This is a genomic window from Bifidobacterium sp. 2450 (genome assembly GCF_041900695.1).
In the GTDB taxonomy this organism is placed as follows: Bacteria; Actinomycetota; Actinomycetes; order Actinomycetales; family Bifidobacteriaceae; genus Bifidobacterium; species Bifidobacterium longum.
Genome location: NZ_JBHEEA010000019.1, coordinates 1 through 52,840 on the forward strand (window position 1 = coordinate 1; position 52,840 = coordinate 52,840).

Sequence of the window (52,840 nt, forward strand, 5' to 3'; positions counted from 1 at the left end):
GGTAGTGCCCGAACTCTTGCGCACTTTGGTCTTCGCCCGTCCCTGTGGCGGTGATCAGTTCGCTGCTGGTACGGTCTCACCGAGCCTTGACATGTCGAGGTAGCGGCGCGTCGACCACTCGTCGGATGTCACGTAGCGGACCCTCGCGCAGACGAGCATCAACGCGCTGCGTCCGTCGGGGAACGAGCCGACCACGCGGGTCCTGCGCCTGATCTCGCGGTTGAGCCGTTCGATCATGTTGTTGGTGCGGATCCGACGCCTATGCTCGCGCGGGTAGTCGTCGAGCAGGTAGGTCGTGGTCTCGCCGATGCCCTCGCGCAGGCATTTGGCGGCCTCCTTGAGTTTCCTGGATTCCATGTCCCGGGCGACGGATTCGGCCTTCTCCAACGCCTTGTCGCGTGATTCCATGGAGAACACGGCCTTCAGTGCGTCGGCCGCCCAGTCGCGGTTCCCGGGGTTGACCCTGGCGAGTATGTTGCGCTCGAAATGCACCATGCACCGCTGGTAGCGGGCATCGGGCAGCAGCTCGCCCGCGGCGGCGACCAGCCCCGCGCACCGATCTCCCGTCACCAGTCTCACGCCCTTGAGGCCTCGTGCGAGCATGCCTTTGATGAATTCGCGCCAGCTTTCCGCGTCCTCCTTCATGCCCTCGGCCACCGAAAGCACCTCGCGCCGCCCGTCCATGCCGACGCCGATGGCCACCAGGATGCTCACGTTCTCCACGGACCCGCCCCAGCACCTTTTGTGCCACACGCCGTCCATGAACAGGTACGGGTAATCCTGTTCGAGGGGCCTGCCCCGCCATGCGTCGATATCCGCATAGACGCGCTTGAGCTTGTCGCTCAGGGTCTGCGAGGGCATGCGGTCGCCCCACAGGAGCCGGCTGACATCATCGACCTGGCGGGTGGAGACGCCGGCCAGGTACATGTCGATCAAGGCCTCCTCGACGCTCTCCTCACGCCGACGGTATCGTTCGATCACGGCCGACTCGAACACCGCGCCCTTGAGTTTCGGCACTTTCAGGCTCATTTTGCCGGCCTTGACGGTCAGGTCGCGCTCGTAGTGGCCGGCCCGGTACGCCTTGCGGTCCCCGCTGCGCTCGTAGCGCGCGGCGCCGGTGATCTCGTCGGCCTCGGCGTCGAGCATCGCGTTCAGGGTCTCCTCGACGCTTTTGCGGACCATCCGGTCCAGGGTGGTTTCCAACATGGCCTGGTCGACCTGTAGAATCTGCTGTGACATGGCTTCGTGCCCTCGTTTCCAATCGCGGTTTTCTAATGTCTGGCGACTGAAAATCGTACACAGGACACGGGCCATGCCCCTATCTCAAGCCCAAACCAAAGTGCGCAAAATCTCGGGCGTTATCAACTTGTCCACACATGAGTCGGAGTGCCCCAATGCCATTGCAAGCCAACGCAACACTTGCGAGCCATAGCCAATATTCATTGGCTGATGCGTTAGCAGACGTAATGGTTTTCAGTCGAGAACGGGTGCCGTCACCAAAGTTGCCGGTCGCTTCATCAGGAGTAAACCCCTCAAGTGCTTGCAACACCTGAATGAGCGCAGTATTCATTTCACGACCATACAGGCCATCAGTCGGAATAATCCCCGTATAGGAGCGATACTGTCTATTAATCTGCTGTTGCGCATTACGAACAGCCACACTGCCACCATAATCGGCAAGCAACACGAACTGTTGCATCGACAATAATGCTCCCATGATTTCGACATCAACACTGGAATCACCGCCAATGCCCATATCAGTCTTAAGCTTTTTAATTGCCGAGCCGGTACCGCTATAGAAATGTTGAGAGATATTGCCGCCAGTTGAATACCCCTTGCACCAGAGCGCTCCTTGGATGATGGAATATACATTCGACTTGGTCCCATCGCCGTCTTTCTGCTGCTGGACACCGTTAGGATACCGCTTCGCAAAAAGACTCCGCGTAGAAGGACCGAAATTATCGGCTGTGGTTTGGATACCTAGCTCAATTTGCAGCGCTCGCGTCAAACCGTAAATCGTTTCCCAACCGGTTTGCCCATTTTCAGAGACAGCGTTGAATCGAGAATCATTCCCATAGGTTTTATTCAGCCACTGCTGTGTTTGCAAAACCATCTGGTCTACCATAATGTCCTCCTTTATAGGATCAGTACCGTTCGGGCGGGAATAATCACCCGCCTTCACTCGTACTGCCGCAGAAGATCAGATTGTTAACCAATCAACATTGACGGCACTCCATCCGTGTCATAAAAAGCGGTGCCCGAAATATCATTTATTATCTGCCTCAACGCTTAATCAACCACTAAGTTCGGCACTCCACTGCGACAATGTACACAGCCGATAAAGCGCCCTTGCAGGAACAATTCCCGACAAGGACGCTTTGGACTCGGCAACGCTTCAGCACACGCTACTTCTTGCGCTTGCCGAAAGTGAACGCGCGAATCACTGAAGTAATCCCCATCACCACCATGGCGCATCCGCCGAAGATAATCATGAATACGGCAGAGCTCAGCGGGCTCATCAGCACCACGAAGCCAGCGATAATCGAGATGACGGCATAGACGATGGCCCAGCCGGAATGCGGGATGCGCCACGATTCAACCAGCGACAGCACGCCTTCCATAATCCATCCGAAACCGACCATCAAAGTAATGAGTAATGCCAGCGTCTGACCGGTCATGCCGTAGTTGCGCACAACCACCACGCCGCCAAAGGTCAGCAGAATACCGACGAACACGTCCAGCACACGCCAGCCGCCCGGCAGACCCGGCTCCACGAGAGCGCTGGCGATGCGCACCACGCCGGAAATCACGAAATACACGCCGAGCAACAATGCGGCCAAAGCCAGCGTCTTGTTCGGCACCAGCAACAGCGCAGCACCCAAGGCGATGGCGGCCACGCCGACCACGCCATAGATCACGCGGATCTTGGTCTTGGCCTTTTCCGGCAGCCATTCCTCGATCAGGCGGAATGGACTGAAATTGCCGACATACCAGTTGGTCTGCTGCCAGCCGGGTTGACTTTGATCGCCCCATGGACCATTCGGCTGCCCGTCCGCTTGGCTATTCGATTGGCCGTCCGCCTGATACCGCCGACCGTCCGGCCCCCATGCCGGCTGGCCGTTCGGGCCATAGTTCGGATTGTAGGCGTACGGGCCGTAGTACGGGTTCTGGTTCGGTCCGCCTTGTGGCTGGCCGTTCTGCGCCTGCTGATTCTGAGTGTCTTGCGCTCCCGGCGCACCTTGCGGAGGATATTGGCCGCCATGATTGCTGCCATACGCGCCATACTGCGGTTGGCCCGGTTGGCCCGCCGGATTCGGCTGGCTCGGCTGGCTCTGGTTGGGCTGACCCGTCTGGCCATTCCACTGGTCCTCGTTCGGATTGCTCATCGTAACTCCTTAGCTCAAGGTCCATATTCAGGTTCCACATACCCTGTTAGGCAAGTTGTCTAATTTGAACCATCACCACAATTAGGTAATCTGTCTAGTTCACTGACAGCGCAATGCCCATAACGCAATATCTGCATCACCAGCGCTTCTCCCCCACCGCGATTAGGCTTAGGGCCATGACCAACGAAACCGAAACGCTGACGTCGGGCATCGACCCGGCATCGTTCTCCTCCGTCATCAAGCCGACCAACGACCTGTTCCGCTACGTGAATGGCCCATGGATCGACACCTACCGCCTACCCGACGATCGTTCGCGCTACGGCTCCTTCGACAAGCTTGCCGAAGACGCCGAAAACCAGGTGCGCGACATCCTCGACGCCGACGACTGCCCGGCCACCAAATCGCAGACTCTGTATCATTCGTTCCTGAACACCGACGCCATCGAGGCCGCCGGCCTTGACCCGATCCGCGACGAGCTTGACCTCATCGACTCTGCCATCGACAAGGCCGCTCTCACGCGCGTGCTCGGCACGATCAACCCAGCCGGCGGCCCCGACCTGTTCGGCTTGGCCGTTTACGGCGACCCGGGCGACCCGGACCGCAACATCGCCCACCTTGAGCAGGCCGGCCTTTGTCTGCCGGATGAAGCCTACTATCGCGAGGATCACTATGCTCCCGTGCGCGAAGCATGCGTGGCGATGGTCGCCACCCAGCTGGTGAACGCCGGATACGCGCCCGCCGCCGAGTCCAACGGTGGCGATGAACTGCCGGCCAACACCGGCGATGACGAGAGCAACGCTCCCGCCACGGTTCCCAGCGAAGCCGCGCTTGATATGGCCCGCCACTTTCTTGCCGTGGAGACCAAGATCGCCGCCAATCATTGGGACAATGTGGCCACGCGCGATTCGGTGAAGACCTACAACCCCACCGATTACGCCGATTTGGCCGCCACGCTGAAGAACTTCGATCTCGGTTCCTGGATCGACGCCTGGCAGACCGCCTATGATGCCACCGAGGCCGCCAAGGCTCAGCCGATCGATTTCAAGTCTGTGTTCGCGCGCGTCATTGTGCACGAGCCGAGCTTCCTCACTGGTCTTGATGCGTTCTGGGCCGAGGCCGATCTGGCCGACCTTAAGCTGTGGGCCCGTGTTCACATGATTCTGGGCTTCGCCTCCTCCCTGTCTCGCGACTTCGACACCACCAACTTTGACTTCTACGGCAAGGTGCTCTCCGGTGCCAAGAAGCAGCGCGATCGTTGGAAGCGCGCGGTGAGCCTGGTCAACGGCATTTGCGGTGAAGATGTGGGCCGCGAATACGTGCGCCTGCACTTCCCCGAAAGCTCGAAGCGCCGCATGGAAGAGCTGGTCGCCAATCTGATTGACGCCTACCGCGTGTCCATCACCAATTCCGATTGGCTGGGCGAAGACACCAAGGCCAAGGCTCTGGAGAAGATCTCCAAGTTCACGCCGAAGATCGGCTACACCAACCACTGGCGCGATTACTCGGCGCTGAGTGTCTCCGCGGATGCGATGCCCGCCGAGAACGCCAAGGCCGCGAACCTGTACGAGACCGGCTACCAGCTGGCCAAGGTCGGCAAGTCGGTCGACAAGGACGAATGGCTGATGAATCCGCAGACGGTGAACGCCTACTACGAGCCAAGCATGAACGTCATTGTGTTCCCGGCCGCGATTCTGCAGCCCCCGTTCTTCGACCCGAAGGCCGAGGATGCGGCGAACTACGGCGGCATCGGCGCAGTGATCGGCCACGAGATCGGCCATGGCTTCGACGATCAGGGTTCGCAGTATGACGGCGACGGCAAGCTCAACAACTGGTGGACCGACGAGGATCGCAAGAACTTCGAGGCCCGTACCGGCGCATTGATCGCCCAGTACAACAGCTTTGTGCCGCTGCAGCTGGCCGAGAAGTACGCTGACGAGCCTGATAAGGCGCCGCACGTGAACGGCGCGCTGACCATCGGCGAGAACATCGGCGATTTGGGCGGCGTGAACATCGCACTCAAGGCGTATGCATTCGCGCTCGGCAAGGCGGCAGGTAAGTCCGATGCCGAAGAAGACGGCTCCCCCGCCGCCATCAAGGCACTGCTCGATACCGCCCCCGAAATGGACGGATTCACCGGCCTGCAGCGCTTCTTCCTGAGCTACGCCTCCATCTGGCGCACCAAGAACCGCGACGAGCTGGCCGAACAGTACCTGCAGATCGACCCGCATTCTCCGGCCGAATTCCGCACCAACGGCATCGCCAGCAACGTGGACCTCTTCTACGATGCCTTTGGCGTGACCGAAGGCGACGCCATGTGGCTCGCGCCCAAGGACCGTGTGCGCATTTGGTAGTCCCCGTTATGTAAAAGAAAACCGCTGTGTTTGCCTCGATTACAGGCGAACACAGCGGTTTTTCATGATGTATGGTTGGCACTCAGAATTCGGAATCACTGGGATTGGAAGATTCAGCGAAACCGTCGACGTGGGTTTGTTGGGCCACGGGCTGTGGTTGATTGGTGCCGGCGTCCGGTTGCGACATGACGGCATCGGCCACGGCCGCGGACCCGGTTGATGGCGACGGCGATTGGCCGGAATCGGAGGTGACCCCAAATTCGACGGGGCCAGATTCCGACGAGGTCGCATACGGGTCAATACCCACACCGGACGCGGCACCGCCCGCGCCATATTGCGTTGGCCTCACGTACGGCGACGATGCTCGTTGTCCGTTTCCGCCATCCATACCTTCGGCGGCACCGTTGGCATTGCCGTTACCGTTGCCACCATTGCCTCCGTTACCATTACCGGCACGCTGTGGCCTGATCAGCGACGTGGTGCCGAAGGTCAGGTCATGCCCAATGTTGGTGGCTTCGAGAACGGTTCTACTGCGCGGTTCGCCTTGCTCATTGGTCCACTGCTCGGTGATGAGTGAGCCGACCACAATGATGCGGTCGCCGCGGCGAACCGAACTGGCGGCGTTCACGGCCAAAGCACGGAACGCTTTGACGCCCACCCATGCAGTTCCGTAATCCTCCCATTGTCTGGTAGTCGGGTTGAGTCGACTGCGAGTGCTGCCCATACGGAATGTCAGCACGCGGAAACTCTCGGTTCCGCCTAGTGTCGGATCACCGGCCACAAAGCCGGTGACGGTCACTGCTGCTTGTTGATTTGCCATGATCGGTCCTTTCCTCGGCCTGCTGGCCTGTTGTTTGGATGTGGACCGCCGGAGCCTGTCTCCGGCTTCATTGCCGGCTTGCACGCCCCAGCGGTACCTCCACTGTGAGGCATGGCATTTGAAGCGCACAAGGGCAACTGGCAAATGTGGATACTGTGACGCAGTTGAAATTTTAAGAATGTGGATAAGTTTCGGTTATCCACAACAAAGCGCCATTCTGCGACTGGGCAGAATGGCGCTTGATGCGATTAACGCCGAGGCTGAGTAAGTGGGACTCAGCTGAGGGCGGCGAAGCGCTCGGCGAGCGCGTCGGCGGCTTCGGCGGCGGGCACGGCGACCTTGTTTTCGCCGTTGCGGTCGCGCAGTTCGATGGTGCCGTCGTTGACGTAATCGCGGCCGACCACGGCGACCAGCGGCACGCCGATCAGCTCGGCATCCTTGAACTTGACGCCCGGAGACACCCTCTTGCGGTCATCGTAAATAACCTCAAGGCCCTTGGCTTCAAGCTCGGCGACCAGCTTCTCGGCACCTTCAAACGCCGCAGCGTCCTTGCCGGTGGCCACCACGTGCACGGCAGCCGGGGCAATCACGGACGGCCAAGCCAAGCCGGCTTCGTCGTGGTGTGTTTCGGCGATGCAGGCCAGCACGCGGGAAACACCGATGCCATAGCAGCCCATCCACACCGGCACGGCCTTGCCGTTCTGGTCGAGAACCTTCAGGTCCAGTGCCTTGGAGTACTTGAGACCCAGCTGGAACACCTGGCCGATTTCCACACCACGCTCGAAGCTCAACGGACCGGAACCATCCGGGCTCATGTCGCCGTGGCGAACCTCAACGGCTTCCACCACGCCGTCGGCCTTGAAGTCACGGCCGTACACCAGGTTGTAGTAGTCGACCTCGTTCTCATCGGCACCAGTGAACCAAGCGGAACCCTTGACCACGTGCGCATCGACCAGGTAGCGAACCGGGTTCTTCACGCCAGCAGCCTCGGCCTGCGGGCCAAGCACCATCGGTCCGATGTAGCCGGGCACCAGTTCGGGGTGCTGCTTCAGGTCTTCCTCAGTGGCTTCCTCAAGTTCGGCGGGCGCGAACTGGGCTTCCAGTCGCTTCATATCCACCGTACGGTCGCCGGGCACGCCGACGACAATCACTTCACGCCACGGCTCGTCATGCTCTTCATCCTCAGGGTGCTTGACGGTAATCACCACGTTCTTGAGGATGTCGGAAGCCTGCCATTCACGGCCATCAGTACGCGGGTGGTCGGCGTTGGCACGCTCGATCATGTTGTCGATGGTCTTGGCATCCGGGGTGGCTTCCTTGGAAGCGGCGGGAGTGGCGGAAGCATCGATTTCCGGCAGCTCCGGAGTGCTCAGGGCCTCAACATTCCATGCCTTGCCGGAAGGTGCCAGCGCGAAGGTATCTTCGCCGATCGGCATCGGAGCCAGGAACTCCTCGGATGCGGAGCCGCCCATCGGGCCGGACATGGCGAACACAGGTACGTACTTCAGATCAAGACGCTGGAAGATGCGCTCGTAGGCGCCGCGCTCGTCATAGTAGGCCTTGCGCATGCCTTCTTCATCGATGGTGAAGGAGTAGGCGTCCTTCATGATGAATTCGCGGCCACGGATCAGGCCGGCGCGCGGGCGGAACTCGTCGCGGTACTTGGTCTGAATCTGGTACAGGGTGACGGGCAGGTCCTTGTAAGAGGAGTACATGTCCTTGACCAGAAGGGTGAACATCTCCTCGTGGGTGGGGGCCAGCAGGTAATCGGCCTCGTGGCGATCCTTCAAACGGAAGATGTTATCGCCGTACTCCTCCCAGCGATGGGTGGCCTCGTAGGGTTCGCGCGGCAGCAGGGCCGGGAAGTGCACTTCCTGGGCGCCGATGCCGTTGATCTCCTCGCGGATGATGGCCTCGATCTTGTTCAGCACGCGCAGACCGAGCGGCAGCCAGGTCCAGATACCGGGTGCGGCCTTGCGAATATAGCCGGCGCGCTGCAGCAGCTTGGCCGAATCGACATCGGCATCAGCGGGGTCCTCGCGCAGGGTGCGCAGGAACATGGTTGACATACGAAGGGTATTGGAAGTCATAGGTTTAAAGATATTCGCGTGAACCGACAAGCCCGCCTGCTATTCGCACTATTCCGTCCTTCATCTTGGCATTCGGACTCACTCGTGCAACAATGACGGCTAGAAGGGTAGGAGGGCACGATGACGCAGCCAACCGAGCAACAGGGGAATCAGCCGGAATCCGCGGAGCAACCGGTGTATCAACCGGCCCCAGCATGGGCCCCGCAATTTTCTGCTGCAGCCCCGCAATTCCCAACGGCAGTTCCGCAACAACCGGTATCGCAACAGCCAATGGCCATGCCACCATTTGCGCAATCGCCTATGTCGGTCCCGGAACAAGCGGCCTACCCGCATCAACCGCAACAACCGGGCCCGGTCTATGCTTCTCCCTACCCCTACCCGAATCGGGCAATGGCCCAGCCGAACCAACCATCAGTCGCGCAAGAGCGATTCGGGCGTTCGTCGGGCCGGCTGACCGCATCACAGGTTATTGAGACATGCGCCACCATTCTTGCCGGCGTAATACTCCTCGGTCTTGCATGGACCAACCCGCAACCGTATGCCCCGGTGGATCTTATCGCCGGCCTGTCCGGAGCGGCCGCGCTGATTGTGAGTGTGCGTTTGCCGCAAGTACGCCCGATGCTGCGTAGCTGGCCGGCATTGTGGCTTGCTTTGAGCGGCATCATTCTGATTGTGTCAGCCGCGCGCTATGAGGCGAGCCTCAAATCGATGAGGACGATCGCCGCGCGTATTGGCGATCTGCGGTGAATCGCGCGGGCGACCTGAGGCAGATTACCAACGTCCGGCGATAGCAGTCCTGCATACGGGGCAGTGCCCATTGCCACCGTATCCGGCAGATAAACGATTGGCAATGATTCGATACCAATCGCGTTCCACGAGCTTGGCCCGGCATTCAGGGTTTGGGCAATACGTGGTATCGCCTTCACGATCATGCACGTTGCCGGTGTACACATAATTGAGTTCCTCTTCGAGGGCGATGTCTCGGGCGCGGATCAGAGTCTCGTGCGGGGTGGGAGGTACGTCCATCATGCGGTAACTGGGGTGGAATGCGGAGAAGTGCAGCGGCACGTCCGGGCCCAAGTGCTCGCGTATCCATGTACATTCAGCATGCAGCTGGGCGTCGTCATCGTTGAGTCCAGGGATGAGTAGCGTGGTGAGCTCCACCCACACGTGTTCGCCTTCTGGTGTGCGTGCCTCGTTGACCGCATAATCGATGGTCTCGAGCACATCGGCCAGATGCGTGCCGGTCACCTTCCAATAAAATTCTTCGGTGAAGCCTTTGAGATCGATGTTGGCGACGTCCATGGCGGCGTAGAAGTCAGGCCGGGCTTCGGCGCTCATGTATCCGGCAGTCACGGCGATGGGATGAATGCCGAGCGCTCGGCAGGCTTCGGCCGTGTCGATGGCATATTCGGCGAACACGATCGGATCGTTATAGGTGAACGCCACCGAGTCGATGCCCCGGTCGGCCGCGACCTGCGCGATTTTCTCCGGACTGGCTTCCACGCCGAGCCGGTCGAAACTGCGGGCTTTGGCAATATCCCAATTCTGGCAGAATCGGCAACCGGAATTGCAGCCAGCCGTGCCGAAACTCAGCACGCTGGAACCGGGGTGGAAGTGGTTGAGCGGCTTCTTTTCCACTGGGTCCACGGCGAAGCCGGAGCTGCGGCCGTAGGTGTCGGAGACGATGAGGCCGTCATGGTTCGAGCGCACGAAACAGAAGCCGCGTTGGCCGGGCTTGAGGACGCAGCGGCGCGGGCATAGTTCGCAGCGAGCGCGGTTGGTACCGTCGTGGAATTGCGTTTGCCAGCGGCCTATGGCGGGATTATGGGCGTGCGCGGCTGCCGCATGACCGTACGATTCCCGATGACCACCCTCCGGCGCTTCGCGCCACCTCCTGCCAGCGGGAGGAGATATAGTTGCTGCGTTAGTGCTCGGCATAGGCGGTCACCTCGTAGCGTTGACAGTCGATTTCGCCATCGTTCCAGTCGTAGGACGGGCGGATACCGGCTTTGGCGAGCAGATGAGCGACGAAATCGTGCGGATCGGGCAGCTCATCCCACACTTGTGGCAGGAATGTGGCGCCGCGGCCACGAGGTCGGCGAGAATCAGACCGTCTTTGCCGGGGCGTAATACTTCCTCAAGTTCAGTGCGCGAACGTACCGGGCGTTCGACGTTGCTGCCGTCCCGTTTGACGGCGTCGGTCTGAGGTCCGGATTGCAGCGATGCCAGAGTCGCGGTCTTCGAGCCGGTACCGCGCGAATCGGCGTCACAGGAGTTCACGGTAATCGGCTCGGGCTCACCCAAGACGGATACCTCCACGTTGAGCAACGGGTATTCCGCGGCGGTGACCGGGTTGAAACGTGGGTCGCGGGTGGCGGCATCCACTGCGTGCTCGGCCACGTCCTTGCCGAGCGAGCGGTGGGCGACCAGCGAACCAATGCACCCGCGTAGCCGGCCACCCTCGGTCAGGGTGACGAAACAGGCACCGGACTCGTTCAGCCATGGGTTTGCGGCAAGAATGGACGCGGTCGAATCAGCGGTGGTCGGATGCTCGATATGCAACCGTTCCCGGATAGCGGCACGGGCAAGTTTCAGCAGCACCTCACCGTGGGATGGCGTACCCGATGTGCCTAAGTCATCTGCACCGGCTAGAGCACCTGCTTCCGGCTTGGATTCCCACGCGGCAAACGAGACATATCCCACTACCGGCTCGTCGGCGTCACGCATTGCGGGGCGAGGTTGGCCGGCGAGCGCCACCACGCCGTCGTCGCCGGAAGTGGAACAGCCGAGCTCGAAGAGCTTCATGTCCTTGCGGCCTTTTAACACATCCAGAAGGCCGTTGATCGGGTATGCGCCACAGGCCCGGCGAGGGTGAATCGGCAGATGCAAAGCCGCAATGTCCGCAATGGTCTGGTCATCCAACGCGCGGGCGACTTCGTGCGGATGATAGTGCGAGAGATCCGAACTAATCACGATGACGGTTTCCGGGCCACCCCACAAAGCACGCAACACATCACCCACCTCTTGTGGCGTGGCATCGCACGCATTCAACGGCACGATAGTGAGGTCTGGGCCGAGCGCGGTTTGCAGGAACGGAATCTGCACTTCTACCGCATGTTCTTGTGCGTGGGTTGGGCCATTGACGATCATTGCGGGAGCCGGCGCGCCCGGACGGGCATGTGTACCGGAGCTCAATGGCTCATTGACAGACAGGCCCAGAGCCTTACGCTCGGCTGCAATGTCTACCGGCACAGTGCCCAGCGGCGTTTCAAACGCCGCTGCCGTGGAACAGGCGACGCCTCGCACGGCCACGCGGTGAGTCGGCCCTACGATTACCGCGCGAGTCACACTCCCCCGCCCACGCTCCAAGAGCGCGTAAGCGAGCGCAGCTGCCGTGCCGGAATATATGTATCCGGCGTGCGGCACTATTACCGCCCTCGGCACCCCCGCTGGAAGTGTGGGCTCCATATGTTGCAGAAGTTCCCGTCCATAATCCAGCTGATGGTTAATGAGTTGTTTGAGCGCGGTGCGGTCAGCCGGATAAAACGAACCGGCCACCGCTGGCGGACGTATTGCGCCAGTGATTTTGCCGCTGCCGTCTGCCGCGCTTGCTGCATCTGACGCACTAGCCACACTGACCGTATCGATTTGCACACCGGCTCGGGCGGCCTCGCGAACCTCATTGTTTCCACGAAATATCTCGGATAGCACCATAACTACCACCTCTTATTCCATGGTAGCCGCTACGGAGCGCTTCTAAAGATCAGAATAACGCCTCTTGGGCGAAGTCATCATCGGGATTGGCACCGAATTCGTCCGGCTCAGCAGGTTTGAACGCGCTTGCACCTTCATCGGCCAACTGGTCTGAGGCCGCGGCCGAGGCTTCGCGCAGGTCGCCGTCGAGCACCACAGCATCGGGCGAGACGAGGAACATGCGTTCGTTGACGCCGGCTAAATAGAGGCCGCCCAACGATTCGACTCGGGACAGCGCCACATATCCCATGCCCGGCGCGAAGGTGCGCTTCAGGTCCATGACCGCACGGTCAAGCGTCATGCCTTGCGACTTGTGGATGGTGATGCCCCACGCGCAGCGCAACGGCACCTGGGAGACGGAGGCGAGCACGGTGTCGCCGTCCATCATCTCCCATGTGGCCTGTTTCATGGTGACGATATTGCCGTTCTCGAATTCCACGATCGGCCAGCCGCCCTTGTTCTCCTGTGCGAAGCCACGCACGGTGCCGAGCGAGCCGTTGACGTACTGGCGATCGGTGTCGTTGCGCAGGGCCATGACAGCCGCGCCTTCCTTGAGTACCAGTCGCTCGGGGGCCAGCATGTTCTTCTTGAGTCGGTCGACCAGGTTGGCAGGGCCTGCTGTCTCGGCGTGGAACTCGTGCGGCTCAAGCATAATCTGGTTCAGGCGCATGTCGTTGAGATTGTCGGCCTGCCGGTTCACCGGGAACAGGTGGACGGCGACCTGGCCGGGCTCGGGCAGTTTGCCCAGACGAGTGACGAGCACGTCACGGTCGGACTGGGTCACGTCGCCTTCGCGAATGTCGGTGAGCACGGTCAGCAGTTCGCCGGTATCCTGACGGTGCTGTTCGGTCAGATAGCAGATCACCGGGTTGAGTTCGGGCCATACCAGCGATTCGGTGATGAAGCCTTCGGGGTTCTTACCGGCTTTGGCGTAACGTTCACGGGAAGAGACAAACTCCGGTGTCGGCGCAATCACATCATTGTTGCGCCCGGACACCGAAACCGGCGGTAGCTGGAAAAAGTCGCCGGACAAGACAACCTGGATGCCACCGAACGGGCGTGGATCACGGCGTACTTCGCGGCAGACTTGGTCGACCATGTCAAACAGCCATGCGTGCAGCATGGAGACCTCGTCGATGACGAGGATGTCCGTAGCCTGAATCTTGCGTTTGCGCCGGGATTTGATGAGTTTGAGCAGGCTGGCGCTCAGGGCGGTGGCCACGCCGACGCCGCTCCACGAATGGATGGTTTGGCCGTTGATATGCGTGGAGGCGATGCCTGTGGACGCGGTGACTGCCACACTGGCGCCGTCGGCCCGAGCCTGGCGGATGAACTCGTTCAAGACATAGGTCTTACCGGCACCGGGCGCACCGGTCAGAAACACGTTCGCGCCGGCGTTCAGAATGGCCAGGGCTTCGGTTTGGCGCATATCAACCTCTCTAGACTCCCCTCAGGGAGGGGAGCCAAGTACGGCGGACTACTTATTGAGGATGCTGGTGGCTACGATGTCGGCAGCGATGGCCTTGGATGCGGCATCGTCCGGACCGGGAATGGGAGCCATAAACGCCTTACGGTAGTAGCGCAGCTCATCCAAGGATTCGATGATGTCGGCGAGGGCACGGTGACCGCCGTTCTTTGGCGGGCGGTTCTCGTAGACGGCCGGGTACCAGCGGCGGGCGAGCTCCTTGAATGTGCTCACATCCACGCTGCGATAATGCAGGTGGTTCATGAGGTTCGGCATGTAATGGTCGAGGAACTTCTTATCGGAGCCGATGGTGTTGCCGGCCAGCAGCGGGCGCACGCCTTCCGGCGTGAAGCGCAGCACGTATTCGGTGACCTTCTGCTCGGCCTCGGCCAGGCTCAGGCCATTCTCCCACTCGTTGATCAAACCAGAACGGGTGTGCATCTGGCGCACGAAGTCGTTCATATGGTCCACAGCCTTCTGACTCGGCTTGATAACGAAATCCACACCTTCATCCAGCACATTCAAATCGAAATCAGTGGGCACTACAGACACTTCGACCAGTTCGTCACCGCCGAAGATATCCAAGCCCGTCATTTCGCAGTCAATCCAAATCAGGCGCGAATCCTTTGCGCTGTAAGTTTCTGCATCATGGCTGTCGACCATGGTAAGCCTCTTTTCGTCATGTCACCCGTTATTACAAGAACAGTTCAGACTATACCCCAGCGCATACAAGCTATCTCGAGCCACATACGCGAAAAGGGCCTGCATAAGCAGACCCTTTTCACAAGGAATCAATCCCTAACTAGCGCAAACTAGCGGGCATCAACCGATCAGTTGTTGTGGAAGCCGGAGTAGTTCGGGGCTTCGGCGGTCATCACGATATCGTGCGGGTGCGATTCGCGCAGACCGGCATCGGTGATGCGGATGAACTTGCCACGCTCCGGCATCTCGGCGATGTTGTGGGCGCCGATGTAGAACATGGACTGGTGCAGGCCACCGAGCATCTGGTAGAGCACGGCGTTCAGCGGGCCGCGGTACGGCACTTCGCCTTCCACGCCTTCCGGCACGACCTTGTCGCTGGAGGTCACGTCGGCCTGGAAGTAGCGGTCCTTGGAGTAGGACTTCTTGCCGCGCGGGGCCATGGCACCGAGGGAGCCCATGCCACGGTACAGCTTGTACTGCTTGCCGTGCAGGAGCACCTTCTCGCCCGGGGCTTCCTCACAGCCGGCGAGCGTGCCGCCGAGCATCACGGAGGAGGCGCCGGCCACGAGGGCCTTGGCGATGTCACCGGAGTAGTGGATGCCACCGTCGGCGATGCAGGGGATGCCAGCCGCACGGCAGGCCTGGGCGGCCTCGTACACGGCGGTGAGCTGCGGGACACCGACACCGGCAACGATACGGGTGGTGCAGATGGAGCCGGGGCCAATACCGACCTTGACGGCGTCCGCGCCAGCCTCAATCATGGCCTGAGCACCGGAACGGGTGCCGACGTTGCCGCCGATGATCTGCACGCCGTCGAAGGCGGAGTCGTGCTTCAGGCGGGAAATCATGTCGAGTGCCAGACGGGCCTCACCGTTGGCGGTGTCGACCACGAGCACGTCCACGCCAGCCTCCATCAGAGCGGAGGCACGCTGCCAGGCGTCGCCGAGGAAGCCGACGCCGGCGGCCACGCGCAGACGACCCTGCTCATCCTTGGTGGCGTCCGGGTACTGCTCGGTCTTGACGAAGTCCTTGACGGTGATCAGGCCGGTCAGGTGGCCTTCCTCGTCAACGAGCGGCAGCTTCTCAACCTTGTGCTGGGCGAGCAGACGGTGAGCGTCGTCCTTGGAAATGTTGGACGGGCCAGTGACCAGGTTCTCCTTGGTCATGACATCCTTAACCTTCAGGGTGTCGTAATCCTCGGAGGCGATGAAGCGCATATCACGGTTGGTGATGATGCCGACGAGCTCGTTTTCCTTGTCCACAACCGGCAGACCGGAGATGTGGAACTTGCCGCACAGCTTGTCGAGGTCGGCCAGCGTGACCTCGGGGTTGACGGTCAGCGGGTCGGTGATCATACCGGACTCGGAACGCTTGACCACATCGACCTGAGCGGCCTGGTCGTCGATGGACAGATTGCGGTGCAGCACACCGATACCACCGTTACGAGCCATGGCGATGGCCATCTCGGACTCGGTCACGGTATCCATGGCAGCGGAGAGGACCGGGGCCTTCATCACGATCTTACGGGTCAGATGAGTGCTGGTGTCCACTTCGGAGGGAATGACATCCGTCTCGTTCGGCAGCAGCAACACATCATCATAAGCAAGGCCGAGCTTGGCGAAAATCGGAGGAAGGGGAGCATACGCCGATTGGGCGTTCAATTCATCGAGGTTTGTAGCCATATAAACACTATATGAACACGCGCTGACCTTCACGACACACGCTTGTGAGCGCTCACTTATCCGCTGCCGGGTCCTGCACCTCACCCGTCTGCGAGTCCCGCGAATCCGCAGGCGAATCAGTCATCGAATCCGCTGCCTGAGAGCCAATCGAATCCCGGCTCTCCCCTACTGCAGACTGCGATTTAGGCACTGCATGCTGCGCGTTTTTACGTGCGGATTCGAGCGTCAGGTTCTCGGCTTGGATCTCGGGAATACGATGCCGCAGATAGGGGTACATCGTGGCTATGGTCAGCACCACCACGGCGATGGCCATGCCCACGGCCGCATGCTGCGCTTTGAAGAACAGAATCGTCAGCGAACCGAATGCGATCAGCGCGGCCCATCCCCACAGGATCAGCACGGAGCCACGCACCGAATGCCCGATCTTCAGCATGCGATGGTGCAGGTGCATACGGTCCGGATGCATGGGCGACTGGCCTTTGGCCAAACGCCGCACAATCGCCAGACACATGTCGAGCACAGGCAGGAACAACACCAGAATCGGCAGCAGAATCGGCATGAACACCGGCAGATAGATGCTGGCATGAATCGAGGCCGGGTCAAGACGTCCGGTCATCACAATCGAAGCGCAGGTGATGAGATAGCCAAGCAGCATCGAACCGGAATCACCCATGAACAGTTTGGCGGGATGCCAATTATGCAGCAGGAAGCCCACGCAGATACCCACCATCATCACGTCGATCAGCGTGGCCAACGAAGCATAACTCGGGGAAGACCGGGCGATGATATACGAATAGGCGGCAAACGCTATGCCACCAATCGCCACGATACCGGCCGCCAGACCATCGAGGCCATCAACGAAATTGACCGCGTTAATCGAGGCGACGATCAGGAATGCGGTGATCGCCATGGACAGACTCGGCGAGGCGGTAATCAGCGAACCGCCCAAAGGCAGTGAGATGATCTGCAATCCGCCCCAAGCCACGAATACGGAAATCAGCAGCTGACCGGCAAGTTTCAGCATCCAATCGAGATCCCACAGGTCATCGGCCATGCCCAGCAGACTGATCATGATGCCGCCGGCAAGAATCACCCACATCTGGTAATTGCCGTTGAACAATCCCGAGAGAAAAGGCAGCCGACCGGCGAATACGGTAGCCACGGCAAAACCGATCAGCATGCCAAGGCCACCCATGCGCGGCGTGGGAATGGTGTGCACGTCTCGGGCACGCACCTCGCCAACCGCACCGATTTCGATGGCGACGTGGCGAATCAGCGGAGTCACCAGCCAGGTGACGCCACCGGCGATGGCGGCAATCAGTAGGTAGATTCTCATGCGCCGAGTCCCCCGCCGTTGAGGTGGAGGGCCTTGCGAATCACGTTTTGGGCGATGACGCCTTCACGCAGGATCTCGATGCCGTCGCGCGCGTACGGATCGGCTTTGACGACGGTGCTGGAGACATGGCCTTGGGTAGGGCCGCCGTCCAGATACAGGTCGACTTCGCTGCCGAACGCGTCAACCGCCTCCTGGACGGTCTGTGCGCTTTCGTCGCCGGAACGGTTGGCGCTGGACGCGGCCAGCGGGCCAGTCGCCTTGAGAATCGCGAGGCACAGCGCCGAATTCGGGATGCGGATGCCTTGCGTGCCGGGGCGACCATCGGCGGTGTCGGCCAAAGTCTCCAACGTGCAGTCGGGCCGGGCTACGGCAATCGGCGAGAACGCGCCAGGCAGAAACGCCGCCGACAAACGATTCAGTGGAGACGGCAGGTCGAGACCGAGCTCATCAAGCTGGTCGGTGGATGCGAGCAGTACCTGCAACGCCTTATAGCGCGGGCGACGCTTGAGCCGGTAGATACGGTCGATAGCGGCCTTATTACGCGGATCGCACGCCACTCCATATACCGTATCCGTTGGAATGACGACCAATCCACCATCCCGGATGACACGCGCCGCCTGTGCCAGCGATTCATCCGTGACTTTCAGCGTTGTTCCGCCCTCCACGCTCACGCCACCTCCGTTCGCCTGTGTATTCACAATCTACCATTGCACCATTGCGCCCCGACTTGCATAGTTCATCATCGCTCGTTTGCCGTACTGTCGTTTTCCGATTCGCCCCATACGCACAGACCGTAGATACAATGAGTTCATCCATGCTCTTTCGCGAAATTACAGGAGTGTTCAATGAGCGAAATCCATGCTGAATCCACCACCATGCCTCCCGTCGAACTGCGTATGCCGCGCGCCAGCGAGCGCGTGTTCGCCAACTTCAACTTCACTGTGCTGGATTGTTGCCCGGTGACGATTGGCGACGACGTGCTGTTCGGCCCGAACGTTTCGCTGCTGCCACCGATGCATCCGTTGCGTTGGCAGGATCGTAACGTGAGGCAGGCACCTGATGGTTCCGCATACGACTACGAGTATGGCAAGCCGATTGTCATCGGCTCGAACTGCTGGTTCGGCGGCAATGTGACGGTAATCGGCGGCGTGACGATCGGCGAGGGTTGCGTGATCGGTGCCGGCTCGGTGGTGACGCGCGATATTCCGCCGCACACCGTGGCCGTGGGCAATCCGGCCCGTCCGATTCGCGAGATTACGGATAAGGATGCTTCCGCGCTACAGTATTACGCACAGTGATATATGAATGCTCCCGCTGGCGAGCTGTCAGCGGAGCCGACTGAGAGTGGTTGCCGGAAATCTCCGATAACCACCCTCAGCCTCACTTCGTGAGGTAGCTCCCGCCAGCGGGAGCATAGTAATGTGAGACATCACGCGCCGAGGTACGCCTTGCGCACCTTCTCGTCGTGCAGCAGGTCGGAGGCCTTGCCCTCCATGGTGATCTTGCCGGTCTCGAGCACGTAGGCGCGATCCGCGATGGACAGGGCCATCTTCGCGTTCTGCTCCACGAGCAGCACGGTGATGCCACGCTTGCGCAGCGTGACGATGATGTCGAAGATCTCCTTGACCAGCAGCGGGGACAGACCCATCGACGGCTCATCCATGAGGATGGTCTTCGGATGGCTCATCAGGGCGCGGCCCATGGCCACCATCTGCTGCTCACCGCCGGAAAGCGTGCCGGCCAGCTGGCGGCGGCGTTCCTTCAAACGCGGGAAGTAGTCGAACACCATCTCAAGATCCTTGCCCAGACTGGACTGGTCTTTGAGACTGAACGCGCCCATCTCCAGATTCTCCTGCACGCTCATGCGGGTGAACACGTGGCGGCCTTCCGGCACATGGGCCATGCCCAGCGTGACGATCTTGTTCGCATACGTTTTGAGCAGATCGTGGCCATCATAGGTAATGTTGCCGGATTTGGCCGGCACCAGACCGGTGATGGTGTGCAGGGTGGTGGTCTTGCCGGCGCCGTTGGCTCCGATCAGGGAGACGATCTCGCCGTCGTTCACCTTGAGGCTAATGCCCTTGACCGCGTCAATCGCGCCATAGGAAACGCATAGATCCTTGATTTCCAGCATCAGCGCGCTCCTCCCGTCAGTGTCTTGGCAATGCTTGGCTCCGGTTCCGCCTTGGTGGTGGAATCGCCGTCCGCGTCATCGTTGTTGTCGCTGCCCAAGTAGGCGGAGATGACCTGCGGGTTGTTGGCGATCTCCTCCGGCGTGCCGGATGCGATGGTGCGGCCATAGTCCAGCACCTGGATGCGCTGGCATACGCTCATCACCAGGCTCATGTCATGTTCGATGAGCAGGATAGCGATACCGAAACGGTCGCGGATCGTGTTGATGCAGTGCAGCAGATCCTCGGTTTCGGTGGGGTTCATGCCGGCGGCCGGCTCGTCGAGCAGCAGCAGTTTCATGCCGGTGGCCAGGGCGCGTGCGATCTCGAGCTTGCGCTGCTGGCCGTACGGCAGGTTGGCCGCCTGGGTGGTGGCCAGTCCCTCGAGGTTGAAGATGCGCAGCAGGTCGATGGCCTTCTCGTGCATCTCGTTCTCCTGCTTCCAGAAGCCCGGGGTGCGGAAGATGGCGCTGCCCATGTGGTAGGTGAACGACTCATCGAAGGCGACGAGCACGTTCTCCTCGACGGTGAGCTGCTTGAACAGGCGGATGTTCTGGAAGGTTCGGGCGATGCCGGCACGCACGACCTGATAGGTCTTCTTGCCGTTCATCCGGGTTCCGTCCAGCCAGAACTCGCCTTCGGTGGGCTTGTACACGCCGGTCAGCAGGTTGAACACCGTGGTCTTGCCGGCGCCGTTGGGGCCGATCAGGCCAATGAGTTCGCCCTTGTTGATGGTCATGTTGAAGTTGGACACGGCTTTCAGACCACCGAAGGTGATGCCGAGATGTTCGGCTTTGAGGATGGGCTGGGTTGCGTCGCTCATCGTGAGGCCTCCTTCACGGTCTTGTCGTCGGACTGGTCATGCTGCTTGGCGCTGGCCGCGGGTTTCGCGCCCTTGCCGGCGGCGCCGCGGAACAGCATGCGGTTGACCAGACGCGGCAGTGAGAACTCCCAGGATCCGAAGATGCCCTGCGGGCGGAAGATCATGACGAGCACCAGCACCACCGAGTAGGCGAGCATACGGTAGTCGGCGAAGGCGCGCAGCAGCTCGGGCAGGATGGTCAGGCCGATGGCGGAGACGATCGAGCCGGTGAGCGAACCCATGCCGCCGAACACCACCATGATCACGTAGTTGATGGAGTTGAGCCAACCGGCCATGGTGGGGTTGAGCGAGCCGATGTACTGGGCGAAGATACCGCCGGCGATGCCCGCGAAGAACGCGGAGATCGCGAAGACGAGCACCTTGAGGTACGTGGTGTTGAGTCCGGAGGCGCCGGCGGCGATCTCGTCGTCGCGGATGGCCTTGACCGCACGGCCGTAACGGGAGCGGCCGAACATGAAGAGCACGACCACGGTGACCACCATGATCCAGAACACGACGTACAGGTTGGCGGTGCGTTCGATGCCGATCAGCGCCTGTCCGGCGGCGCCCTTGTCGAGGCCCATGCCGCCGGCTACCTTGAGGTTCTGGATGATCACGCGGATGATCTCACCGAAGCCCAGCGTGATGATGGCCAGGTAGTCGCCGTGCAGTCGCAGGGCAGGAATGCCGATCAGGATGCCGAATACGCAGGCCACCACGCCGCCGATCAGCGTGGTGAGCAGGAAGCGGGCGGTGGGGTCGATGGCAATGCCGGCGGCGACCATGTATTTGGAGGTCAGTGCGGCCACGTAGGCGCCGATGGCCTCGAAACCGCAGCAGCCCAGCGTCAGCTGGCCGAGCACGCCGATGGTGAGGTTCAGGGAGGTGGTCATGATGATGGCGATGCACGCGGTCATCATGATGCCCTTGATGTAGGAGTCGACCAAGCCGGATTCGCACAGCGCCATCACGATGCTGAACGCGGCGAGGATGCCGATGAAGCACACCAGATAGGACTGTTTGGTGGAAAGCATTGTCTTCTTCATCTGATCAGACCTTCTCCCCTTCGTTCTTGCCCATAATGCCGGACGGTTTGACGAGCAGCACGATGATCAGGATGGCGAACACGATGGCGTCGGAGAACGCCGAGGTGATGATGCCCGCCGTGATGGTGCCGATATATGCCTTGGTCAGGCTTTCGATCAGACCGATGGCCAGACCACCGATCATGGCGCCCGGGATGGAACCAATGCCGCCGAGCACGGCGGCGACGAACGCCTTCAGGCCCAGCATGGCGCCCATCATAGGCGAGACCTGCGGGTAGGCGGCGCAGTACATCAGCGAGGCGACTGCGGCCAGACCGGAGCCGATGGCGAATGTCAGAGCGATGGTGGAGTTCACGTTGATACCCATGAGCACGGCGGCCTCCTTGTCTTCGGAGACGGCGCGCATGGCCTTGCCCTGCTTGGTGAATTTGACGAACAGCTGCAGGCCCACCATGATGACCAGGCCGATGACGATGGTCAGCAGGGTGTCTCCCGGCAGCTTGAGCTTGCCGAACGCGATGGACGGCAGGTGGAAGATGGTCGGGACGGTCTGGAAGTCGGCGCCGAAGATGGCCTGTGAGCCGTTCTCCAGCAGCAACGACATGGCGATGGCGGTGATCAGGGCGGTCATGGAGTTGCCCTTTTCACGCACCGGCTTATAGGCGGCCTTTTCGACGATCACGCCGACGGCCACGCATACTAGGATAGCGGGAATGACCGCCACCCAGGCAGGCAGCCCCATGGCCACGATGGCCGGAATGGTGAGCATGAGCACGTAGGCTCCGACCATGATGAAATCGCCGTGGGCAAAGTTGATCAGTCGGATGATGCCGTAGACCATGGTGTAGCCCAATGCCACCAGCGCGTACACGCTGCCGATTTTCAGACCGTTGAACAGCTGGCTGATGAACATGATGATCTGATCGGTCATAGCTCCCCCTTTCTATCAATGTTATGGTCCTCTACCGCTGCGCGCGTAGAGATATTCGTATGTCTTGCGATTGATGGCGCGATACGCCCGCGCCTGGCGATATCCGCATATCGACGGCTGTCCTTATGCATCCAAGCCCGTGAAAACACGAAAGGGAGAGGACCGGCAAAACCGGTCGCTCCCCTGTTCATGCGGAAGTCACGCTAGGACATCGTGATTATGCGGTGGGAATTCATGGAATTCACTTGGGCTGCACGGTGGTGTTGTACACCGGCTTGCCGTCCTTCATTTCCAGCACGATCACGGACTTGGTCGGCGAGCCGGACTTGTCCATGGTGAACTTGCCGGTCACACCGTCGAAGGTCATGCCGGCCACGGCGTTGCGCACATCCTCACGGGTGGCGTTCTTGCCGGCCTTCTCGATGGCCTGCTTGATCATGTAGATGGTGTCGTAGCCCAGAGCGGCGAACGTGTTCGGCTCGGCGTTGTTCTTGGACTTGTAGGACTTGATGAAGTCCTGCACCTTGGTGTTGGTGTTGTCGTCGGCGGAGTAGTGGGTGGTGTAGTAGGTCTTGTTGTACTGGGACTTGTCACCGGTGAGCTTGAGGCCATCGTATCCGTCGGGTCCCATCACGTAGCCCTCGAAACCCACGGAGCGGGCCTGCGGGATGATGTACGGGCCAGCCACGGAGTAGTAGTACGGAGCGTAGAGCAGCTCGGCGCCGGAAGCCTGGATCTTCTGCAGCTGGGCGGAGTACTCGGTGTCGTCGGCGGAGGAGGAGCTTTCCTTGTCCACCACTTCGAGGCCGAGCTTTTCGGCGGCCTTGGCGAAGGCCTCGCCCACGCCGGAGGAGTACGGATCGCCGGTGCCGTAGAGCACGGCCACCTTCTTGACCTTCAGGTTCTCGGCGGCGAAGCGTGCGGCCACCTCACCCTGGTAGGAGTCCTTGAAGCAGGTGCGGAACAGGTAATTGCCGGTTTCGATGGAGTCGGAGGTGGCGGCCGGGGCGATGGTGACCAGCTTGGACTGGTCGGCCAGCGGGGCCACGGCTGCGGTGGTGGCGGAAATGGTCGGGCCGGCCACGGCGAGCACGTTGTTGTCGCCGGCGAGCTTGTTGTAGGCGTTGGAGGCTTCGGTGGCGTCGCCCTTGTCGTCCATGGACTCGAGCTTGACCTTCTTGCCGTTGATGCCGCCCTTGGCGTTGATCTCGGAGACCGCCAGCTCGAAGCCCTTGACCTCGGCCTCGCCGTAAGCGGCGGCGGTACCGGAGTTGGTGGTCACGGTGCCGATGGTGATGGAGTCGCCGGAGGCCTTGGCACTGGAGCTGGAGGAATCATCCATGCTGCCGCCGGAGCAGCCCGCGAGGGACAACGCCATAACCGCGGCCGCGCTGGCCGCAACGAACTTAGTGGAGAACTTCACGTTCATCCTCTTCCTTCTTCCTTGGGATATTTCAACATCGTTCATCTGTCAATTAACGCGCGGGATGTGCGCGTGAGACGTTCCACTCACATAATTCGCATACCACAGAACTACATCACACGGCTTGTGACCGTCATCCACGTCTCTCTCATTCGATGTTTGTCGTGGACTGTTATAACCAGACCGGCTTTGAACCCGCAATAAATTGTTCTTATTGTGAGACAGCGCAATTGCGGAAACGAGAATGCAATCCCAAGGAAATGTGGGATTCTCGCGGCTTAGGACACTGCAAACAGGTAGCGGTCGCGACCCGTCCAGTCCTGGCCGGTCGATGCGGCAGCGAATCCGGTGGCCTTGGCAAAGGCCACGAGACGATCCCCCTGGGTCACGTCATGTTCCATGACAAGCACGCCCCCAGGCTTGAGAAGACGGCAGGCCCGCTCGATAATGCGCTCGGGAATCAACGTACCGTCCATCGAGCCGCCATACAAAGCCAATTCCGGATCCCAATCACGCACTTCCGGCTGCTCGGGAATATCGGTCTGCGGCACGTAGGGGGGATTGGTGATGACGATATCGACGGTGCCGTCCAATTGGGCCAATGTGGCGAAGGACGTGGCATCCGCGATTTCCAGATGGTAATTCGAGGCAATGGATGGGTACTTTTTCGCGGTTTCCGACAGATTCCTTCGCGTCCATTCGGCGGTGTTCGGCGACAGCTCCACCGCCCACACCTGGCTGCCGGGCACCTCGCTGACAACGGACAGCCCAATCGCGCCGGAGCCGGCGCACAAATCGACCACACGGATCATGCCGTTTTTTGTCAGCCAGTCAAGGCCGGCCTGCACCACGGTTTCGGTTTCCGGACGAGGAATGAACACTCCGGGACCGACCTTCAGGTCAAGGTAGCGGAAAGGAGCATGCCCGGTGATGTATTGCAGCGGCTCGCGCTTGGCACGGCGGTCGAGCATGGCACGGAAGACAGCAAGCTGTCCGGTTGTGCCAAGTTCCTCCCCCATAAGCAAAGCCCTGTCGACGTCGCGCAGTTCAACGCCTGCCGCCTCGGCAAGGAGCAACTTGGCATCATGCTCAGGCGTCTCAATACCCGCTTCGCGCAATTGCGAAGAGGCTTGGTTGATGATGTCGGTAATAAGCACTGGCGGTCTCCGTTGATCGGACATTAGGCTCCCCTCAGTCAGCTTCGCTGACAGCTCTCCCCCCCCCCTCACAGAGGGAAGCCATTGAAGAAATAGCTCTGGCTCCCCTCCCTGAGGGGAGCTGACTCGCGAAGCGAGACTGAGGGGAGCCACCTGGCAAAGTCATTTCTGATTGGCCAGACGGTCGGCTTCGTCGGCTTGGATGTCGGAATCGATGACGGCCTGCAGGTCGCCGTCGAGCACGGCGTCAAGGTTGTAAGCCTTGTAATTCGTGCGATGGTCGACGATACGGTTTTCCGGGAAGTTGTATGTGCGGATTCGCTCGGAGCGATCAAGCGAACGTACCTGCGAGTGACGCATGTCGGCGGCCTCGGCGGCCTCCTGCTCATGCTTCATGGCCAGCAGGCGGGACTTCAGCACGCGCAACGCAACGGCACGGTTCTGAATCTGCGACTTCTCATCCTGCATGTTCACCGTGATTCCGGTGGGCAGGTGGGTCATGCGCACGGCGGAATACGTGGTGTTCACGGACTGGCCGCCGGGGCCGGAGCTCATGAAGATGTCGATTTTCAGGTCTTTCGGATCGATCTCGATCTCGTCGTCATCCTCGTCGGCTTCAGGGAACACGATGACGCCGGCGGCGGAAGTCTGGATACGGCCCTGCGATTCGGTGACGGGGATGCGCTGCACACGGTGTACGCCGCCCTCATACTTCATCGAAGCCCACACGCCGTCTTCAGGAGCGGGCGTGCCCTTGGCGCGGATGGCGATCTGCACGTCCTTGACGCCGCCGAGCTCGGTGGTGTTCTCGGACTGCACGTTCACGCTCCAGCCACGCTTCTCGGCGTAACGGGTGTACATGCGCAGCAGGTCGCCGGCGAACAGTGCGGCTTCTTCGCCGCCGGTGCCAGCCTTGATTTCCATGATGGTGTCGCGCGCATCATCCGGGTCACGCGGGATCAGCGCGGTACGCAGCTTCTCCTCGACGCCGGGCAGTTCGGCTTCAAGACGCTTGGCTTCCTCGGCGAAGTCGGCGTCTTCGCCGGCCATCTCCTGAGCGGCTGCCAGATCGTCCTTCACCTGCAACCAGGTTTTGTAGGCGCCCACGATGGCACCCAATTCGGCGTGACGACGGCCCAGCTTGCGCAGCTTGTCCGGGTCGGACACGACTTCGGGGCTTGCCATCTGTTCTTCGATGGACTGGTACTCCTCAAGCGCGGTTGCCGCCGCCGGGAACTGTTCGTCTGCCATAACACACTTTCTTCTGTATGGTGCTGTTCTGTTCGATTATTCGATTGCGCAGGTCAATGCCGCAACAAAACTTGTCAAGGAATACAAAAAACGCCAGTCCTCGATCGGGTATGCCGGAGCATGCCAAATCGAATCGGACTGGCGTGAAGTATGCTACTTGCTCTTCTTGCCGTAGCGCTTCTCGAAGCGAGCAACGCGGCCACCGGTGTCAAGAATCTTCTGCTTGCCGGTGTAGAACGGGTGGCACTGAGAGCACACGTCAACGAACATGTGATCTTCCTTGCCAGCGGTACGGGTCACGAAGGTGTTGCCGCACGAGCACGTCACCTCAACGGGGTGGTAATCAGGATGGATACCCTGCTGCATTTTACGTCTCCTATGGATTCGGGGGACCCGGGTCGTCATGCCCCTATGGCAAGACGTGAACCGGAACCTAAGGGATTGTACGCGCCTAACTGGACGTGAAGACGCGCTGCGCCGCCGCAGGAGACGACGTAAAAGAGTGGGGCCGCAGGGGCTTGAACCCTATTGCATCAAACCCGAGAGCCCTACTCCCGCTTGAATTACGCAGCCTCGGATGTTTCTTTTGCCCACATTTTGCCCACATTCTCCAGCAGCATCGCGTTCACGGCCTCGCCCACCGCGTCCAGATCATCGTCAAACAGGTCGGCGTACACGTCCAACGTCATGGCGGCGCTCGCGTGCCCCAGCTGTCTCTGGACGGCCTTGACGTTCGCACCCGCCCTGACCATCAGCGAGGCGGCGGTGTGCCTCAGGTCATGCACCGTAAGCTCATTATCGATATCGGCATGTTTTTTCGCCCAGTAGAACCATGAGCTGCTGCTCTTCGGCCCGTGCGTGCGGCGCAGGAAACCGCTGCCCGGCTGTTCGAAGAGAATATCGTCCGGCTTCCTGCCATCGACCAGGCTGCGCATGTCATCGTCCAATATGGCCGGATAGACGACCTGACGCCATTTGTCGGACTTCGGGGTGTTGACGACAAGCTCCCCATCGACCTCCACGACATTGCGTCGTATCCACAGGCGGCGGCGTTCCAGATTCACGTCCTTGACGCGCAGTCCCACGAGTTCGCCCCATCTCATGCCGGTCAGACCGAGGACCAGCACGATGGGCCTGCGCCAGCCGGAGGTCTCCGCCAGCCGTATGAGCTCCGTCATGCTCAGATACCGGTGCTCCTTGCGTTTCTTTTTCGGCAGCTCCAAATCGTCGCATGGGTCGGCTCCGATGAGCCGGTCTTTCATGGCCTGTCTGCACAGGCCGGACAGGAGGGCTTCAGCACGCAGTATGACGCTGGCGCTCAGTCCCGCCGCGCTCATCGCGGCGACCCATTCCTGCACTTCGGAGTTGGATATTGACGAGAGTTCGCGGCTCCCCCATTTCGGTTCGACCCTTACTCGCCATTCCTGTTCGAGCGTGTTCGTATAGCTTTTCTTGCAGCGCGTCCGCTTGGCCGCTATCCACGCCGGCCATAGGGCTTCGACCTTGACTCTTCCGCCCTGCGGGTCTATGTAGCTGTTGGTTGCCTTGGCGATGGTGACGCGCTCGGCGGCCCAGTTCTCGGCGTCGATTTTGCGCTTGAAGCCTCGTTTGTCGGTCTGCGTGCCGTCCGGCTTGCGGTACCTCACACGGTAGCGGGTTTCGCCCTTGGCGGTCCTGTATTTAACGACGTTTGCCATTTTCGGGTGTGCTTCGCCTTGCCTATCGATTAGGATAGGTAGGCGAAGCGTCCTCCTTTCTTGAACTAGCTGGATCTTCAACCGCCCTATCGGTGTGCAAGACCGATAGGGCAATTCTTTCTAATCGAAATTCAATACGATGTTTTTGCCTATTGTGCGTTTTGCTGACCTCATATATGCGGCCAACTCCACTCTGTCGATAGGGTCACTTATCCCCATATATTCGGCAGGGTTAAGGCTGATACTGAATGTTGCATCACCTTTTTGGCCATACTTCCATGTGTAGTCGGAAGAAGAAATCGATGTTTTGCTTCCGTCTGCTTTCACGATGGTATTAGCATCATTCCCGAGCGGGAGGAACGAGGCTTCATCGCCAGTAACGGAATAAACGGTAATCAGCGGACTATATTCAACTTTGCCGCTCGTGTTTATCTGAATATCACCATCGATAATCTTTACAGTTGCAGAAAGAAAAGCCGTCTCTCCAGATTTCTCTCCGGACTGCTGTTTTAGTTGCTCACTCGTGTCCTGCTTGTCTGACTCGTTGTTCAATCCGCGAATATCTCCAAATGTCAGTATCGACGGCCGGTCATTTGTTCCTCCAACGTCACATACGACCGTCTGGACTACAGACTGATTAACTGTTGCATCGTTGAAGATAACGCGAATAGTTCCATCATCATTATCGGTTATATCCACATTGCTGAGCTTGTAGTAAAAACCTTTGGGCGCTTCGATTTTCGCTTGACGTTTACATGCGGTAAGGGCATGTCCTTCAGTCAATGGCGCGGGTTCCCCGCAAGAGGCCAAGGACACAACCATAGCCATACAACATAGAAGTGTAATCATTTTCTTCATTTCATCCTCTTCCTATACAGTCACGTTGTCATGTAGCCACTGTCGATAATCCTGGATGATTTGGATGGTGACATTGAGCTCGGCGGCCATCTGGTGTGGTTCTCCGTCGTACATGCGTTCCGCCAATGCGTATTCGGCCGGGTTGATGAGCAGCATGGCGGTCTCGCGTCGGCAGCGTCGCTCGTTCCTGCCGCCGATGCAGCCGTGTGTGGCGTCGTCGCCATGCCGCCAATGCACGAGCTCGTGCACCAGGGCGCAGCGTTTGCGCGTGTAGGTAATCCGCCAATCGATAAGCACGGTGTTTGTGGACAGGCAATAGAGGCCGTCCAATTTGCCGGGCAGTTGGGCGCTGCGAACATGCAGGTCGGGCTCCGCCGTGCTTAAAACGTGGCGCATTTGCCCGTAGCTCATGCGCGGTGATATCGGGAGCGGATTCGTCATGCGGGGTCATCTCCGTCGCCATCAAACTTGTGGTCGTCCTCGTAGGCGGCGATGTCGAGATCGCCGCGCTTGAGCTTATTGAGAGTTTCAGCCACACGAGACTGCTCGTCGTTGACGGATTCGATGAGTTCGCATGGTGTCATGTTCCAGAGTTCGCAGAGTTTTTCGATGTCGCCGAGGGCCCATTCGTTCTCGTCTTTGATTCTGGAGTTGACGTAGGTCGCGCCTCGGTCGATGAGTTTCGCGATTTCCCTGTTGGAGATGCGGCGTATTCCCATTTGCGCTCTGATGGCGGCGCTTACCGTCAGTGCGAAATCGCTGACACCAATCTTTCCATGTCCCATATGTCCTACTATAGCGCGTATTTACGCTAATACGCAATTGAGTGCATGTCGTAAAACGTAAGACAGAGATATTGCACGTAAATACGACACGCCGACGTTTGATACTGCACGTTATAACGTGCATACTGTAGCCATCGCTCAAACACGGAATACAAAAGGAGGCAACCGTGACAAAGCTCAGCGAACAAGCGGCGGCTCGAATCAGAGCAGTGATGGCCGCACGGAAAATCAGCGTCGCGGACTACGCGAAACAAACCAGCCAGTCGGTGGACGTGGTCTCACGCAGAATCAACGGCAAGGTAGACCTGTCCCTCACGGACATCGAGACTTTCGCCAAGCTCACCGGCTATCAGCCCGGCGACTTCCTCAACGACCAGTTCGTACTGGGCGTGCAGCAGGAGGCGGTGGCGTGATGGTCGGGGTTTACCGGCTTGGTGGCCCGGAACGTGAGAGGGCCCGTGCGCTGATTCGCATTCTCGGCATCGACATGGATCGTGTCAGATGGTTGGACGGCCACCCGATGACGGTTCGCGTGTTCGATGACGGCAAATGCTGGGTCGAATACACGGGACTCGTCGTCTGCGACAAGGAAGACGTCGGCTTCTGCCTTCGTGGGCTCGAGCCCGTGGATGTCGGGCCGGGGTCTATAGGGACAGGATCCGGGAATGCCGGAACAGGATTCTTCGCGAGGATACGCGGATGTCTCTCGATTTCGAGGTCTCGACCATCGCGACGATGACGGTGCCGGACTCATGGCGCTTGAGCTTGGAGGCTCCACGGTATTCGACGATAGCGCCGCCCGTCGGCGTCACCCGAATGTCTCGTTCGGTGAGCCACCCGTTGTTGCGCAGTATCCACCCGTCCCCATCCGTCTTCTCCACTCCCCAATCGGTCGAGAGGTACAGGCGTCGTTCCGCGTCGAAGGACAGCAGCAGTGCCGTCAATCCCATCCAGTTGTCCGCCAGCCATTTCCACATGGCTCAGATTCTAGCCACAAAAAAATGCCGCCGATTGCAGCGGCGGCGAATGTCAGATTGAAAGAAGGTCCAAAATGACTGAATCCAATGTACAGCCCTTCAAGTTTCGGGGCAACCCGGTCGCCACGGTGACCGCGGAGAACGGGACGGTGCTGTTCTGCGCGAAGCACGTCGCCACCGCACTCGGATACAGCAACACCCGTGACGCAATCGCAAAGCATTGCAAGGGTGTCGCGAATCGCTACCCCCTTCCCCTTGACTTGGAGGCGGGTGCGTGATGATGCAGGGACTGCTCACCTATGAGGCGTTGGCCGAGCATTACGGGGTCAGCCGGCGCACGATGTACCAGCGCGTGTGGAAGGGCGAGGCTCCGACGCCCGTATTGGGGCCTTCCGGGCGTGTGCGCGGCTGGCGGCCCGAGGAGGTCGCACGCTACGACAGCGCCAACCAGCGCACACGGGCCGAATACCTGTACGGGGCGGACAAATAAGAATTTCCCGGTCTCGAAACCGGGAGAAAAGAAAAGGGTGTCGGCGTTGCACTGTCCAAGGTTCTGCGCCGGCACCAACATCACCAACCAAATTCAGAAAGGAAATCAGTGATGTCAAACAACAAGGTTAGCGGCATCCACGCCATCGGCGTCGAGGTTCCGGAGGACATGTCGCTGAAGGAGCTCATGGAGCAGCTCCTGAACGATACGGAGGTCGAATTGGAGAAGGATTTGGACGGGGAGACCCGCAAGCCCGAACCCCAGTCCGAGGCGGACAAGTGGCAGCGGTATGCGGACATGCTGGGCGACCTGTTCGACGTGGCGCATCAGATCGGCTATGACGCCTACATGCAGGGCGACCTGAAGATCATGCGCAAGGTGTTGCAGGTCGAATCCGACGTGGTGGATCTGGCCGGCATCGTGACCATGGAGAAGTCGAAATCGAGGGCCGTGAAATGAGCATCGAGGCATTGCGCAGAAGGAAACGCATGCGTCGTCCCAAGCCACGGTTCACGGACGGGCAGAAATCGGCCGTACTGCTGGCTCTCACGTTCTGCGAGGGTTGGCTGGTCGGTTTCGCCGGCACGCACAGCCGCATCCCCAGCCCGGTGGGTACGCCGCAGTGGATGATAACCGGCTCGCTCGCATTGGCGGTCATCCTGCCGCTCCTGTCCGTGGGAATCCTGTTGAAGTGGGGTGACGATGGAACAGCCAAGTGAGTTCACGATCTGCCTGCCGGGCGACCCGGTGCCGAAAGGCCGTCCCCGCGTCTACAACGGGCACGCCATCACCCCGAAACGCACCGTCCGCGCCGAGGAACGGTTGTTCACCGAATTCCGATTGAAATACCCGCAGGCGAAACCATACCAGTGCCCGGTCAGGTTGGAGGCCGAATTCTGGATGAGCCATCGCGGCCGCCCGGATCTCGACAACCTATTGAAGCTGGTTTTGGACTCCCTGAACGGCGTCGCCTACGTGGATGACGCGCAGGTCGTCGAATCCCATGCCACCAAGCGCATGCCCGACCTATGGGTGTACGGGGCCAAAGGCAAATACCGGAAACGCAAGAGCGGCGATCCGTACACGTGCTGCGGGCATGAGTACGAGCCGCATCTCTATATCCGTATCAAGCCGCTCCCGGAATGGGAGCCGAACAAGCAAGGAGACTAATCATGAGCAAGCCTATCAACGAGCCGCGTATGGTGCAGCAGGCGCTGGTGTCGGACGAGGATCTGAGTTTCGAACTGGCGGCTTTGGTGCCGACGGCGAACGGCATCACGAACGCGGCCAGCACGTTCATCGACAAGGCGACCAAATTGTTGCTGTCCGACAAGATCATGCTCACCCACGAGCAGTATACGGCGGTCAGTTCGGCCATCGCCATCGCCCAACTGACCGTCAAGGAGGGTGCGGCCATATCGAAGCTGCTGCGCAACCCGGACGCTTCGGCGGATGTCATCGCCGGACTGCGCCTCACCTCCGAGGACTCGCAGGATGCCTGACCGGCGTCTTTGGATGCCGCGTTGCAGGACATGCGGGCCACTCGGCAAGCCCACCGGACTGGACGAGGCGGTCACCTGCTGCAACCGGCACACGAACCAAACCAAACATCAGACGGCATGGTATCCCACCCACGCCCAGATCATCGTGAAAGGCACGTCAAAATGACTGCGAATGACACGTCAACCATCGAAACCACGGAGGCCGCGAACCCGGACGAGGAGCTGCGCCAAGGATTGTTCGCCGCGCAGGCGGCTCGCATCGTGGAACTGCAGGCCGAAATCGCGTCCCGTCAGGAGGAGGTCGACGAATTGAAGGCCCGTATCCTCGACTCGCATCCGGCCGGCACCTACCAGGCCGGAAACCTGAAAGTGCAGGTGAAGCCGGGCGCGCGCCGCATCAACGCCGGCACGTTCGAAAAAGCCTATCCGGCCACCAAGTATCCCGGAGCCTACCAGTTGCGGCCGCGCCCGCTCAGCCAGTTGGAGAGGCTGCTGTCGGCGGACGCGGTGGCCGATTACGCGATGAGCGGCAAGCCGACGGTGGTGGTCTCATGAGCGCGGAACTGTCCAGCCTGGGCATCGCCCAGATCGTGGAAAGCGCCATCGCCGACTACGACCTGCACGATGAGAACGGCAACGAGCTGACCAACGACCTGTACGTCATACGTTCCGAGCGGCTCGACGAGTTGGGCCTCACCGTCGCCAGACGCATCCACAAGGCGACGCGCGAATTGGAGGCGCAGGGCAAGGCCGATTTTCCCGTGCATTCGATGACCTTCGGCAGCGTACCGGTAACCATCTCGAAGGACGGCAACCGCACCTACACGCTGCGCTTCGACAACTCGGACGAGGCGGTGGCCATCACCCGGCTCAGCCAGACCGCACTCGCGGACATCAGGAAACAGATCAACGATTTTTTGAAGGAGGTGAAAACCCGTGAGCATGAATGAGGCCATTCTCGCCGTCGCACAAGCCCAACAGCAGGGTGATGCGATACCCGTGGACATACCGCCCATGGACGAAACGGCGCCCCTTATGGACAAGCCGCCCGCAACTCCGAAAACCAAGGTGGATACGGTGGAGGAACCCCGGTTGTGGCCGGAGATTCGCCAGCTCATCGAGAACGACATCCAGAACGCGCCACGCGAACTGCAGCGTGAGATAGGCCCCAGCGAACTGGGCACGGACTGCGTGCACTGCCTCGCCGCCAAACTGGCGGGCTGGCCGGAGCGACGCTCCCCGGGCTGGCTGCCGTTCATCGGCACATGCGTGCACGCGCATTTCGAAACCATGTTCCGCGAACTGAACGGGGAGCCGGCGTTCCAATTCCCCTATACGGGCGAGGACAACGTGACCGAACTCGTGGAACGGTGGCGCAGCGAATACCGGGTCACCGTAGGCCGGTTGCAGGGTTTGCATGGCGGCTACGACGTGACCGGCAGCATCGACCTGTGGGACCGCAAGACCCGCAGCACCATCGACTGGAAGATAGTCGGCAACACGACCGTCACCAAGGTCAAAGCCCACGGCCCCTCGCAGCAGTACCGGGTGCAGGCCTCGCTCTACGGCATGGGCCTGCAGAACGAGGGCGAACGGGTGGAACGCAACTGCATCTACTTCCTGCCCCGCAACAAGACCAGTCTCGGCGACGCATTGCCCTGGGAGACGAGGTTCGACCCGGAGCCCGGCAAGTGGGCGTTGAGCCGCGCCCAACTGCTCGTCAACCTCATGGACTGCGTGGAGCAGGCGGAAGGCCCCGACGTGCGCGACAGCTGGATCAAACAGTTGCCGGCGGCCGGACCCGACAAGTGCTTCTCCTGCAAGGGCCGGGTCTGGCCCGACATGAGCGCGCTCCCCGAGTTCGACGCTAAGCCATGGCCGGACGTGCCCGACAAGTGGCTTCAACTCATCCCCCTAATCGAATCCGAATACCAGTTCGCCGAATAACGAAAGGAAAACAATCATGTTCGGAAATCCACAACAGTACGGCAGCTACCCTCAGCAGGGTTACCCCCAACAGGGGTATCAGCAGGGGTATGGTCAGCCGCCGGCACGCCCGGCCGTGTCCATGACCCCGGAGCAGATGCTTGCCAGCATCGAATCGCAGAGCAGCAAGGGCGCGAAGTTCGAACAGCCCGGCACATCGATCAGCGGAATCATCGAGAACGTGACCGCCAACCAGATCCGCGATTTCAAGTCCCGCCAGCCGAAGTTCTTCGATGACGGACAGCCGCAGATGCAGGTGCTCGTCACCATCAACACCGGCGTCACCGATCCGATGGTGGAGGACGATGACGGCCGGCGCACCGTGCACATCAAGGGCTTCGGCCTCCAGCGGCGCGCATGGCTTCAGGCGTTGCACAACGCCGGGCTGAGGAAGGCCGCAGAAGTGCGGCCTGGCGACCGTTTCACGGCCACGTTCACCGGTTTCGGCGAGGCGAAGCCCGGCATGAACGCGCCGAAACTGTTCGAGTACGTGATCGAACACCAGTCGCCGGCCGATCTCGCCATGAACCAGCCCCAGCAGTCCGGCATGCAGCAGCCCCAGCGGCCCCCGCAGCAGTACGCGCCACAGCAGCCCATGCAGGCCCCGAATCAGGGATATGCGCCAGCTCCGGTCGACCCATGGAACCCGCCGACGCAGGCGCAGCAATCCGCTCAGCCGGTACAGTTCGGCCAACCACAGCAGCCGAAGGCCGATCCGATGAAGGTCAACCAGCTGCGGGCCCTGGGTAAGAGCCCGCAGGAGATCGCCGCCCTGTTGGGTGTGCCGGTCGAAGCGGTCACCGCCGTCACCGACCAGGCGCAACCCCAATACCACGGCGGCTCCGAACAAATGCCAGAAACAGGTGAGTTCTAGTGGACGACCTGCTGAAACACCTGCAGAACCAGTGGATCGAACTGATGCAGGACATGGATTCCCTCGCCTCCGCTCAGGTCGGATTCCGTGACGTCGACTCGGAAAGCCTCCAGCTCATGAGCGTGAGGCTCGTGCTCCTGGGCTGGCACAAGAGCAAGAACTCCGACAAGGACTGATACCAGTCCCGACCGCCGTAGCCGTATCCAAGCGGCCCGCACGAATGCAAAGGCGTGCACGGCACCACACATATTCACATCACGTCAAAGGAGTTTCAAGGATGACCGACATCTACGGATACGCGGCAGCCGCACCCCTGTACCGTGCGGCCGGCTGGATGCAGGTCATCCCCCTGCCCGAAGGCCGCAAGACCCCGCCACCCAGCGGGTTCACGGGACGCAGCCGCAAACCCGTCACCGACGAACAAGTACGGTTCTGGTCGCAGGCGGCCCCGGACGCGAACACGGGAATCGTCATCCCCGAAGGCGTATTGGTGCTGGACATCGACGCCGCACAAGGCCATCAGGTCAAGGCGGACGGGGCGAAAGGCATCAGCGAGCTCTCGCAGGAGCTGGGCGCGTTGCCGGCCACGTGGAGCAGCACGGCGCACGGCATCGACAGTCCGGCACGCCACCTGTTCTACAAGGTGCCCGAGGGATTGGCGTGGAAGGGCGGAGCCATCGAAGGTGTGGACATCCTGCAACCCGGCCACCGGTATTCCGTGGTCTGGCCGTCGATCCACCCGAGCGGCGAAATGTACTGCTGGTACACGCCCAATGGCTCGACCACCAGCAAGCTCCCCCGCATCTCGGATTTGGCAACATTGCCGTGGAAGTGGGTGGACTACCTGCGCAAGCCCGACAACACGTCGAACCCGAAGGAATTAAAGTGTTCGAATTCGAACACTTTAACCCCGTCGAATCCGAGGGGATACGACGACCGCATGTGCAAGGCCGTCAACACGTTCCTCAACAAGACGCTCGCCAACCCCGCTTCCAAAGGCTCAAGGCATGACACCACGCTGCAGGCAGTCTGGGCCTTGGTGAACTTCGCGCAGGAGGGCCATCGCGGCGCGCTCGACGCCATCAGCCAATTGAAACCACGCTTCATCGCCGAGATAGCGCCCGACCGTCAGGGCAAGGAGCGCGAGGCGGCACGCGAATGGGCCAGCATTCTCAGTGGCGCGATGGAGAAGGTCAACGGCGTGCAATCGCATGCGGATCCGTGCGAGCAGTCGAAAATCGAACGCATGACGCCCGGCGAGTTCAACGAACTCACCCAAAACGCGGCTGCGAGTCAAATGGAGGAAAGTTACCCGGAAGCAGTTCAAAACACTGGAACAATGCCGGTTCAAGCCGGTTCAACACCCGTCGCATCGGTTCAAAACGGTTCAATGGAAAGTCGCGAGGCAAGTAAAAACGCCTCCTCCAACTGGCAGTTCGAAGACCTCACCCAGCTCGCTTCCGGCATCGAACTACCGCCAACGCCCACCGTGTTCCAACGCGAGGACGGGCAAGGACTCTTCTATAGGGGCGCGGTCAACGATTTGCACGGCGAACCCGGCTGCGGCAAAAGCATGATAGCCCAGATCGCCACCGCACAGGAACTCAAGCAAGGACATGACGTGATCTACATCGATTATGAGGATTCGGCGCGCAACGTCGTCAAACGTCTCCTGCTGCTCGGCGTGACCGGCGAAGCCATCGTGACGCATCTCCACTACGTGCGCCCATCGGCCAAGCCGAGCAGCCCCACCAGCCTCGACGGCTGGCGCGAAACCCTCCAGTACGCGGACACCGCCACGCTCGCCATCATCGACGGCGTCACCAGCTGCCTCGCCTACGCGGGCCTCGACAGCAACTCGGGTGACGACATCGCCGCCTGGTACAACACCATGCCCCGACTCATCTCGGCCTGCGGGCCAGCAGTCGTACTCATCGACCACGTCGTTAAAAGCAAGGACAACCGGGGCCGCTACGCCGGCGGCTCGATGCAGAAACTCGCCCTCATCGACGGCATCAGCTACTCGGTGGACATGACCAAACCCGTCGGCAAAGGCGTGCGCGGCACCATCGTCATCAAAAGCGGCAAGGACCGTATCAGCGAGATCGAGGAGCATTGCGCCGTCAACTGGAGCAGCAACGGCAGCCACCTGCGCGAAGCAGCACGCATCGAAATCAACAGCACGGACCCGAAACTCATGCACGTCACCATCACACGCCCCAACATGATGCCCAGCGAGGACCGTCAGACGAAACGCGACGACTTCCGACCCACCGGACTCATGGAGAAAATCAGCCAGCTCGTCGAGAACGCCATAGAGGAACCAAGCCAATCGGAACTGTTCGACGCCTTGAAATCGGATGGCTCCGGCGCCAAGACCGCGATTATGTCGAAAGCCATCAGACTGCTGCTGGAGGAGGGGTATGTGACGAACCGCGCCAGCAGGCACAACCGCGCATGCTACCGGTCGGTACGCCCCTACCGGCAGATAGACGACCCCAAATCGGATTCTTTCGTGGACCGTATGAGCAGGGAGGAGGTGAGCGAATTGGACGATGGAAACCACCTCGACATCTAGATTTTCCGTTTTTCCCGAACGTTTCCCAGCTCTTCCCAGAAAAACAGAGCCACCGAGACTAGCTCTTCCCCACACTCCCCGACCACACTACGTGTGTGGTCGGGTGTGGGAAAAGCTAAGGCTCGCCCCTCGGAAAAGCCCAAAAACACCCCTCAACAACACTAGATATTCCCTCAAAACCCAAGGAGACCAAAATGGCACTCACATTCAGAGAACAGATCGAAGCGACAGCATGGGAGCTAGGCAACGGAGAAGGCTCCGTACCAGAGTTGCGGAAGCGGTTCGACGCAGACCCAGAGACGCCGAACTTCGACCCAGCCAAGGCATTGGAGATGCTGCACATCCTCCAGCTCATCAACTACAAGCGAGTCGCCTCGGCCGCCAACGGCAAGCATGCTCGTTGCCACTACCTGAAGAAGCCCGAATACTCACTGCTTGATTTCGACATTCCGAAGCCGATTCCCAAAGACGAGCGGGAACGGGAGACGCGCATCCAATGGGCCAAGGACTTCCGCGCCATCGCCGACTGGCTCGACGCGAACTGCTGCACGACGGAGACGAGCCATGTCCGAGCCGATTGACCTAACCCAACAGGCCCTCGACGCGCTGGCCTCATCGGGCTTGGACAACGATAGTCCGGCCGAGGCGTTCGTCATCGGATACCAACACGGCTGGCAGGCCGCCATCGACCTGTGCATACGAATCGAAACGGCGCTCAACGACGAAACGGAGGAAACCGATGACCGCACTGCTTGACGAACGATTGCGCGACCTCGCGACGCAGACCCATCTGCTCGAAGAGAAAGTGAATGCTCTCGGCTGGATGGCCGCCAACGGCCCGCAGGCATTGAAATCAATGACCCGCGCCCAGGCGCATCTCATGCTCGCCGAATGCGATCTGCTGGACGCAATCGAAAACAACGAAAAGAAGGAGAACAATCATGAGTGAGAAACCATTCTGGAATGGTAAGACCTGCAATGAAATGGCCGGACTACACGTCAAGGTCACATTTAATAGCGGCACCGTAGTAACCGGCGTGACTGACAAAAACGGCGATATTGCGAACGTTCTCTCTCTCACCCTAGGAATGGGCGATGAACTGTTCGTCCCGAACATCCGCATCAAGTCCATCGAACTGGTGGATGACCCCAAGTATGAGCGTATCGACAACATCGAGGACGTGCGCGAAGGAGACGTGTACGTCGGCACGGACGGCAACCGGTACACCGTCTTGCGACGCACTACGTCCAATCTCAATCCCCTGACGGTAACAGTCATCAACACGACCTTCTACCCACACCGTTCCTACTTCGGCTACGCTTTGCGTCCAACCCCGAAGCTGCCCGACCATGACGGATTGTGGCTGGACAAGGATGATGCGATCTGGCAGGTTTACGATCATCAAGCGATTCCTGTCTACGACGACGCTGACGGATGGGGAGTACAGCGGGAGATTTTCTCAGTCTCCCAACTGGGTCAATACGCCCCGTTCCGTCCGGCCAAGGCGGTGGAAGCGAACGAAAAGAAGGAGAAAAACAATGAGCAGTGAGAAACCATTCTGGGAAGGCAAGACAGGCGAGGAGCTGGCCGGATTGCATGTCAAGGTCACGTTTGAGACCGGGGCCGTAGCGGAAGGCATCCTCAACGACGATAGATGCATCCATCTCGGCTCATACTCTTTTTTCCGGGTTTTCGGCTCAGGTCATGATGGCCTCGTAGAACCGGCTACCCCTATCAAGTCCATCGAACTGGTGGATGACCCCGAGTGTGAGCGTATCGATGACATCAACGCCGTGCGCGTGGGCGACGTGTACGTGGGAACAGACGGCAACCGATACCCCGTCGTGGGACTTGCTGAGTTCGCGGACTACCCCTTGAGGGTAAAGGTTTCCGGTGGGGCTTGCTTGCCCCACCGTGATTACTTTGCCTATGCGTTGCGGCCGAAACCGAAGCTGCCCGACCATGACGGACTCTGGCTCGACAAGTACGGTGCCCTATGGATGTTCTGCGGCGGTGTGGGCTGTGTTCTCTGCGACGAGGAAGGCGCGTGGACGACTGAATCCTCTGCCCTCTCGCGATTGTACACGTTCACTCCGTTCCGCCCGGCCAAGGCGGTGGAGGCATGAGCATCGAGGTGGGCCAAACATACCGAAACAACCAGAATGCTGAATTAACCATCATAGACGAGGTGGCGTGCCTTGCTACCTCCCGGTCTGGCATATATCTAGGTGTAGACGTGCTACCGGGAGCAGGACTGTTCGTCGCGGACGACCCATACGACACAGGCTCTGCGGTGATTGTCAACGAGCAGTCTCTGACCGAATGCGGATACAAGGCGGTGGAGGCATGAAGGTCGTAGTCAGCACAGAGTACATCACCGACTGGGAGGTGAAATGGTGAGTATCATCAGCCGTGAGGCGGACAGCATCTACATCTACAAGAGTTCCGCGTGTCCCGACCAGTCCGATCTTCTGCCACGGCTCTACGACAACGAGGATCTGCGCGAAGCCTATGAGCAGGGCGCTTCCAGACGGGTCACGAACGAGGAAATCAAAGCCGCCGTAGATTACGTAGGGAAGTCCATCATTCTTCCCGGCAGGCTTTTGGAAACCATCATCAGAGACGCTTTTAACGCGGCGAGGAGAAAGGCAACGGAAGAATGAATCTTTTAGATGAAACCAAGGGTGCGATCTCACGAAGCGAGCATTCGACCGATGACGTTCGATTCGTAGGCTCCCGCGACGAGAAGCTGGGAATTCCGTGGAGTCAGGCCGAAAAGGTGCTCGACATCAATTACGACGACGGATACGGCGGTCAGGAGATAGCCGCCGATCTGGTCGTCGTGTTCACCGATGGCGGTTTCCTGCGCCGCGAAGAATACGACGGCAGCGAATGGTGGGAATATGAGCCACCGTTCATAGGCCCGGAGACGCAGAAACCGTTCGGGCGCGTGAAGCGAACCTATCCCGCGTACTCGCTTGAGGACCTCAATTACCCGATGGAGGCAACGGAAGAATGAGCTACTACGTGCTTGGCGTGCTTACGCCCTTCATTCTCATTGTCGTTCTCTACGTTGTCTGGCTGTTTTCCCAATTGTGTCACGCGCTGGTCAACTGGGCCATGAAGAAAGTCCACTACAGGCTGATACGAACACGGTATCTCAACGCGATCGAGGTCAATCCCGGTGGCAAGTGGGAGGGATTGAGCATTGAGCCGATCTCGAAACGGTTCACCGAAGCGCTCATACGCGACGGAGGCAGATTCAAATATATTCCATTGTTCGGCTGGTGCGTGTGCATCGTCCGAGACTACAAAACCAAACCGAAGAAGACAACCAATGAGTGATTACAAGCAGCGGATGATCCGCGAACATCGAGAATTGCAGGAGCGCATCAGCAAGCTGGCGCACATGCTTGAGGGCTACGCGGAGGGCACGTTGGACTTCACGCCCGCGTGTTCTTTCCAGCTCCTTGAAAGCCAATTGTACGCGATGGGGACATACGCGAACATCTTACAGGAGCGTGCGCGTATCGAACAGGTGGATTTGGACGCGCCTCTTGAGGGAGGTGAGTCTGGTGAGGTTCCACAGGATTAGCCCATGCCCCAAATGCGGGGACAAGCGATTCAAGCTGATTTACGAGAGTCTGGAGGCAGACGATGAGTGAACCGTTTGACGTGCAGAAGACCATTCACGACCGCATTGTGATGCGCGCTAAGTATGGCATTCAGGGCGCTTGGAATGACGGGTATATCGCGGGCTTGTCGGCCGCATTGTGGGCCGTGGTAACGGCTGACGGAGTGAACCGTACCGGCTGCAAGCATTTCGATCTGCACAATCCCGGACAAAAGGAGATGGACCTTGAGCGTTGAGACGGAATCGTTCGACTTGACCTTTGGCAGCATCCACTATGCCGGCACGAGGCTCACTATCCCGATTGACGATGACGAATACATGGTTTATCGGGTAGAGATCGCCAATCATCGGCGTGGCTCTTCCAGCTTGGTGACGTTTCACCTCGACCGGGACGACTCCCGCCCGGAGCACAAGACCGTTGGCCAATCTGCAAGCGCTTATCTGAGCGTGGACGAGGCGAAACAAATCATGCAGGCACTGCAACAGGCAATCAAGGAGGCGGACGATGAGTGACAAGGCGATGCCGTTGGGCAGGAAGTTCAAGGTTCGGTTGACCATCACGCCGGAGGAAACCGGAACGCCCGTGGACATGCTGGGATTCACGTTCACCAGCGGCCGGAACGGGCATACGGAACTGGACGCAGAGTACAACAACATTCCCAAACTGGTTGACGACGGGCTCGACTCACTGTCGATTCTTGTGATCTTCAAAACACTGGAGATATGGGCCCAGAAGGGATATGAGCTGTACCAGCCCATCGCTCAACGATTTCACGGAGGCAGACGATGAACGGTGACGTGACTGCCATGGACATCAATTGCGCACTCGCCTCCCGTTACCGGCGTGACGGTGACGGGTATTGGTCGGAGATTTCGGTCACTGAGCCGAATGACACGGTGCTGCGTCTGGACGGCGTGGCGTTGGAGGTCAACTGGCGCGGGGACACATGGATCAGCGGATTCGAGGTCAAGGTGAGTCGCGGCGATTTCCTCCGCGACGCGAAATACCTGTGCTACAAGAATTACGTGGACGATCTCACCCTCGTCTGCCCCGCCCGCATGATCGACCGCAGCGAGGTGCCCGAGCCGGTTGGCCTCATGTACTACGACCCGTCCAAACGCACGTTGAGATACCGGCGCAAACCCAACCCAAGTCATGGTGACACCCGGCAGGTCGAACACCGGCTGCTGAAAAAGCTCGCCGCCAGCAAACGGCCGGACCGGTACGGGCATTACGAGACCGCCGCCGAGTATGTCGCACAGCGAGAGGCGATGAAAGGCATAGGCCGTGCGCTCGGGACGAAGATGGCGTTGCGGCTCCAACAGCTCGAACAGTTGCAGGAACCCACCGAGGCACGACGTATACAGGCACAGTCCAAGGCGTTCGAACGGGTGTGCGACATCCTCAGCCGCCACGGCTACCAAATCAGCCGGTGGACCCGCACCGAGGATCTTGAGACCAGACTGAAGGAACTGGACGAGGCGCTTTCGAGCGTGGTGCCCACCGGCACGGTGGACCGCGAGACCCTGTACGCCATCAGCTGCCTGCAACAGTTGAGAACGACTCTGGGACTCCAAGACCGAAAGGAGCACGGACGATGAGCTATAAGGCGAGGACATTCACCCGTGAGGAGTTTCGAAAGGTCATCGCAGCCGCCATCTACGACTACGAACACGCTCCCGCGAAATGCCTCTACACGACCAAGGATGCGGCAGACCAACTCTACGGCCATTACGGCGAGGAAACCGAGGTGGAGGAATGAAACCACGAGTGTATGACGATTTGGTCCAATCCGCCGTCGAATTGAGTTGCTTCGGTACAGGCCAGTCAACCATCGAGGAAGGCCGAGCCGCCTATCAAGCATGGCTCAAGGAGCATGACCGGCAGATAGCCGAAAAAGCATGGGAAGAAGGGTATATCCAAGTCGTCAAGAACATGAATCCCATGCCCGGCGAGGAATCGCCCGAATACACGCCAAACCCATATCGAAAGGAGAACGCATGAACGAGATTCAGCTCACAGACCATTTGGTCGCGCATATCAGCGCGGGAAGCGACTACGGCCGTTATCAAGCCAAAATCTGCGAAGACGGCAACTTCAGAAACTTCCTGTACGCCATGAGCCTCAAACGTCTCAAACGCAAATGCGAGAAGTATGCGAAGCGTGAACGCAAGGCCATCGCATATGTCGCCACGCTCAAGGAGGAAGCATGAATCGATTGAAGACTGAGCCGGGCATCACCCGTCACGGGGAAGGAGGGCTCGTGTTGAAACGGGATAAGTGGTCCATCGAGTCCACCATCGGGCTCGCTTTCATTGTCGTCAGCATCATCATCGGCGGGATGGCGTTGGCCGTCATCGGCTTCACCGCCGCCGCTGTGAACCCGACGCCGGAACAGACCATCATCCAACAGGTCGAAACCACCGGGGACGTGAAACGGCTCTGCATCGAAGCCAAGACCGGCGAACACATCGACGCCATGAGCTGCCAGCTCATCGACCCGCAATCGGGGGGCGTCATGCGATGAAAGGCGAACAGAAGGCCAGTGAGCGCAAACCCTCGTGGCTTCGCGCGTTCGTCCCGAAATCGAGTCCTCTTGTGGTCACTGTCTGCGAGGGGTGCGGTCTGTACGTCATCGAGGATCGGGAGAGCGTGTGGGAGTCGTGGGATTACGGGCTTGTGGAGGGTGACGACCTGACCGTGGCGATAATCCTCGGCCGCCCGTTGACGCGCGTTACATGGCTGCCTTCGGTCGGCCACCCGTTGTTGCGCAGCGTGAGCGGGAGCGCGGGCATCAGCCCGGACGGCCAATACCTCGCCGGCCACACATGCCGCTTGGCTCGGGTGAGCGTCAAACCGTTCACGCCGCCGAAAAGGGAGCGCCCGCCGGGCAAGCCATGGGGAGGGAGCAACCTTACGAAACGGGAGGTCGAGGAGTTCAAACGCATCTGGAACATGCCGTATTCGCGGCTCAAATATGAGAAAGCCCCAACCGTGGTCGGCCAGGGCGATGAGATCCAAGCATTATTCTAGCCGACCAGCCGGAAGGGGCTCAGCATGGACTGTCAGAACTGTAGGACGATGACCGAAGAGGGGTATTCAGTGTGCGTGACGTGCGAGCTGCGCTTCGCCGGCACGCTCCTGCGCTTGGCGCGTGATGTCACGCCGTTGCACGACTCATTGGACGCGACACTGCACCCGGGAGGGCATTCGCCCGTCAGAATCCAGACGGCCACTCCCCCGACTCCAATCAGGCTCGACGTGCTCGACCTGATTGACATGCTCGACGCGACGGCCCGTGAACTGTGGCGTTGTCTCGACGGTATCGACGCCCTGGACTGGCGCAAAGACAAACGCAACGAGGATTTGAAGGCCACGCTCATCGCATGCGCCGGACACCCCAAGCTCGCCACCTTCGCGGACGCCTGCCTCTACATGCACATAATCAACAACCTCGCCCGCAAGGTTGACCTCGCGTTGGATCCGCCCGAGCAGCGCAGGGAGATCGGCACCTGCGAACTGTGCGGGACCATGCTCACCGCAGGACAGGCAGACCAGTGGGTCACGTGTCCCGTGTGCGGGAGGGAGCAGCGAGCGCAGACGGTCAAACTGCGCAGACTCAAGACATTGTGCTGGGATGACTCCAAGCGAGGCTCCGCCGCCGACATCGCCAAGGCTTTCACCGGCGCGGGTATCAAGGTCAGTCGCAAGACCATCACCATGTGGGGGCAACGCGACAAGATCTTCCGTCACGCGGATGGATACGCCTACTGCGACGTGTACCGGCTGCTCATCGGACCCGCTGATTTGACAGTTATGGCTTAGTGTTGCCATAATAAGCAGTGGCAGAAGTGTCGAAAAACCCAGCTCAAGTGGCTGGGTTTTCGCATATCTATGCTTTGTTCTTGCGTGGCCGTCCCCCGCCGACACCACGTCCCGGACGTTGGGCGTTCCATCCATCGATGGTCTCAGGCAACCAGCCGCGCGTGCGTCCTATCGTGGCGTCGGGCTCAGGGAGTTTTAGGTTGAGCAGGCCGCCACTGGTGATGCCGAGGCGTTCGGCGACCTGTTTGACGCCGAGGTATTCAGTCGTCATTGTTGCCTTCCTTGCCGTTGATGATTCCGGCCGCAAGGCCCATGATTCCGGCCGCGAGACCGAAGCCGCCAGATACTATCGGGCTGTTGGACAGCGCGCCGCCCAAGGCCATGGCCCCGAACGTCAGGGCCACGATTCCGAAAATCAGTGATGTTCTCATGATGTGTTTCCGATGAGATAGGATTGGTGGGGAGGTTCCGGCTAGCAGGATTAGCCGGAACCTTTTTTACTTCTTGTGCTTCGGTCTCCGTCTAATTGCGATGATTATGGCTATCGCGGCGAGGACGTTGGCGATGATGCCGTTGATGACATCGAACCAATCCTTTGGATTCATCGGTACCTCCTTTCTGCTGACATATCTATAGTAACACAATAACTATAGATATGCAAGCCGAGGACACCAAGACACGCCAACAAACACAATGACTGCGAGGCACACATGAGCTGGCGAGTCTGCTCGACCCCCGGATGCCCGAACCTCATCGAGACACCGGCACGCAAATGCGACGCCTGCACCCGAGCCCAACGGGACCGCACCCGTACCCGAGGCCATAACCCCTACGGCACCAAGGGGCACCAATCATTCCGCAGGCAAGTGCTTGCACGAGACCCATACTGCATGTGCCCCGGCGACTCCGGACGCGGAGGCTGCGGCAAACACCACGGACTCTGCGGCAATCCAAGCACAATCGCAGACCATTACCCATACGAAAGAACCGAACTCATCGACATGCGACTCAACCCCAACGACCCGAAGTTCGGACGAGGCCTATGCAAACAATGCCACGATGTAAAAACCGGCAAAACAAGACCAGCAGGCTTCAACACCAGGCAATAAGCAAACACGCTGTGCATCCCGACAAAAAACAGCCGGCAACACCCCCAGGGGGGGGGTGGGGTGACGACCACCCCGCTTGGACCGCCGGTGAGCTGTCTGCCGGGTGCGCAGGGTTCAAACATCGCTGGCGGGCCGCCGCGAGGGCTGTCTCGTCGATCTGTCGCTAGGGCGCAAGGCCATGACGAGAGGTGAACATCATGCCAAGTGGAGGCAAACGAGTACGCTCCGGGCCGGCCAAGGACCCGAACAGCGAGAAGAGTCGGAGACTCGGATACACATTGCAGAGCCTGCCGAACACCGAGTGCCGGATGAAGCCGCCGGAATGGCCCTTGGAGCCAGCCGATGACGAGCGCGTCCGCAAACTTGAGGCGGAGAAGTGGAAGTGGCTGTGGAAGCTGCCTCAGGCACGCGCCTGGCATCTGCCCCAGTTCAAGTGGATGATTCACGAACTGGCGTTGTACGCGCGGCTTTCCACCGCATGCGAGAGCGTGCCGGCACCCACGGCGTTGACCGTGCTGCTGCGCATCTCCGACCGCGTCGGCATGAGCGTGGCCGGATTGCAGGCGTTGGGCTGGAAAATCGAGGCCGAGGCCGAGCGGAAGCCAGTCGATTCGGAGTTCACGCGCCGCAGGGCCAAGGAGCTGAATCAGGAATCAGCCGCCGAACGCTCTCCCATGGACGAGACGAGGCATGTGTACCAGCGTCGGATGAGCGGCAATGGCTGACGAGGATTCATGGCTCATCGACTTCCCCACGTTGGGGCATCTGGTGTGCGCATGGATCGAACGCCATTGCCGACAGCCGGACGGCCCGTTGCGAGGCCGTCCGGTGGTGCTGTCCGACTGGCAGTACTGGCTGGCGGCGAACCGTTGGCGTATCCGCGAGGACGCTCCCTATGTGCCGCCCGAGGAAGTCACCGTCGACAACCCGATGGTGCTCAACCAGGCATTCGAATACCGCATGACGCTGACCGTCGGACCGCAGAAATGGGGCAAGGGGCCATGCACGGCGTTCTTCACCGCCGCCGAGGGCTGCGGGCCCACCATCTTCGATGGCTGGGCGCGAGAAGGCGACGTGTACCGTTGCGCTGACAACGGTTGTCTGTGCGGCTGGGAGTGGCCGTACAATCCGGGTGAGCCGAAAGGCCGTCGGCATCCGTCGCCGCTTATCCAGTTGACGGCGAATTCCGAGGAGCAGGTGCGTAACATCTACCGTCCTCTCGTGGCGACGATCCTGCTGGGCCCGCTCAAGGAGCGCATGCGCGTGAGGGACACCTTCATACGTATTTTGCAGCCGGGGCGCGAGGGCGAGGCCGACGCCTTGGACTTGGATCGCATCGACGTGGTGACCGCCTCGGCGAAATCCCGTCTGGGCAATCCGATCACGGACGCCGAACAGGACGAGGCCGGCCTGTACACGAAATCGAACGGCATGATAGCGGTCGCCACCACGCAGCGTCGAGGAGCCGCCGGTATGGGCGGCCGCACGCATGCGTGGACGAACTCGTGGGATCCGGGCGAGGACAGTTACGCGCAGCAGGTGTTCGAGAACGCCGAGGACGACGTGTTCGTGTTCTATCGGAACCCCGATCTGGCGAAATCATTGCGTCACCGCGACGGCCGGCCGTTGGACTTCAATCTGAAATCCGAACGCTTGAAGATGCTCGAATACGTGTATCGCGGCTCCCCGTGGGTCGATCTGAATTCCATCGAATCGGAGGCCAAGGCGCTGATGAAGACCGACCCGACCCAGGCGGAACGGTTCTTCGGGAACCGTCTGGTGCAGGGCGGCGGCGCATGGCTCGAAGACGGACTGTGGGAGAGCTGCTATGCCGGCGCATGAACTCTGGTTGCCGAACCCGCCAAAAGGCACGCGCGTGTGCGCGGGCTTCGACGGTTCGGAGAACGACGACTGGACATGCATCAAGATGGAGACCCTCGACGGGCTGATATTCACCCCCCGATACGGGCCAGACCAGCGTGCGACCATCTGGAACCCGAAGCAGTGGGGCGGGCGCATCCCCCGCGCCGAGGTATCCGCAGCATGGGCGGAACTCAACGACCGCTACAAGATAGAACGCGCCTACTGCGATCCCGGCTTCCGCGACGAACTGTCGTGGGAGTCGGAGATAGAGGCATGGGATCGCGCCTACGGGCCGAAGAAATTCATGCCATGGAGCATGTCGGGCAGCTCCCGCATCGGAGCCGTCTACGAGGCGCTTCGCCGCTTCGAGGCCGACCTGACCACGCACAGGATCACACAGGACGGGTGCCCTATCACCCGCACCCACATGATGAACGCGCGAAAGGTCGCCAAGACCTTGGAACGCTACGGATTGGCGAAACCACAGCAGAACAGGAAGATAGACGCCGCCGTGACCAGCGTGCTCGCCCACGAAGCCGCATGCGACGCGCGAGCCGCCGGCTGGGGCGCTCGCAAACACAATTACATGCTTACCGGATCATCGACCAGGAGGTGACGATGGAATACAGCCAGCAGGAACTGTCCGCATTGGCGAACCGACTGGCCGATAAGATCCAGTTCCGTCGACCCAGCATCGGCACCCACACCGATTACGTCTTGGGCAAACGCGGCAAGCTGAAGTTTGCGTCCAAGGAATTCAAACGCTACATGAGCGACCGGTTCTCCGACTTCTCCGACAACTGGTGCCTCCCCGTGGCGCAGGCCCCAGTGGAACGCATCAAGTTCAAGGGTTTCGTCCCTTATGATGACGTGCGGCTCGGCACCGGCATCATGAAATGCCTCGATCGCAACGACTTTGAACGCGGACTGCAGGAAGCCGCGCTGATGATGACCACCACGGGCCGCGCGTTCGCCTTGGTCACGCAGGTCGACGGCAGGGCCCGCATCACGTTCGAGCACCCGGACAGCGCCGCAGTCATCTACGATGCGCGCACCGGCCAGCCGTCAGCCGGGTTCCTCATCCAGCAGGGCGACGACAAGGAGTACGGCACCCTCATGCTGCCCGGCTGGACGGTCAGCATGGAACGCAAGAAGATGCTCGATCTGACCGACCAGCGCGTGCCGCCCGACGTGTACGGCTGGAAGATGAATGACCCTCAGCCCACTGGTCTGGACACGATTCCCCTGCGCGAGTTCCGCAACCAGATGCTATTGGACAATGCGCCGATCAGCGACATCGCGCACGTCGAATCGATGCAGGACACGGTCAACGTCGTATGGGCCTACCTGCTGAACGCGTTGGACTACGCCTCACTGCCGGCACGAGTCATCCTCGGCGGAGACCCGCTCGTCGAGCCCGTCTACAACGAGGAGGGCCAGCAGGTCGGCGAGAAGCCCATCGAACTCGACAAGCAGGTGCTGGAGCGCATCTACCAGTTCACCGGCGACAACGTGAACCTGGGCGAATGGTCAAGCTCGAACCTGAACGTGTTCATCCCGGTCATCGAAAAAGCGGTGGAGCATATCGCCGCCGAAACACGCACCCCCGGCCATTACCTGCTGACGAACGCGGAGGTTCCGGCCACCGGATACGAGGTCGCCGAAGCCGGCCTCGTATCCAAGACCATCGAACGCATCAGCTTCCTGAAATCCCCCATCCGCGACATCTGCAGCATCGCCATGCGCTACGAGAACGACGCGGATGAGGCGGACATCATCGCCGAATCCAAGGTGCAGTTCGCCACCCCGCAGTATCGCAGCGAAACCCTGATGGCGGACGCGATGCTCAAGTACAAGCAGCTCGGCTTCCCGGTCCAATGGGTCGCGGAGCAGATGGGGCAAAGCTCGGACGAGGTGCAGCGCATCATGCGCATGCGCGCCGACGAGATGGCCGACCCCGAACTCGAATCGTTGAACCGTGCCCTGCAGATCGGAGGCGCTGATGGCGGTCGAATCGCAGGTGCTGGCCTACAGTCAGAAACGGCTGGCGACGTTGGAGCTGGCGGCGGACAGGGCCGCACGCAGAACATGGAACAGGGTCGACGCCAATAACATCCAGGCGTCGTGGAAGTCGATAAGCCGCGACTTCCTCGCCCTGTTCTCCACGATTCAAACCAGGTCGGCGGAGACGGCCATCGACGCGAGCGGCATGATGCTCGCCGAACAGGGCGTGTACGTCACTCCCCATGCTTTGGCCAACCCGAACGCCTTCGCGGGCTGGGCACCGTCCGGTCTCGACATCGCATCCTACTTCCAATCCCCCGTGTTCGCCGCCCTGCACGCGATACGCACCGGCAGCTCGCCGTTGGAGGCGTTGGAGTACGGGCGCAACCTGCTGGTCATGCTTACCTCTCTGGCGGTCATGGACACCGCCCGTCAGGCGGAGTCACTGGACATCACCAGCCGGCCCAAGGTCGGCTACGTGCGCGTCGAGTCCGCCACCTGCTGCGACAGGTGCATGCTGTTGGCCGGCAAGTGGTTCCGCTTCAACGAGGGGTTCCTGCGCCACCCGCACTGCCACGGCCGCCACGTGCCCTGCAGCCAGGGCATGGCCAAGCAACAGGGGTGGATCAGCGACCCCATGGAGGGTTTCAAAAGTCTCTCCCGTGAGGAGCAGGACAAGCGCTTCGGAGCGAATTACGCGCAGGCCATCCGAGACGGTGCGGACATCTACCAGGTCGTCAACTCGAAACGCGGCATGCAAAGGGTGGGCAAAGGCTATACGGCGTTGACCACCAGCGAGGGCACCACCCGATACGGGTGGGCCAGCATGCAATACGCTCAGCAGTCCGGCCGGAGGATGAAACGCCGCCTGTCCATCGACGGCATCTACTCGCTGACCGGAGGCGACCGGGAGAAGACCATCGCCGCGTTGAAGGCCAACGGCTACTACGTGGACAACGACTGGCGCGGCAAGGTGCCCGAGATCCGCAAAAGCATGTGGCTGCACGACAACACGTACCGGCAGGGGCGCGTCGAACTGTTGACCGCCGCCGAGAAGCGAGTGCGGACCGCGAAGCTCCGCTACGAGGCCGTATTGGAGGGGCGCAACCCCAACGACGGGCGCATGCCCCTCACCCCCGAAATCGCGGCACAGTGCGAACGCGAATACCGCCGATGGCTCACGTCCGGCGGCCAGATTTTCCAGCAATGATCCAGCGAATCGAAAGGAAGAACATGGATCCCGCAAACCAGAACCAGCAGACAGGCGACAACGAGTCCAAGAAGCCGGAGAACACCGGCGGCGAGGATTGGCAGTCGAAGTTCGAAGGACAGCGGAAAGTCAACCGCGACCTCGAAAAGAAACTGAACGAAGCCTACGCCAAGGCCGACAAGGTAGACGAACTCGAAAAGCAGATCGCCGCCCTGCAGGGCAAGGAAGCCGAATACGAAGCAGCCCGTAAGGAGCAGGCCGTCAAGGACGAGGCCCTTGCCGCCGCCAACCAGCGCATCCTCAAGGCCGAAGTCCGCGCCGCAGCCAGCGGCAAGCTCACCGACCCGGCCGACGCCCTGCGCTACCTCGACCTGTCCAAATTCACCGTCACGGATGACGGAAGCGTGGACACGCAGGCCATCGCCGACTCCATCGGCGAACTGCTGGAACAGAAACCTTATCTCGGGAAAGCCGAGCAAGCACCCTCGGGTGCGAACATCACGCCGCCCAGCGGAACACGGGACGGCGACCGCCATCAGGGTCAGCTCACCCGAGACGACCTGAAAACCATGAGCCCCGCAGAAATCGTCAAAGCCCAACAGGACGGGCGACTGAAGGACCTGCTCGGAGCCAACTAACGGAAGGAGGCCTTAAATGGCCATCACCAATTTCATTCCCGAACTCTGGAGCGCCAACATCCTGCTGGAACTCCAGAAGAACCTCGTCTACGGTTCCGCCGTGAACCGCGACTACGAGGGCGACATCGCCAACTACGGCGACACCGTGCACATCACCGGCATCGCGCACATCAGCATCGGCGACTACACGGCCCACACCGACATCACCATCGAACCGGCCACCGACAAGGACGCCGGCGAACTCGTCATCAACCAGAGCAAGTACTTCGCGTTCGAAATCGACGACGTGGAGAAGCGCCAGGCCATGAACAACCTGACCGCCGCATATTCCCGGGACGCAGCCTACAAGCTGCGCGACCTGACCGACCAGTACCTGGCC

At 60.2% G+C, this 52,840-nt stretch carries 70 protein-coding genes and 1 pseudogene (1 of these 71 cut by a window edge); 43 read left to right on the forward strand and 28 right to left on the reverse strand.

All coding sequences use genetic code 11. The annotated features are described in order from the left end of the window. Positions 1-54: 54 nt before the first annotated feature. The 3 genes from ACEUKI_RS09415 to ACEUKI_RS09425 all read right to left on the reverse strand — a co-directional run bounded on the left by ACEUKI_RS09415 (position 55) and on the right by ACEUKI_RS09425 (position 3,386). Positions 55-1,239 carry an IS256 family transposase gene (locus tag ACEUKI_RS09415; RefSeq protein ID WP_131218582.1) on the reverse strand — a complete coding sequence of 395 codons (1,185 nt, stop codon included), beginning with the start codon at positions 1,237-1,239 and terminating at the stop codon, positions 55-57. A 79-nt stretch (positions 1,240-1,318) separates the two neighbouring features. Continuing rightward, the gene (locus ACEUKI_RS09420) at positions 1,319-2,125 is read right to left on the reverse strand and encodes a hypothetical protein (RefSeq protein WP_374156792.1); all 807 of its coding nucleotides are present in this window, start codon (positions 2,123-2,125) and stop codon (positions 1,319-1,321) included. A 280-nt stretch (positions 2,126-2,405) separates the two neighbouring features. After that, entirely contained in the window at positions 2,406-3,386 is a 981-nt protein-coding gene (locus ACEUKI_RS09425; protein WP_374156793.1) for a DUF308 domain-containing protein, read from the reverse strand. Between the two features lie 176 nt (positions 3,387-3,562). On the opposite strand from ACEUKI_RS09425, the gene ACEUKI_RS09430 reads away from it, so the two are divergent. After that, positions 3,563-5,737 (forward strand): M13 family metallopeptidase, encoded by a 2,175-nt coding sequence (locus tag ACEUKI_RS09430; RefSeq protein WP_374156794.1) that lies wholly within the window; start codon positions 3,563-3,565, stop codon positions 5,735-5,737. 82 nt (positions 5,738-5,819) lie between these two features. Here ACEUKI_RS09430 and ACEUKI_RS09435 read toward each other — a convergent pair whose 3' ends face one another. Together ACEUKI_RS09435 and ACEUKI_RS09440 are read right to left on the reverse strand one after the other, a co-directional pair. Further along, positions 5,820-6,557, reverse strand: coding sequence for a single-stranded DNA-binding protein (locus ACEUKI_RS09435; protein WP_080785981.1), 738 nt, complete (start codon positions 6,555-6,557; stop codon positions 5,820-5,822). Between the two features lie 275 nt (positions 6,558-6,832). Further along, positions 6,833-8,647: a proline--tRNA ligase gene (locus ACEUKI_RS09440; RefSeq protein WP_374156795.1), complete on the reverse strand. Its 1,815-nt coding sequence runs from the start codon at positions 8,645-8,647 to the stop codon at positions 6,833-6,835. Positions 8,648-8,767: 120 nt separating this feature from the next. Between ACEUKI_RS09440 and ACEUKI_RS09445 the strand changes: the two genes are divergently transcribed. Then, positions 8,768-9,394 carry a hypothetical protein gene (locus ACEUKI_RS09445; protein WP_236838412.1) on the forward strand — a complete coding sequence of 209 codons (627 nt, stop codon included), beginning with the start codon at positions 8,768-8,770 and terminating at the stop codon, positions 9,392-9,394. A 24-nt stretch (positions 9,395-9,418) separates the two neighbouring features. Here ACEUKI_RS09445 and amrS read toward each other — a convergent pair whose 3' ends face one another. From amrS to ACEUKI_RS09485, 8 genes and pseudogenes are all read right to left on the reverse strand, one after another. Next, complete coding sequence (gene amrS, locus ACEUKI_RS09450; RefSeq protein WP_115770583.1) at positions 9,419-10,588, reverse strand: AmmeMemoRadiSam system radical SAM enzyme; 1,170 nt, start codon at positions 10,586-10,588, stop codon at positions 9,419-9,421. Continuing rightward, positions 10,575-10,712: an AMMECR1 domain-containing protein gene (locus tag ACEUKI_RS09455; protein ID WP_272897658.1), complete on the reverse strand. Its 138-nt coding sequence runs from the start codon at positions 10,710-10,712 to the stop codon at positions 10,575-10,577. The genes amrS and ACEUKI_RS09455 overlap by 14 nt, the downstream gene beginning before the upstream one ends. Positions 10,713-10,978: 266 nt before the next feature. Continuing rightward, positions 10,979-12,364 (reverse strand): annotated as a pseudogene (gene amrB, locus ACEUKI_RS09460) (AmmeMemoRadiSam system protein B); the annotation flags it as partial. A gap of 49 nt (positions 12,365-12,413) precedes the next feature. Next, positions 12,414-13,832 carry a PIF1 family ATP-dependent DNA helicase gene (locus ACEUKI_RS09465; protein WP_115770582.1) on the reverse strand — a complete coding sequence of 473 codons (1,419 nt, stop codon included), beginning with the start codon at positions 13,830-13,832 and terminating at the stop codon, positions 12,414-12,416. A 48-nt stretch (positions 13,833-13,880) separates the two neighbouring features. Then, complete coding sequence (gene orn, locus ACEUKI_RS09470) at positions 13,881-14,531, reverse strand: oligoribonuclease (RefSeq protein WP_374156796.1); 651 nt, start codon at positions 14,529-14,531, stop codon at positions 13,881-13,883. Positions 14,532-14,698: 167 nt separating this feature from the next. Next, positions 14,699-16,252: an IMP dehydrogenase gene (gene guaB, locus ACEUKI_RS09475; RefSeq protein WP_115770581.1), complete on the reverse strand. Its 1,554-nt coding sequence runs from the start codon at positions 16,250-16,252 to the stop codon at positions 14,699-14,701. A 52-nt stretch (positions 16,253-16,304) separates the two neighbouring features. Continuing rightward, positions 16,305-17,588, reverse strand: coding sequence for an MraY family glycosyltransferase (locus tag ACEUKI_RS09480; RefSeq protein WP_144169818.1), 1,284 nt, complete (start codon positions 17,586-17,588; stop codon positions 16,305-16,307). After that, complete coding sequence (locus ACEUKI_RS09485; protein ID WP_007053883.1) at positions 17,585-18,259, reverse strand: L-threonylcarbamoyladenylate synthase; 675 nt, start codon at positions 18,257-18,259, stop codon at positions 17,585-17,587. The genes ACEUKI_RS09480 and ACEUKI_RS09485 overlap by 4 nt, the downstream gene beginning before the upstream one ends. 174 nt (positions 18,260-18,433) lie before the next feature. On the opposite strand from ACEUKI_RS09485, the gene ACEUKI_RS09490 reads away from it, so the two are divergent. After that, positions 18,434-18,886: a sugar O-acetyltransferase gene (locus ACEUKI_RS09490; RefSeq protein ID WP_080785971.1), complete on the forward strand. Its 453-nt coding sequence runs from the start codon at positions 18,434-18,436 to the stop codon at positions 18,884-18,886. Positions 18,887-19,017: 131 nt separating this feature from the next. Here the strand turns inward: ACEUKI_RS09490 and ACEUKI_RS09495 are convergent, their stop codons facing one another. The 12 genes from ACEUKI_RS09495 to ACEUKI_RS09550 form a co-directional block, all read right to left on the reverse strand. After that, positions 19,018-19,722, reverse strand: a complete 705-nt coding sequence (locus tag ACEUKI_RS09495) for an ABC transporter ATP-binding protein (protein ID WP_080785970.1) — start codon at positions 19,720-19,722, stop codon at positions 19,018-19,020. Further along, positions 19,722-20,582, reverse strand: coding sequence for an ABC transporter ATP-binding protein (locus ACEUKI_RS09500; RefSeq protein WP_080785969.1), 861 nt, complete (start codon positions 20,580-20,582; stop codon positions 19,722-19,724). Before ACEUKI_RS09500 ends, ACEUKI_RS09495 begins: the two co-directional genes overlap by 1 nt. After that, positions 20,579-21,667 carry a branched-chain amino acid ABC transporter permease gene (locus tag ACEUKI_RS09505; RefSeq protein WP_179133607.1) on the reverse strand — a complete coding sequence of 363 codons (1,089 nt, stop codon included), beginning with the start codon at positions 21,665-21,667 and terminating at the stop codon, positions 20,579-20,581. Before ACEUKI_RS09505 ends, ACEUKI_RS09500 begins: the two co-directional genes overlap by 4 nt. A gap of 4 nt (positions 21,668-21,671) precedes the next feature. Next, a complete protein-coding gene (locus ACEUKI_RS09510; RefSeq protein WP_014485393.1) occupies positions 21,672-22,598 on the reverse strand; it encodes a branched-chain amino acid ABC transporter permease in 927 nt (308 codons plus the stop codon). A 241-nt stretch (positions 22,599-22,839) separates the two neighbouring features. Beyond that, on the reverse strand, positions 22,840-24,027 hold the full coding sequence (locus tag ACEUKI_RS09515; protein ID WP_080785968.1) for an ABC transporter substrate-binding protein: 1,188 nt from the start codon (positions 24,025-24,027) through the stop codon (positions 22,840-22,842). Positions 24,028-24,299: 272 nt separating this feature from the next. Beyond that, a complete protein-coding gene (gene prmC / locus ACEUKI_RS09520; protein WP_370622466.1) occupies positions 24,300-25,202 on the reverse strand; it encodes a peptide chain release factor N(5)-glutamine methyltransferase in 903 nt (300 codons plus the stop codon). A gap of 138 nt (positions 25,203-25,340) precedes the next feature. Further along, a complete protein-coding gene (gene prfA / locus ACEUKI_RS09525) occupies positions 25,341-26,429 on the reverse strand; it encodes a peptide chain release factor 1 (protein WP_080785965.1) in 1,089 nt (362 codons plus the stop codon). A gap of 153 nt (positions 26,430-26,582) precedes the next feature. Then, the gene (gene rpmE, locus ACEUKI_RS09530) at positions 26,583-26,795 is read right to left on the reverse strand and encodes a 50S ribosomal protein L31 (RefSeq protein ID WP_003830110.1); all 213 of its coding nucleotides are present in this window, start codon (positions 26,793-26,795) and stop codon (positions 26,583-26,585) included. Between the two features lie 197 nt (positions 26,796-26,992). Continuing rightward, complete coding sequence (locus tag ACEUKI_RS09535; protein WP_080786179.1) at positions 26,993-28,126, reverse strand: site-specific integrase; 1,134 nt, start codon at positions 28,124-28,126, stop codon at positions 26,993-26,995. A 120-nt stretch (positions 28,127-28,246) separates the two neighbouring features. Further along, a complete protein-coding gene (locus tag ACEUKI_RS09540) occupies positions 28,247-28,954 on the reverse strand; it encodes a hypothetical protein (RefSeq protein ID WP_374156797.1) in 708 nt (235 codons plus the stop codon). 42 nt (positions 28,955-28,996) lie between these two features. Next, positions 28,997-29,425, reverse strand: coding sequence for an ImmA/IrrE family metallo-endopeptidase (locus tag ACEUKI_RS09545; protein WP_374156798.1), 429 nt, complete (start codon positions 29,423-29,425; stop codon positions 28,997-28,999). Further along, a complete protein-coding gene (locus ACEUKI_RS09550) occupies positions 29,422-29,769 on the reverse strand; it encodes a hypothetical protein (RefSeq protein ID WP_374156799.1) in 348 nt (115 codons plus the stop codon). The genes ACEUKI_RS09545 and ACEUKI_RS09550 overlap by 4 nt, the downstream gene beginning before the upstream one ends. A gap of 167 nt (positions 29,770-29,936) precedes the next feature. On the opposite strand from ACEUKI_RS09550, the gene ACEUKI_RS09555 reads away from it, so the two are divergent. Beyond that, positions 29,937-30,182, forward strand: a complete 246-nt coding sequence (locus ACEUKI_RS09555) for a helix-turn-helix domain-containing protein (RefSeq protein ID WP_374156800.1) — start codon at positions 29,937-29,939, stop codon at positions 30,180-30,182. A gap of 231 nt (positions 30,183-30,413) precedes the next feature. Here the strand turns inward: ACEUKI_RS09555 and ACEUKI_RS09560 are convergent, their stop codons facing one another. Further along, positions 30,414-30,746 carry a hypothetical protein gene (locus tag ACEUKI_RS09560; RefSeq protein ID WP_007052839.1) on the reverse strand — a complete coding sequence of 111 codons (333 nt, stop codon included), beginning with the start codon at positions 30,744-30,746 and terminating at the stop codon, positions 30,414-30,416. 74 nt (positions 30,747-30,820) lie between these two features. Between ACEUKI_RS09560 and ACEUKI_RS09565 the strand changes: the two genes are divergently transcribed. From ACEUKI_RS09565 to ACEUKI_RS09720, 32 genes are all read left to right on the forward strand, one after another. Beyond that, on the forward strand, positions 30,821-31,024 hold the full coding sequence (locus tag ACEUKI_RS09565; RefSeq protein ID WP_080786165.1) for a BRO family protein: 204 nt from the start codon (positions 30,821-30,823) through the stop codon (positions 31,022-31,024). Then, complete coding sequence (locus tag ACEUKI_RS09570; RefSeq protein ID WP_374156801.1) at positions 31,021-31,236, forward strand: helix-turn-helix transcriptional regulator; 216 nt, start codon at positions 31,021-31,023, stop codon at positions 31,234-31,236. The genes ACEUKI_RS09565 and ACEUKI_RS09570 overlap by 4 nt, the downstream gene beginning before the upstream one ends. 111 nt (positions 31,237-31,347) lie before the next feature. Then, complete coding sequence (locus ACEUKI_RS09575) at positions 31,348-31,695, forward strand: hypothetical protein (RefSeq protein WP_080786156.1); 348 nt, start codon at positions 31,348-31,350, stop codon at positions 31,693-31,695. 29 nt (positions 31,696-31,724) lie between these two features. Continuing rightward, positions 31,725-31,955, forward strand: a complete 231-nt coding sequence (locus ACEUKI_RS09580) for a hypothetical protein (RefSeq protein ID WP_256867099.1) — start codon at positions 31,725-31,727, stop codon at positions 31,953-31,955. Then, the gene (locus tag ACEUKI_RS09585; RefSeq protein WP_080786158.1) at positions 31,939-32,406 is read left to right on the forward strand and encodes a RusA family crossover junction endodeoxyribonuclease; all 468 of its coding nucleotides are present in this window, start codon (positions 31,939-31,941) and stop codon (positions 32,404-32,406) included. Before ACEUKI_RS09580 ends, ACEUKI_RS09585 begins: the two co-directional genes overlap by 17 nt. A 2-nt stretch (positions 32,407-32,408) precedes the next feature. After that, positions 32,409-32,738 (forward strand): hypothetical protein, encoded by a 330-nt coding sequence (locus ACEUKI_RS09590; protein ID WP_080786159.1) that lies wholly within the window; start codon positions 32,409-32,411, stop codon positions 32,736-32,738. Between the two features lie 162 nt (positions 32,739-32,900). After that, on the forward strand, positions 32,901-33,293 hold the full coding sequence (locus ACEUKI_RS09595; RefSeq protein ID WP_080786192.1) for a hypothetical protein: 393 nt from the start codon (positions 32,901-32,903) through the stop codon (positions 33,291-33,293). Beyond that, positions 33,290-33,688: a hypothetical protein gene (locus ACEUKI_RS09600; RefSeq protein WP_080786193.1), complete on the forward strand. Its 399-nt coding sequence runs from the start codon at positions 33,290-33,292 to the stop codon at positions 33,686-33,688. Before ACEUKI_RS09595 ends, ACEUKI_RS09600 begins: the two co-directional genes overlap by 4 nt. Further along, positions 33,675-34,685, forward strand: a complete 1,011-nt coding sequence (locus ACEUKI_RS09605) for a hypothetical protein (protein WP_080786194.1) — start codon at positions 33,675-33,677, stop codon at positions 34,683-34,685. Before ACEUKI_RS09600 ends, ACEUKI_RS09605 begins: the two co-directional genes overlap by 14 nt. A 16-nt stretch (positions 34,686-34,701) precedes the next feature. Further along, complete coding sequence (locus ACEUKI_RS09610) at positions 34,702-35,598, forward strand: hypothetical protein (RefSeq protein WP_080786163.1); 897 nt, start codon at positions 34,702-34,704, stop codon at positions 35,596-35,598. Further along, positions 35,598-35,774, forward strand: coding sequence for a hypothetical protein (locus ACEUKI_RS09615; RefSeq protein WP_179133651.1), 177 nt, complete (start codon positions 35,598-35,600; stop codon positions 35,772-35,774). Before ACEUKI_RS09610 ends, ACEUKI_RS09615 begins: the two co-directional genes overlap by 1 nt. A gap of 101 nt (positions 35,775-35,875) precedes the next feature. Next, positions 35,876-38,176: a bifunctional DNA primase/polymerase gene (locus ACEUKI_RS09620; protein ID WP_374156802.1), complete on the forward strand. Its 2,301-nt coding sequence runs from the start codon at positions 35,876-35,878 to the stop codon at positions 38,174-38,176. 194 nt (positions 38,177-38,370) lie between these two features. After that, on the forward strand, positions 38,371-38,757 hold the full coding sequence (locus ACEUKI_RS09625) for a hypothetical protein (protein WP_080786202.1): 387 nt from the start codon (positions 38,371-38,373) through the stop codon (positions 38,755-38,757). Beyond that, positions 38,741-38,932 (forward strand): hypothetical protein, encoded by a 192-nt coding sequence (locus ACEUKI_RS09630; RefSeq protein ID WP_080786201.1) that lies wholly within the window; start codon positions 38,741-38,743, stop codon positions 38,930-38,932. The genes ACEUKI_RS09625 and ACEUKI_RS09630 overlap by 17 nt, the downstream gene beginning before the upstream one ends. Beyond that, positions 38,916-39,125: a hypothetical protein gene (locus tag ACEUKI_RS09635; protein ID WP_080786133.1), complete on the forward strand. Its 210-nt coding sequence runs from the start codon at positions 38,916-38,918 to the stop codon at positions 39,123-39,125. The genes ACEUKI_RS09630 and ACEUKI_RS09635 overlap by 17 nt, the downstream gene beginning before the upstream one ends. Further along, on the forward strand, positions 39,118-39,726 hold the full coding sequence (locus tag ACEUKI_RS09640; RefSeq protein ID WP_374156803.1) for a hypothetical protein: 609 nt from the start codon (positions 39,118-39,120) through the stop codon (positions 39,724-39,726). The genes ACEUKI_RS09635 and ACEUKI_RS09640 overlap by 8 nt, the downstream gene beginning before the upstream one ends. Next, positions 39,716-40,303 carry a hypothetical protein gene (locus tag ACEUKI_RS09645; RefSeq protein WP_374156804.1) on the forward strand — a complete coding sequence of 196 codons (588 nt, stop codon included), beginning with the start codon at positions 39,716-39,718 and terminating at the stop codon, positions 40,301-40,303. The genes ACEUKI_RS09640 and ACEUKI_RS09645 overlap by 11 nt, the downstream gene beginning before the upstream one ends. Next, positions 40,300-40,527, forward strand: a complete 228-nt coding sequence (locus ACEUKI_RS09650; RefSeq protein WP_080786135.1) for a hypothetical protein — start codon at positions 40,300-40,302, stop codon at positions 40,525-40,527. Before ACEUKI_RS09645 ends, ACEUKI_RS09650 begins: the two co-directional genes overlap by 4 nt. A gap of 43 nt (positions 40,528-40,570) precedes the next feature. Next, a complete protein-coding gene (locus ACEUKI_RS09655; protein WP_374156805.1) occupies positions 40,571-40,840 on the forward strand; it encodes a hypothetical protein in 270 nt (89 codons plus the stop codon). Then, positions 40,837-41,196, forward strand: coding sequence for a hypothetical protein (locus ACEUKI_RS09660; protein WP_374156806.1), 360 nt, complete (start codon positions 40,837-40,839; stop codon positions 41,194-41,196). Before ACEUKI_RS09655 ends, ACEUKI_RS09660 begins: the two co-directional genes overlap by 4 nt. Further along, on the forward strand, positions 41,193-41,522 hold the full coding sequence (locus ACEUKI_RS09665; protein WP_374156807.1) for a hypothetical protein: 330 nt from the start codon (positions 41,193-41,195) through the stop codon (positions 41,520-41,522). Before ACEUKI_RS09660 ends, ACEUKI_RS09665 begins: the two co-directional genes overlap by 4 nt. Continuing rightward, a complete protein-coding gene (locus ACEUKI_RS09670) occupies positions 41,515-41,772 on the forward strand; it encodes a hypothetical protein (RefSeq protein WP_374156808.1) in 258 nt (85 codons plus the stop codon). Before ACEUKI_RS09665 ends, ACEUKI_RS09670 begins: the two co-directional genes overlap by 8 nt. Before the next feature lie 62 nt (positions 41,773-41,834). Then, positions 41,835-42,047 carry a hypothetical protein gene (locus ACEUKI_RS09675; RefSeq protein ID WP_202575358.1) on the forward strand — a complete coding sequence of 71 codons (213 nt, stop codon included), beginning with the start codon at positions 41,835-41,837 and terminating at the stop codon, positions 42,045-42,047. Next, positions 42,037-42,324 (forward strand): hypothetical protein, encoded by a 288-nt coding sequence (locus ACEUKI_RS09680; protein ID WP_172723020.1) that lies wholly within the window; start codon positions 42,037-42,039, stop codon positions 42,322-42,324. The genes ACEUKI_RS09675 and ACEUKI_RS09680 overlap by 11 nt, the downstream gene beginning before the upstream one ends. Beyond that, a complete protein-coding gene (locus ACEUKI_RS09685; protein WP_374156809.1) occupies positions 42,317-42,601 on the forward strand; it encodes a hypothetical protein in 285 nt (94 codons plus the stop codon). The genes ACEUKI_RS09680 and ACEUKI_RS09685 overlap by 8 nt, the downstream gene beginning before the upstream one ends. Next, positions 42,598-43,413: a hypothetical protein gene (locus ACEUKI_RS09690; RefSeq protein WP_374156810.1), complete on the forward strand. Its 816-nt coding sequence runs from the start codon at positions 42,598-42,600 to the stop codon at positions 43,411-43,413. Before ACEUKI_RS09685 ends, ACEUKI_RS09690 begins: the two co-directional genes overlap by 4 nt. Beyond that, positions 43,410-43,574: a hypothetical protein gene (locus ACEUKI_RS09695; protein WP_374156811.1), complete on the forward strand. Its 165-nt coding sequence runs from the start codon at positions 43,410-43,412 to the stop codon at positions 43,572-43,574. The genes ACEUKI_RS09690 and ACEUKI_RS09695 overlap by 4 nt, the downstream gene beginning before the upstream one ends. Beyond that, a complete protein-coding gene (locus ACEUKI_RS09700) occupies positions 43,571-43,816 on the forward strand; it encodes a hypothetical protein (RefSeq protein ID WP_374156812.1) in 246 nt (81 codons plus the stop codon). The genes ACEUKI_RS09695 and ACEUKI_RS09700 overlap by 4 nt, the downstream gene beginning before the upstream one ends. Next, positions 43,813-44,025: a hypothetical protein gene (locus ACEUKI_RS09705; protein WP_374156813.1), complete on the forward strand. Its 213-nt coding sequence runs from the start codon at positions 43,813-43,815 to the stop codon at positions 44,023-44,025. The genes ACEUKI_RS09700 and ACEUKI_RS09705 overlap by 4 nt, the downstream gene beginning before the upstream one ends. Beyond that, positions 44,022-44,339 (forward strand): tight junction protein ZO-3, encoded by a 318-nt coding sequence (locus ACEUKI_RS09710; RefSeq protein WP_256867091.1) that lies wholly within the window; start codon positions 44,022-44,024, stop codon positions 44,337-44,339. The genes ACEUKI_RS09705 and ACEUKI_RS09710 overlap by 4 nt, the downstream gene beginning before the upstream one ends. Further along, complete coding sequence (locus ACEUKI_RS09715; RefSeq protein WP_256867092.1) at positions 44,336-44,845, forward strand: hypothetical protein; 510 nt, start codon at positions 44,336-44,338, stop codon at positions 44,843-44,845. The genes ACEUKI_RS09710 and ACEUKI_RS09715 overlap by 4 nt, the downstream gene beginning before the upstream one ends. 24 nt (positions 44,846-44,869) lie before the next feature. Next, a complete protein-coding gene (locus tag ACEUKI_RS09720; RefSeq protein ID WP_080786181.1) occupies positions 44,870-45,637 on the forward strand; it encodes a hypothetical protein in 768 nt (255 codons plus the stop codon). Between the two features lie 67 nt (positions 45,638-45,704). On the opposite strand, the gene ACEUKI_RS09725 is transcribed toward ACEUKI_RS09720, so the two are convergent. Both ACEUKI_RS09725 and ACEUKI_RS09730 read right to left on the reverse strand, forming a co-directional pair. Further along, entirely contained in the window at positions 45,705-45,908 is a 204-nt protein-coding gene (locus ACEUKI_RS09725) for a hypothetical protein (protein ID WP_080786182.1), read from the reverse strand. Then, positions 45,898-46,068 (reverse strand): hypothetical protein, encoded by a 171-nt coding sequence (locus tag ACEUKI_RS09730; protein WP_179133653.1) that lies wholly within the window; start codon positions 46,066-46,068, stop codon positions 45,898-45,900. Before ACEUKI_RS09730 ends, ACEUKI_RS09725 begins: the two co-directional genes overlap by 11 nt. Before the next feature lie 875 nt (positions 46,069-46,943). Between ACEUKI_RS09730 and ACEUKI_RS09735 the strand changes: the two genes are divergently transcribed. The 7 genes in view from ACEUKI_RS09735 to ACEUKI_RS09765 are tightly spaced (at most 23 nt apart) and all read left to right on the forward strand, a layout consistent with a single transcriptional unit that may run on beyond the window. After that, on the forward strand, positions 46,944-47,471 hold the full coding sequence (locus ACEUKI_RS09735) for a hypothetical protein (RefSeq protein ID WP_256867102.1): 528 nt from the start codon (positions 46,944-46,946) through the stop codon (positions 47,469-47,471). Next, a complete protein-coding gene (locus tag ACEUKI_RS09740) occupies positions 47,464-48,588 on the forward strand; it encodes a terminase (protein ID WP_374156814.1) in 1,125 nt (374 codons plus the stop codon). Before ACEUKI_RS09735 ends, ACEUKI_RS09740 begins: the two co-directional genes overlap by 8 nt. Next, positions 48,575-49,225, forward strand: a complete 651-nt coding sequence (locus ACEUKI_RS09745; protein ID WP_080786171.1) for a terminase — start codon at positions 48,575-48,577, stop codon at positions 49,223-49,225. Before ACEUKI_RS09740 ends, ACEUKI_RS09745 begins: the two co-directional genes overlap by 14 nt. Positions 49,226-49,227: 2 nt before the next feature. After that, positions 49,228-50,721, forward strand: a complete 1,494-nt coding sequence (locus ACEUKI_RS09750) for a phage portal protein (RefSeq protein WP_374156815.1) — start codon at positions 49,228-49,230, stop codon at positions 50,719-50,721. After that, positions 50,612-51,823, forward strand: a complete 1,212-nt coding sequence (locus ACEUKI_RS09755; protein ID WP_374156816.1) for a hypothetical protein — start codon at positions 50,612-50,614, stop codon at positions 51,821-51,823. The genes ACEUKI_RS09750 and ACEUKI_RS09755 overlap by 110 nt, the downstream gene beginning before the upstream one ends. Before the next feature lie 23 nt (positions 51,824-51,846). Beyond that, positions 51,847-52,461 carry a hypothetical protein gene (locus ACEUKI_RS09760; RefSeq protein ID WP_080786186.1) on the forward strand — a complete coding sequence of 205 codons (615 nt, stop codon included), beginning with the start codon at positions 51,847-51,849 and terminating at the stop codon, positions 52,459-52,461. Positions 52,462-52,477: 16 nt separating this feature from the next. Then, positions 52,478-52,840, forward strand: partial view of a P22 phage major capsid protein family protein gene (locus ACEUKI_RS09765; RefSeq protein WP_080786187.1) — the 5' portion only. It continues 495 nt past the right edge of the window; the window shows 363 of its 858 coding nt (coding positions 1-363); it begins with the start codon at positions 52,478-52,480; the stop codon falls past the right edge of the window.

Bases quoted from the DNA above. Each gene is read 5' to 3' on its own strand.
- ACEUKI_RS09415 (WP_131218582.1), bottom strand. From the start codon at position 1,239: ATGTCACAGCAGATTCTACAGGTCGACCAGGCCATGTTGGAAACCACC.
- ACEUKI_RS09420 (WP_374156792.1), bottom strand. From the start codon at position 2,125: ATGGTAGACCAGATGGTTTTGCAAACACAGCAGTGGCTGAATAAAACC.
- ACEUKI_RS09425 (WP_374156793.1), bottom strand. From the start codon at position 3,386: ATGAGCAATCCGAACGAGGACCAGTGGAATGGCCAGACGGGTCAGCCC.
- ACEUKI_RS09430 (WP_374156794.1), top strand. From the start codon at position 3,563: ATGACCAACGAAACCGAAACGCTGACGTCGGGCATCGACCCGGCATCG.
- ACEUKI_RS09435 (WP_080785981.1), bottom strand. From the start codon at position 6,557: ATGGCAAATCAACAAGCAGCAGTGACCGTCACCGGCTTTGTGGCCGGT.
- ACEUKI_RS09440 (WP_374156795.1), bottom strand. From the start codon at position 8,647: ATGACTTCCAATACCCTTCGTATGTCAACCATGTTCCTGCGCACCCTG.
- ACEUKI_RS09445 (WP_236838412.1), top strand. From the start codon at position 8,768: ATGACGCAGCCAACCGAGCAACAGGGGAATCAGCCGGAATCCGCGGAG.
- amrS (WP_115770583.1), bottom strand. From the start codon at position 10,588: ATGCCGAGCACTAACGCAGCAACTATATCTCCTCCCGCTGGCAGGAGG.
- ACEUKI_RS09465 (WP_115770582.1), bottom strand. From the start codon at position 13,832: ATGCGCCAAACCGAAGCCCTGGCCATTCTGAACGCCGGCGCGAACGTG.
- orn (WP_374156796.1), bottom strand. From the start codon at position 14,531: ATGGTCGACAGCCATGATGCAGAAACTTACAGCGCAAAGGATTCGCGC.
- guaB (WP_115770581.1), bottom strand. From the start codon at position 16,252: ATGGCTACAAACCTCGATGAATTGAACGCCCAATCGGCGTATGCTCCC.
- ACEUKI_RS09480 (WP_144169818.1), bottom strand. From the start codon at position 17,588: ATGAGAATCTACCTACTGATTGCCGCCATCGCCGGTGGCGTCACCTGG.
- ACEUKI_RS09490 (WP_080785971.1), top strand. From the start codon at position 18,434: ATGAGCGAAATCCATGCTGAATCCACCACCATGCCTCCCGTCGAACTG.
- ACEUKI_RS09495 (WP_080785970.1), bottom strand. From the start codon at position 19,722: ATGCTGGAAATCAAGGATCTATGCGTTTCCTATGGCGCGATTGACGCG.
- ACEUKI_RS09500 (WP_080785969.1), bottom strand. From the start codon at position 20,582: ATGAGCGACGCAACCCAGCCCATCCTCAAAGCCGAACATCTCGGCATC.
- ACEUKI_RS09505 (WP_179133607.1), bottom strand. From the start codon at position 21,667: ATGAAGAAGACAATGCTTTCCACCAAACAGTCCTATCTGGTGTGCTTC.
- ACEUKI_RS09510 (WP_014485393.1), bottom strand. From the start codon at position 22,598: ATGACCGATCAGATCATCATGTTCATCAGCCAGCTGTTCAACGGTCTG.
- ACEUKI_RS09515 (WP_080785968.1), bottom strand. From the start codon at position 24,027: ATGAACGTGAAGTTCTCCACTAAGTTCGTTGCGGCCAGCGCGGCCGCG.
- prmC (WP_370622466.1), bottom strand. From the start codon at position 25,202: ATGTCCGATCAACGGAGACCGCCAGTGCTTATTACCGACATCATCAAC.
- prfA (WP_080785965.1), bottom strand. From the start codon at position 26,429: ATGGCAGACGAACAGTTCCCGGCGGCGGCAACCGCGCTTGAGGAGTAC.
- rpmE (WP_003830110.1), bottom strand. From the start codon at position 26,795: ATGCAGCAGGGTATCCATCCTGATTACCACCCCGTTGAGGTGACGTGC.
- ACEUKI_RS09535 (WP_080786179.1), bottom strand. From the start codon at position 28,126: ATGGCAAACGTCGTTAAATACAGGACCGCCAAGGGCGAAACCCGCTAC.
- ACEUKI_RS09540 (WP_374156797.1), bottom strand. From the start codon at position 28,954: ATGGCTATGGTTGTGTCCTTGGCCTCTTGCGGGGAACCCGCGCCATTG.
- ACEUKI_RS09545 (WP_374156798.1), bottom strand. From the start codon at position 29,425: ATGACGAATCCGCTCCCGATATCACCGCGCATGAGCTACGGGCAAATG.
- ACEUKI_RS09550 (WP_374156799.1), bottom strand. From the start codon at position 29,769: ATGGGACATGGAAAGATTGGTGTCAGCGATTTCGCACTGACGGTAAGC.
- ACEUKI_RS09560 (WP_007052839.1), bottom strand. From the start codon at position 30,746: ATGTGGAAATGGCTGGCGGACAACTGGATGGGATTGACGGCACTGCTG.
- ACEUKI_RS09565 (WP_080786165.1), top strand. From the start codon at position 30,821: ATGACTGAATCCAATGTACAGCCCTTCAAGTTTCGGGGCAACCCGGTC.
- ACEUKI_RS09575 (WP_080786156.1), top strand. From the start codon at position 31,348: ATGTCAAACAACAAGGTTAGCGGCATCCACGCCATCGGCGTCGAGGTT.
- ACEUKI_RS09580 (WP_256867099.1), top strand. From the start codon at position 31,725: ATGCGTCGTCCCAAGCCACGGTTCACGGACGGGCAGAAATCGGCCGTA.
- ACEUKI_RS09585 (WP_080786158.1), top strand. From the start codon at position 31,939: ATGGAACAGCCAAGTGAGTTCACGATCTGCCTGCCGGGCGACCCGGTG.
- ACEUKI_RS09590 (WP_080786159.1), top strand. From the start codon at position 32,409: ATGAGCAAGCCTATCAACGAGCCGCGTATGGTGCAGCAGGCGCTGGTG.
- ACEUKI_RS09595 (WP_080786192.1), top strand. From the start codon at position 32,901: ATGACTGCGAATGACACGTCAACCATCGAAACCACGGAGGCCGCGAAC.
- ACEUKI_RS09600 (WP_080786193.1), top strand. From the start codon at position 33,290: ATGAGCGCGGAACTGTCCAGCCTGGGCATCGCCCAGATCGTGGAAAGC.
- ACEUKI_RS09610 (WP_080786163.1), top strand. From the start codon at position 34,702: ATGTTCGGAAATCCACAACAGTACGGCAGCTACCCTCAGCAGGGTTAC.
- ACEUKI_RS09620 (WP_374156802.1), top strand. From the start codon at position 35,876: ATGACCGACATCTACGGATACGCGGCAGCCGCACCCCTGTACCGTGCG.
- ACEUKI_RS09625 (WP_080786202.1), top strand. From the start codon at position 38,371: ATGGCACTCACATTCAGAGAACAGATCGAAGCGACAGCATGGGAGCTA.
- ACEUKI_RS09630 (WP_080786201.1), top strand. From the start codon at position 38,741: ATGTCCGAGCCGATTGACCTAACCCAACAGGCCCTCGACGCGCTGGCC.
- ACEUKI_RS09635 (WP_080786133.1), top strand. From the start codon at position 38,916: ATGACCGCACTGCTTGACGAACGATTGCGCGACCTCGCGACGCAGACC.
- ACEUKI_RS09640 (WP_374156803.1), top strand. From the start codon at position 39,118: ATGAGTGAGAAACCATTCTGGAATGGTAAGACCTGCAATGAAATGGCC.
- ACEUKI_RS09645 (WP_374156804.1), top strand. From the start codon at position 39,716: ATGAGCAGTGAGAAACCATTCTGGGAAGGCAAGACAGGCGAGGAGCTG.
- ACEUKI_RS09650 (WP_080786135.1), top strand. From the start codon at position 40,300: ATGAGCATCGAGGTGGGCCAAACATACCGAAACAACCAGAATGCTGAA.
- ACEUKI_RS09655 (WP_374156805.1), top strand. From the start codon at position 40,571: ATGGTGAGTATCATCAGCCGTGAGGCGGACAGCATCTACATCTACAAG.
- ACEUKI_RS09660 (WP_374156806.1), top strand. From the start codon at position 40,837: ATGAATCTTTTAGATGAAACCAAGGGTGCGATCTCACGAAGCGAGCAT.
- ACEUKI_RS09665 (WP_374156807.1), top strand. From the start codon at position 41,193: ATGAGCTACTACGTGCTTGGCGTGCTTACGCCCTTCATTCTCATTGTC.
- ACEUKI_RS09670 (WP_374156808.1), top strand. From the start codon at position 41,515: ATGAGTGATTACAAGCAGCGGATGATCCGCGAACATCGAGAATTGCAG.
- ACEUKI_RS09675 (WP_202575358.1), top strand. From the start codon at position 41,835: ATGAGTGAACCGTTTGACGTGCAGAAGACCATTCACGACCGCATTGTG.
- ACEUKI_RS09685 (WP_374156809.1), top strand. From the start codon at position 42,317: ATGAGTGACAAGGCGATGCCGTTGGGCAGGAAGTTCAAGGTTCGGTTG.
- ACEUKI_RS09690 (WP_374156810.1), top strand. From the start codon at position 42,598: ATGAACGGTGACGTGACTGCCATGGACATCAATTGCGCACTCGCCTCC.
- ACEUKI_RS09695 (WP_374156811.1), top strand. From the start codon at position 43,410: ATGAGCTATAAGGCGAGGACATTCACCCGTGAGGAGTTTCGAAAGGTC.
- ACEUKI_RS09700 (WP_374156812.1), top strand. From the start codon at position 43,571: ATGAAACCACGAGTGTATGACGATTTGGTCCAATCCGCCGTCGAATTG.
- ACEUKI_RS09705 (WP_374156813.1), top strand. From the start codon at position 43,813: ATGAACGAGATTCAGCTCACAGACCATTTGGTCGCGCATATCAGCGCG.
- ACEUKI_RS09710 (WP_256867091.1), top strand. From the start codon at position 44,022: ATGAATCGATTGAAGACTGAGCCGGGCATCACCCGTCACGGGGAAGGA.
- ACEUKI_RS09715 (WP_256867092.1), top strand. From the start codon at position 44,336: ATGAAAGGCGAACAGAAGGCCAGTGAGCGCAAACCCTCGTGGCTTCGC.
- ACEUKI_RS09720 (WP_080786181.1), top strand. From the start codon at position 44,870: ATGGACTGTCAGAACTGTAGGACGATGACCGAAGAGGGGTATTCAGTG.
- ACEUKI_RS09725 (WP_080786182.1), bottom strand. From the start codon at position 45,908: ATGACGACTGAATACCTCGGCGTCAAACAGGTCGCCGAACGCCTCGGC.
- ACEUKI_RS09730 (WP_179133653.1), bottom strand. From the start codon at position 46,068: ATGAGAACATCACTGATTTTCGGAATCGTGGCCCTGACGTTCGGGGCC.
- ACEUKI_RS09735 (WP_256867102.1), top strand. From the start codon at position 46,944: ATGCCAAGTGGAGGCAAACGAGTACGCTCCGGGCCGGCCAAGGACCCG.
- ACEUKI_RS09740 (WP_374156814.1), top strand. From the start codon at position 47,464: ATGGCTGACGAGGATTCATGGCTCATCGACTTCCCCACGTTGGGGCAT.
- ACEUKI_RS09745 (WP_080786171.1), top strand. From the start codon at position 48,575: ATGCCGGCGCATGAACTCTGGTTGCCGAACCCGCCAAAAGGCACGCGC.
- ACEUKI_RS09750 (WP_374156815.1), top strand. From the start codon at position 49,228: ATGGAATACAGCCAGCAGGAACTGTCCGCATTGGCGAACCGACTGGCC.
- ACEUKI_RS09755 (WP_374156816.1), top strand. From the start codon at position 50,612: ATGGCGGTCGAATCGCAGGTGCTGGCCTACAGTCAGAAACGGCTGGCG.
- ACEUKI_RS09760 (WP_080786186.1), top strand. From the start codon at position 51,847: ATGGATCCCGCAAACCAGAACCAGCAGACAGGCGACAACGAGTCCAAG.